This window comes from Methylobacterium sp. WL9, from assembly GCF_008040035.1.
GTDB lineage: Bacteria > Pseudomonadota > Alphaproteobacteria > Rhizobiales > Beijerinckiaceae > Methylobacterium > Methylobacterium thuringiense.
Window position 1 is genome coordinate 1 of the sequence record NZ_VRVE01000011.1, and the last position, 57,671, is coordinate 57,671.

40 protein-coding genes (1 of these 40 running past the window's edge) are annotated in these 57,671 nt (G+C 66.4%); 14 read left to right on the plus strand and 26 right to left on the minus strand.

Annotated features, from left to right (window positions below; translation table 11 throughout):
• A partial coding sequence (locus FV217_RS06470) for a DUF2339 domain-containing protein (RefSeq protein ID WP_147816173.1) occupies positions 1-2,421 on the plus strand: 2,421 nt, incomplete at its 5' end.
• A gap of 164 nt (positions 2,422-2,585) precedes the next feature.
• Here the strand turns inward: FV217_RS06470 and FV217_RS06475 are convergent.
• The 11 genes from FV217_RS06475 to FV217_RS06525 all read right to left on the minus strand — a co-directional run bounded on the left by FV217_RS06475 (position 2,586) and on the right by FV217_RS06525 (position 13,314).
• The gene (locus FV217_RS06475; RefSeq protein WP_147816175.1) at positions 2,586-4,145 is read right to left on the minus strand and encodes a SpoVR family protein; all 1,560 of its coding nucleotides are present in this window, start codon (positions 4,143-4,145) and stop codon (positions 2,586-2,588) included.
• Positions 4,146-4,347: 202 nt separating this feature from the next.
• Positions 4,348-5,649, minus strand: coding sequence for a YeaH/YhbH family protein (locus FV217_RS06480; RefSeq protein WP_147816177.1), 1,302 nt, complete (start codon positions 5,647-5,649; stop codon positions 4,348-4,350).
• Positions 5,650-5,750: 101 nt separating this feature from the next.
• On the minus strand, positions 5,751-7,703 hold the full coding sequence (locus tag FV217_RS06485) for a PrkA family serine protein kinase (RefSeq protein ID WP_147816178.1): 1,953 nt from the start codon (positions 7,701-7,703) through the stop codon (positions 5,751-5,753).
• A gap of 258 nt (positions 7,704-7,961) precedes the next feature.
• Positions 7,962-8,444 carry a 4-aminobutyrate aminotransferase gene (locus FV217_RS06490; RefSeq protein WP_238230339.1) on the minus strand — a complete coding sequence of 161 codons (483 nt, stop codon included), beginning with the start codon at positions 8,442-8,444 and terminating at the stop codon, positions 7,962-7,964.
• A 132-nt stretch (positions 8,445-8,576) separates the two neighbouring features.
• Entirely contained in the window at positions 8,577-8,996 is a 420-nt protein-coding gene (locus FV217_RS06495; protein WP_147816180.1) for a hypothetical protein, read from the minus strand.
• A 59-nt stretch (positions 8,997-9,055) separates the two neighbouring features.
• Entirely contained in the window at positions 9,056-9,547 is a 492-nt protein-coding gene (locus FV217_RS06500; protein WP_147816182.1) for a MerR family transcriptional regulator, read from the minus strand.
• 56 nt (positions 9,548-9,603) lie between these two features.
• Positions 9,604-9,924, minus strand: coding sequence for an integration host factor subunit alpha (locus FV217_RS06505; protein WP_147816184.1), 321 nt, complete (start codon positions 9,922-9,924; stop codon positions 9,604-9,606).
• A 130-nt stretch (positions 9,925-10,054) separates the two neighbouring features.
• A complete protein-coding gene (locus tag FV217_RS06510; protein WP_147816186.1) occupies positions 10,055-11,032 on the minus strand; it encodes a beta-ketoacyl-ACP synthase III in 978 nt (325 codons plus the stop codon).
• Positions 11,033-11,060: 28 nt separating this feature from the next.
• Complete coding sequence (plsX, locus tag FV217_RS06515) at positions 11,061-12,095, minus strand: phosphate acyltransferase PlsX (RefSeq protein WP_147816188.1); 1,035 nt, start codon at positions 12,093-12,095, stop codon at positions 11,061-11,063.
• Positions 12,096-12,250: 155 nt separating this feature from the next.
• Positions 12,251-12,757 (minus strand): DUF177 domain-containing protein, encoded by a 507-nt coding sequence (locus tag FV217_RS06520; RefSeq protein WP_147816190.1) that lies wholly within the window; start codon positions 12,755-12,757, stop codon positions 12,251-12,253.
• Positions 12,754-13,314: a ubiquinol-cytochrome C chaperone family protein gene (locus FV217_RS06525; RefSeq protein WP_147816261.1), complete on the minus strand. Its 561-nt coding sequence runs from the start codon at positions 13,312-13,314 to the stop codon at positions 12,754-12,756. Before FV217_RS06525 ends, FV217_RS06520 begins: the two co-directional genes overlap by 4 nt.
• A gap of 152 nt (positions 13,315-13,466) precedes the next feature.
• Here FV217_RS06525 and FV217_RS06530 point away from each other — a divergent pair, with 152 nt between their 5' ends.
• A complete protein-coding gene (locus FV217_RS06530; RefSeq protein ID WP_147816192.1) occupies positions 13,467-13,964 on the plus strand; it encodes an outer membrane protein assembly factor BamE in 498 nt (165 codons plus the stop codon).
• Between the two features lie 118 nt (positions 13,965-14,082).
• Here FV217_RS06530 and FV217_RS06535 read toward each other — a convergent pair whose 3' ends face one another.
• The 4 genes from FV217_RS06535 to FV217_RS06550 all read right to left on the minus strand — a co-directional run bounded on the left by FV217_RS06535 (position 14,083) and on the right by FV217_RS06550 (position 18,048).
• Positions 14,083-14,733, minus strand: a complete 651-nt coding sequence (locus FV217_RS06535; protein WP_147816195.1) for an HAD hydrolase-like protein — start codon at positions 14,731-14,733, stop codon at positions 14,083-14,085.
• Between the two features lie 11 nt (positions 14,734-14,744).
• Positions 14,745-15,836: an alkene reductase gene (locus tag FV217_RS06540; protein WP_147816197.1), complete on the minus strand. Its 1,092-nt coding sequence runs from the start codon at positions 15,834-15,836 to the stop codon at positions 14,745-14,747.
• A gap of 161 nt (positions 15,837-15,997) precedes the next feature.
• Positions 15,998-16,498 carry an N-acetyltransferase gene (locus FV217_RS06545; RefSeq protein WP_147816199.1) on the minus strand — a complete coding sequence of 167 codons (501 nt, stop codon included), beginning with the start codon at positions 16,496-16,498 and terminating at the stop codon, positions 15,998-16,000.
• Positions 16,495-18,048 (minus strand): glucan biosynthesis protein G, encoded by a 1,554-nt coding sequence (locus FV217_RS06550; RefSeq protein ID WP_147816200.1) that lies wholly within the window; start codon positions 18,046-18,048, stop codon positions 16,495-16,497. The genes FV217_RS06545 and FV217_RS06550 overlap by 4 nt, the downstream gene beginning before the upstream one ends.
• 698 nt (positions 18,049-18,746) lie before the next feature.
• On the opposite strand from FV217_RS06550, the gene FV217_RS06555 reads away from it, so the two are divergent.
• The gene (locus tag FV217_RS06555) at positions 18,747-19,913 is read left to right on the plus strand and encodes a type III PLP-dependent enzyme (RefSeq protein ID WP_147816202.1); all 1,167 of its coding nucleotides are present in this window, start codon (positions 18,747-18,749) and stop codon (positions 19,911-19,913) included.
• 152 nt (positions 19,914-20,065) lie between these two features.
• The gene (locus FV217_RS06560) at positions 20,066-20,623 is read left to right on the plus strand and encodes an N-acetyltransferase (RefSeq protein ID WP_147816204.1); all 558 of its coding nucleotides are present in this window, start codon (positions 20,066-20,068) and stop codon (positions 20,621-20,623) included.
• 28 nt (positions 20,624-20,651) lie between these two features.
• Here the strand turns inward: FV217_RS06560 and FV217_RS06565 are convergent, their stop codons facing one another.
• The gene (locus FV217_RS06565; RefSeq protein WP_238230336.1) at positions 20,652-21,929 is read right to left on the minus strand and encodes a glycosyltransferase; all 1,278 of its coding nucleotides are present in this window, start codon (positions 21,927-21,929) and stop codon (positions 20,652-20,654) included.
• A gap of 542 nt (positions 21,930-22,471) precedes the next feature.
• Positions 22,472-22,687: a hypothetical protein gene (locus FV217_RS06570; RefSeq protein WP_147816208.1), complete on the minus strand. Its 216-nt coding sequence runs from the start codon at positions 22,685-22,687 to the stop codon at positions 22,472-22,474.
• A gap of 275 nt (positions 22,688-22,962) precedes the next feature.
• On the opposite strand from FV217_RS06570, the gene FV217_RS06575 reads away from it, so the two are divergent.
• A complete protein-coding gene (locus tag FV217_RS06575) occupies positions 22,963-24,411 on the plus strand; it encodes a homospermidine synthase (RefSeq protein WP_147816210.1) in 1,449 nt (482 codons plus the stop codon).
• 477 nt (positions 24,412-24,888) lie between these two features.
• On the opposite strand, the gene FV217_RS22740 is transcribed toward FV217_RS06575, so the two are convergent.
• Entirely contained in the window at positions 24,889-25,056 is a 168-nt protein-coding gene (locus FV217_RS22740) for a hypothetical protein (protein ID WP_187272454.1), read from the minus strand.
• A gap of 16 nt (positions 25,057-25,072) precedes the next feature.
• Here FV217_RS22740 and FV217_RS06580 point away from each other — a divergent pair, with 16 nt between their 5' ends.
• The 3 genes from FV217_RS06580 (at position 25,073) to FV217_RS06590 (ending at position 28,333) form a co-directional block, all read left to right on the plus strand.
• Positions 25,073-25,411, plus strand: a complete 339-nt coding sequence (locus FV217_RS06580) for a hypothetical protein (protein ID WP_147816212.1) — start codon at positions 25,073-25,075, stop codon at positions 25,409-25,411.
• Between the two features lie 6 nt (positions 25,412-25,417).
• Positions 25,418-26,272: a DUF1206 domain-containing protein gene (locus FV217_RS06585; RefSeq protein ID WP_147816214.1), complete on the plus strand. Its 855-nt coding sequence runs from the start codon at positions 25,418-25,420 to the stop codon at positions 26,270-26,272.
• A 63-nt stretch (positions 26,273-26,335) separates the two neighbouring features.
• Positions 26,336-28,333, plus strand: a complete 1,998-nt coding sequence (locus FV217_RS06590) for a polysaccharide biosynthesis protein (protein WP_147816216.1) — start codon at positions 26,336-26,338, stop codon at positions 28,331-28,333.
• A 9-nt stretch (positions 28,334-28,342) separates the two neighbouring features.
• Here the strand turns inward: FV217_RS06590 and FV217_RS06595 are convergent, their stop codons facing one another.
• Together FV217_RS06595 and FV217_RS06600 are read right to left on the minus strand one after the other, a co-directional pair.
• Positions 28,343-29,269 (minus strand): NAD-dependent epimerase/dehydratase family protein, encoded by a 927-nt coding sequence (locus tag FV217_RS06595; protein WP_147816218.1) that lies wholly within the window; start codon positions 29,267-29,269, stop codon positions 28,343-28,345.
• Positions 29,266-30,321 carry a glycosyltransferase family 4 protein gene (locus tag FV217_RS06600; protein WP_147816220.1) on the minus strand — a complete coding sequence of 352 codons (1,056 nt, stop codon included), beginning with the start codon at positions 30,319-30,321 and terminating at the stop codon, positions 29,266-29,268. The genes FV217_RS06595 and FV217_RS06600 overlap by 4 nt, the downstream gene beginning before the upstream one ends.
• A 255-nt stretch (positions 30,322-30,576) precedes the next feature.
• Between FV217_RS06600 and FV217_RS06605 the strand changes: the two genes are divergently transcribed.
• The 3 genes from FV217_RS06605 (at position 30,577) to FV217_RS06615 (ending at position 34,993) form a co-directional block, all read left to right on the plus strand.
• Positions 30,577-33,468, plus strand: coding sequence for an EAL domain-containing protein (locus tag FV217_RS06605; protein ID WP_147816222.1), 2,892 nt, complete (start codon positions 30,577-30,579; stop codon positions 33,466-33,468).
• Positions 33,469-33,632: 164 nt separating this feature from the next.
• On the plus strand, positions 33,633-34,001 hold the full coding sequence (locus FV217_RS06610; RefSeq protein ID WP_147816224.1) for a hypothetical protein: 369 nt from the start codon (positions 33,633-33,635) through the stop codon (positions 33,999-34,001).
• A 47-nt stretch (positions 34,002-34,048) separates the two neighbouring features.
• The gene (locus tag FV217_RS06615; protein WP_147816226.1) at positions 34,049-34,993 is read left to right on the plus strand and encodes a ferredoxin--NAD(+) reductase; all 945 of its coding nucleotides are present in this window, start codon (positions 34,049-34,051) and stop codon (positions 34,991-34,993) included.
• A gap of 57 nt (positions 34,994-35,050) precedes the next feature.
• On the opposite strand, the gene FV217_RS06620 is transcribed toward FV217_RS06615, so the two are convergent.
• On the minus strand, positions 35,051-37,591 hold the full coding sequence (locus FV217_RS06620; RefSeq protein ID WP_147816228.1) for a glycogen/starch/alpha-glucan phosphorylase: 2,541 nt from the start codon (positions 37,589-37,591) through the stop codon (positions 35,051-35,053).
• A 390-nt stretch (positions 37,592-37,981) separates the two neighbouring features.
• On the opposite strand from FV217_RS06620, the gene FV217_RS06625 reads away from it, so the two are divergent.
• From FV217_RS06625 to FV217_RS06635, 3 genes are all read left to right on the plus strand, one after another.
• On the plus strand, positions 37,982-39,586 hold the full coding sequence (locus tag FV217_RS06625; protein ID WP_147816230.1) for an alpha-amylase family glycosyl hydrolase: 1,605 nt from the start codon (positions 37,982-37,984) through the stop codon (positions 39,584-39,586).
• Between the two features lie 104 nt (positions 39,587-39,690).
• The gene (gene glgA, locus FV217_RS06630; RefSeq protein ID WP_147816231.1) at positions 39,691-41,247 is read left to right on the plus strand and encodes a glycogen synthase GlgA; all 1,557 of its coding nucleotides are present in this window, start codon (positions 39,691-39,693) and stop codon (positions 41,245-41,247) included.
• 131 nt (positions 41,248-41,378) lie between these two features.
• Positions 41,379-42,338 carry a hypothetical protein gene (locus FV217_RS06635; RefSeq protein WP_246682729.1) on the plus strand — a complete coding sequence of 320 codons (960 nt, stop codon included), beginning with the start codon at positions 41,379-41,381 and terminating at the stop codon, positions 42,336-42,338.
• 78 nt (positions 42,339-42,416) lie between these two features.
• On the opposite strand, the gene glgB is transcribed toward FV217_RS06635, so the two are convergent.
• From glgB to treZ, 5 genes are all read right to left on the minus strand, one after another.
• Positions 42,417-44,756: a 1,4-alpha-glucan branching protein GlgB gene (glgB, locus tag FV217_RS06640; RefSeq protein WP_147816233.1), complete on the minus strand. Its 2,340-nt coding sequence runs from the start codon at positions 44,754-44,756 to the stop codon at positions 42,417-42,419.
• A 16-nt stretch (positions 44,757-44,772) separates the two neighbouring features.
• A complete protein-coding gene (treS, locus tag FV217_RS06645) occupies positions 44,773-48,024 on the minus strand; it encodes a maltose alpha-D-glucosyltransferase (RefSeq protein ID WP_147816235.1) in 3,252 nt (1,083 codons plus the stop codon).
• Positions 48,025-48,191: 167 nt separating this feature from the next.
• Entirely contained in the window at positions 48,192-51,575 is a 3,384-nt protein-coding gene (locus FV217_RS06650; RefSeq protein ID WP_147816237.1) for a maltotransferase domain-containing protein, read from the minus strand.
• 184 nt (positions 51,576-51,759) lie between these two features.
• Positions 51,760-56,673, minus strand: a complete 4,914-nt coding sequence (locus FV217_RS06655) for a malto-oligosyltrehalose synthase (protein WP_147816240.1) — start codon at positions 56,671-56,673, stop codon at positions 51,760-51,762.
• Positions 56,670-57,671, minus strand: the 3' portion of a protein-coding gene (gene treZ, locus FV217_RS06660; RefSeq protein ID WP_147816242.1) for a malto-oligosyltrehalose trehalohydrolase. The gene runs 807 nt beyond the window's last position; the window shows 1,002 of its 1,809 coding nt (coding positions 808-1,809); its start codon lies beyond the right edge, outside the window; the stop codon is at positions 56,670-56,672. The genes FV217_RS06655 and treZ overlap by 4 nt, the downstream gene beginning before the upstream one ends.

The following is a 57,671-nucleotide window of genomic DNA, read 5'->3' on the forward strand; positions in this document are numbered from 1 at the left end:
GCGCCCACAGTGCCGGCGGTCCCGGCGCCTCGTCCCGATCCCGCGCCGCCGCGGGCCTCCTTCGAAGAGCGTTTCGGCACCCGCTGGACGGTCTGGGTCGGCGGCGTCGCCCTCATCTTCGGTGCGGCCCTGCTGGTGCGCTACTCGGTGGAGGCCGGCTATTTCGGGCCGGGTCTGCGCATGGCCTCCGGCTTCGCCCTGGCTCTGGGACTGCTCGCTGCCGGCGAGGCCCTGCGGCGCCGGCTGCGGGGAAGCCTGCCCGTTCCGCCGGCTTGGCCGGACATCCCGGCGATGGTGACGGCTGCCGGCACCGTGGCGCTTTTCGGCGCGGTCTACGCGGCCTACGGGCTCTACGGCTTCATCGGCCCAGAGCTCGCCTTCGTCGCGCTTGGGGCGACGGGCCTTGCTGCCATGGTGCTTGCTCTGCTGCACGGCCCGTCACTCGCCGGGTTTGGTCTCGTCGGCGCGCTGGCCACACCGCTTCTCGTCGGCGAGGGCGGTGGCAGCACTTGGCCGCTGACCCTCTACCTGCCCGTGGTGGCGGCGAGCGCCTACGGCTTCGCATGGCTCAAGGGCTGGCGAGTGCTCGCCATCGCGGCCGGGATCGGTGCCGGCGCCTGGGCACTCCTGCTCGGCCTCTCCGCCATCGACGCCTCGGCCTCTGCGGCAGCGCTCGTGCACGGCGTTCTGCAGGCCGCGCTCGCGAGCCTCACCTTCGCCCTGCCCCATCGCCTTACGCCAGCCGAGAACGCGCGCCTCGACCGCGCGGCGACCGCCGTCCTGCTCACGGCCATGGTCTTGCTGGTCGCCGTGCTGGGGCTCACCGCTCAGGCCGGCTACGGGGCCGTCTGGATCCTAAGTGCGCTCGCAGCCATCATAATTCCGTCCGCTGCAGGGTTCCTCGCTATGCCCGTGGCGGCGGGATTGGTCGTCGCGGGATTGGCCTTGAGCGGCATCATCGTGCTGTGGCCGCCCGAACCGGGCCTGCATTGGGACAGCCTCCTGATCCGGCTCGATACGACCGAGCCGGGCATCCTGCTGGCGGTCGTCAGCGTCTCGGCAGCCGGCGTCACGGCGATGGGAGCCCTCAGGCTGATCGGCGGCGGCCGGCTGCCGTCCGCTACGGCGCTCGCCTACGCGGCCGGCGCCACCCTGACGCCGTTGGCCGCTTTGTCCTTCACCTATCTGCGTCTCGCGCAGGCCTCTGTCTCGCCGTCCTTCGCGGTGGCCGCAGGGGTGCTGGCCTTGGCGATGACCGGGCTCGCCGCCGTGCTCCGTGCGCAGGGCGATCGAACGCCGTCGGACGCGCTCACGATCGGTCTCGGCGCCTTCGCCTCGGCCGCTGTGGCGGCCCTGGCGCTCGGCCTCGTCTTCGCGGCCTCGGGCGGGTCGCTGACCGTGGCGATGGCGCTGGCTGCGCTCGGCAGCGGCGCGATCGCGCGCCGGCTCGATATCCCTGCGCTTCGCTGGTGCGTCGCAGGCCTCGGAATTGCCGTGGCGGGCCGCCTCGCCTGGGATCCGATGGTGGTCGGCGGCGAGCTCGGGCGCACGCCGATCCTGAACTGGCTGCTCGTTGGCTACGGCGTTCCGGCCCTCGCCTTCGGCCTCGCCTCGCGGCTGATCCGCCTGCCCGGCACCAAGCCGGATGCCCCTCCCCTGATCGCCGAGGCCCTGAGCCTGCTGCTTGCTGCCTTCCTGGTGTTCTTCGAGATCCGGCACGCGCTCCACGGCGGCGACATCTTCGCTGAGGATAGCGGCGTGCTGGAGCAAGGCCTGATGGCGCTCTCGGCGCTCGGCCTCGCAGCGGTGCTGGTGAGGCTCGATGGCGTCCACCGTTCGCCGGTGATCCGGATCGCCAGCCTAGGCTTTGGGGTGATCGCCTTCGCTCAAAGCCTACTCGGCCTCGGGTTCGCGGTGAACCCCTTGCTCACCGACGAGGCCGTCGGCGGCGGTGTACTCTTCAACGAGATCGTCATCGCCTACGGCCTTCCGGCACTCGTCGCCTTCGCGCTGGCCCGAACGGCGCAGGCGACGCGGCCGCGCTGGTACGTGCTGGCGGCCGGCGGCGTCGGGATGATCCTCGGCTTCCTGGCGCTCACGCTGACGATCCGCCACGGCTTCCAGGGCGCTCAGATGGGCCTCGATCGCGAGACGAGCCAAGCCGAGTGGTATGCCTACTCCGCCGGCTGGCTCGCCCTGGGACTCGCCCTGCTCGGTTACGGGCTGCTGCGACACTCCCTGACGGCACGTCTCGCCTCTGCGGCGCTGGTCGCGCTCGCAACGCTCAAGGTGTTCCTGTTCGATCTCGCCGGACTCGACGGGCCGCTGCGAGCGCTGTCGTTCCTCGGGCTCGGCGCGGTGCTGATCGGGATCGGGCTTGTGTACCAGCGCTTCGTGTTCGCGCCGACGCGAACGACGTGATGCTGCCGTCATTCCGGGGCCGCGAAGCAGCACCCGGAGTCCATTCGCGATGCGCGGCTTAAACAGGGCGTCGTGCCCCGTCATAGGTTCCAGGTTCTCACCTGCGGTGCGCCCCGGAACGACGGTGGAGATTCTCCCGCCGCCGGCAGCACGTACCGGGTAACTCAGAAAAAGATCGGCCGGGCGCTTGCGTTGTGCTCGACGAGCACCGTGCCGGTCGCCGGATCGACCTCCTTCAGCACGGCGTCGTAGCCCCACAGATCGGCGAGGTGCTGCAGCACGCGCTTGGCGTCTTCTTTCTGCAGGGTGATGCGGTTCAGCGCCTTGTGGTGGACGATGAGGCGGCGGTCGCCTTCGAGATCGACATCGACCACCTCGATGTCCGGATCGAGCCAGGCCACGTCGTATTGCCGGGCGAAGGAACGGCGCATCTTGCGGTAGCCGCGCTCGTCGTGGATCGCCTCGACGCGCAGCTCGGTCTCGTCGGGATCGTCGACGACGTGGAACAGGCGCATGTCCCGCATGAGTTTCGGGCTGAGAAACTGCGCGATGAAACTCTCGTCGCGATAGTTCTCCCAACAATCGCGTAGCACGGCCATCGGGTCGCCGATGCCGGCGATCTGGGGGAACCAGGCGCGGTCCTCCTCGGTGGGCTGCTCCACGATGCGGGCGATGTCCTGCATCATCGCGAAGCCCAGCGCATAGGGGTTGTGACCGCCGAAGCTGCGGTCGTCGAAGTTCGGCTGGCGGATTACGTTGGTGTGCGAGGTGAGGAATTCGAGATAGGCAGCCTCGTCGATCAGGCCCTTCTCGGAAAGCGCGTTCATGATGCGGTAGTGCACGTAGGTGGCGCAGCCCTCGTTCATCACCTTGGTCTGGCGTTGCGGGTAGAAATACTGTGCCACCAGCCGGACGATGCGCAGGAGTTCGCGCTGCCACGGGCGCAGGCGCGGCGCGACCTTCTCCAGGAAGTAGAGGATGTTCTCCTGGGGGAGCTCCAGCAGGGCGCGGCGGCGATCGAGGGCCGGGTCGCCCTTGGCGGCGCCGGTCTTGGCGGGAAGCGTCCGCCAGAGGTCGTTGAAGATCTGCTCGCCATGCTCTTGCCGTTCGCGCTCGCGGCGCTGCTCCGAGGCGAGATCCGGCCGCTTCTTACGAGGATAGCGATGAACCCCCTGGCTCATCAGGGCATGAGCCGCGTCGAGCACTTGCTCTACCGCTTGCTGGCCGTATCGCTCCTCGCAGCGGGAAATGTAGGCCTTGGCGAAGTCGAGATAATCGAGGATGCCTTCGGCATCGGTCCACTGCCGGAACAGATAGTTGTTCTTGAAGAAGTGGTTATGGCCGAAGGCGGCGTGCGCGATGACGAGCGTCTGCATCGTCGCCGAGTTCTCCTCCATCACGTAGGAGATGCACGGGTCGGAGTTGATGACGATCTCGTAGGCCAGCCCCATGTGGCCGCGCCGATAGCTCGCCTCCTGCTGGGCGAAATGCTTGCCGAACGACCAGTGCTTGTAGAACAGCGGCATGCCGATCGAGGAATACGCGTCGAGCATCTGCTCGGCCGTGATGATCTCGATCTGGTTCGGATACCAGGACAGTCCGAGAGCGCGCGCCTCGACTTCGCAAGCCTCGTGGATGCGGCGGATGGTGTCGAAGTCCCAGTCGTTGCCGGTGAACAGCGGCTCCTGGGTCTTCGCGGCCGGTGCGAGTGTCAGGCTTGCCATGCAGCCTCCCATTTAAGCGCGCGCCAACCCCTCTCCCCTTTGCGGGAGAGGGTGGCCCGCGAAGCGGGTCGGGAGAGGGGAGCGACGTTTCCGAAGAGGGCGCTCCCCTCTCCCGACCCTCGATGACGCGAAGGCCACCCGCCCCCGTATAGGCGGGAGGGTTTTTCGCACCAGCCGGTCGCTTGATTAGTGGGGCGCCCGCTCAAGCCTCCACCTCCGCCCGCGCATCCTTCGGCCCGAACAGCTCGCGAAACACCGGATAGATGTCGCGGCGGTGATTGACCTTTCGCATGGCCAGCGGCTCGCCGGCCTTGGCCAGCACCTCGTAGGTGCGCCAGAGCGTCGTTCGGTGCTCGACGAAGCCGGCGCGGGGTCCGTTCTCGTCTCCGACCTCGAGATAGGCGAAGTGCTGGCAGGCCGGCAGGATGTGCGCGCGCAGCAGTTCGGTCGAGGTCGGGCCGTCGCTCGACACATTGTCGCCATCGGAGGCCTGCGCGGCGTAGATGTTCCAATCGTTCGGATCGTAGCGCTCGGTGACGACGCGCTTCATCTCGACGAGCGCCGAGGAGACCAGCGTGCCGCCGGTCTCGCGGGAGCCGAAGAACGTTTCCTCGTCGACCTCCGTCGCCTTGTCGGTGTGGCGGATGAAGACGATCTCGACGTGTTTGTAGCGGCGCGTCAGAAAGATGTGCAGCAGGATGTAGAACCGCTTGGCAAGGTCCTTCATGTGCTCGGTCATCGAGCCGGACACGTCCATCAGGCAGAACATCACCGCCTGCGCGATCGGCCGCGGATAGGGCTCGAAGCGGCGGTAGCGCAGGTCGAGCGGGTCGACATACGGGATCCGCTTCGAGCGCTCGCGCAGGGCTTCCAGTTTAAGGTGAAGCTCCGGCAGAATCGGATCGAATTCGCTCACCTCCGCGATCTGCGCCTCCAGCAGCGCAAATTCTTCGAGCTTCGGGCGCTTGAGCGCGATGCGGCGGGACATCGAATTGCGCAAGGTCCGCGTCAGGGCGAGGTTGGCGGGCGAGCCGCTCACCGTGTAGCCGGCCCGGCGCAGGCCTTCCGTCTCGACAATGGAGAGACGGCGCTTGGCGAGATCCGGCAGCTCGAGGTCGTCGAGGAAGAGTTCGAGGAATTCGTCGCGGGTCAGCGCGAAATGGAAGGCGTCCTCGCTGTTCTCGCCGCCGTCGCCGCCCTCGCCCGAACCGCCGGCTCCGCCGCCGCCCGGCGGCCGCTCGATGCGGTCGCCTTCGACGTAGGTCTTGTTGCCGGGAATGATGTAGTCCTGAAGGCCGGTGCCGGACTGACGGCTGAAACGGGGCTCGCGCACCCCGTCCGCCGGGACCGAGATCCGGCCGTCCTTACCGAGATCCTTGATGTCCTTCTCACGCGCCGATTCCCGGACCGCGCGCTGTGCCATGTCCTTGACGCGTCGCAGGAAGCGCTGACGGTTCGGAAGGCTCTTGCCTCCGGGATTGAGCCGACGGTCGACGATATGCATCGTGTCTCGCTAAACGCCTCGTCCTCAAGCCGTTGCCGGGCAACATGCCCGGACAACGATACGGAAGTGCGGCCGACGGCGGCGAAAAATGCGTGGCCGCCTCAACCCGCCTGCTTCACCCGCATGTACCATTCCACAAGCCGCCGGACCTGACGCTCCGTGTAGCCGCGAGCCGTCATCCGCTCGACGAACTCGCCGTGCTTCTTCTCGGTCTCGCCGTCCTTCTTGGAGCCGAAGGAGATCACCGGCAGCAACTCCTCGACCTGGGAGAACATGCGCCGCTCGATCACCTCGCGCAGTTTTTCGTAACTCGTCCAAGACGGGTTGTGGCCGCCGTGCTGGGCGCGTGAGCGCAGGGCGAACTTCACGACCTCGTTGCGGAAGTCCTTCGGGTTCGCGATGCCGGCCGGCTTCTCGACCTTGGTGAGCTCCTGGTTCAGGAGTTCGCGGTTCAGGAGCTGGCCGGTCTCGGTATCCTTGAAATCCTGATCCTCGATCCAGGCATCGGCGTAGTCGATGTAGCGATCGAACAGGTTCTGGCCGTAATCGTGGTAGCTCTCGAGATAGGCCTTCTGGATCTCGTGACCGATGAATTCGGCGTAGCGCGGCGCGAGTTCGGTCTTGATGAACTCCATGTAGCGCTTCTCGGTCTCGGGCGGCATCTGCTCGCGCTTGATCGCCTGTTCGAGCACGTACATCAGGTGCACCGGATCGGCCGAGACCTCGGTGGTGTCGTGGTTGAAGGTCGCAGCCAGCACCTTGAAGGCGAAGCGGGTCGAGATCCCGTCCATGCCCTCGTCGACGCCGCCGGTATCCTTGTATTCCTGCATCGAGCGGGCACGAGGATCGACCTCGCGCAAGGACTCGCCGTCATAGACCCGCATCTTGGAGAATAGGTTCGAGTTGGCGTGCTCGCGTAGCCGAGACAGCACCGAGAACCGGGCCAGCATCTCGAATGTGCCGGGGGCGCAGGACGCCTCGGACAGTTCGGAGCGGGAGATCAGCTTCTCGTAGATGCGCTGCTCTTCCATAACACGCAGGCAATACGGGACCTTGATCACGTAGATGCGGTCGATGAAGGCTTCGTTGTTCTTGTTGGCCTTGAAGGACTGCCACTCGGATTCGTTCGAGTGAGCGAGGATGATGCCGGTGAAGGGGATCGCGCCGATATTCTCGGTGCCGACGTAGTTGCCCTCCTGTGTCGCGGTCAGCAGGGGGTGGAGCATCTTGATCGGCGCCTTGAACATCTCGACGAATTCGAGAACGCCCTGGTTCGCGCGGTTGAGGCCACCGGAATACGAGTAGGCATCCGGGTCGGCCTGGGAGAGTGTTTCCAACCGGCGGATGTCGACCTTGCCGACGAGGCTGGAGATGTCCTGGTTGTTCTCGTCGCCCGGCTCGGTCTTCGAGATCGCGATCTGGCGCAGCCGCGACGGGCGGACCTTGATGACCTTGAAGCGCGAGATGTCGCCGTCGAACTCGTCGAGGCGCTTGAGCGCCCAGGGACTCATCAGACCGGTGAGGCGGCGGCGAGGGATGCCGAAGCGCTCCTCGATTTCGGCGCCCATCACGTCCGGGTCGAAAAGGCCGAGCGGGCTCTCGAAGACCGGAGAGACCTCGTCGCCGGCCTTGAGCACGTAGACGGGGTGGACCTCCATCAGCGCCTTGAGGCGTTCGGCGAGCGAAGACTTGCCGCCGCCGACGGGGCCGAGCAGGTAGAGGATCTGCTTGCGCTCTTCGAGGCCTTGGGCCGCGTGGCGGAAGAACGAGACGATCCGCTCGATCGTCTCCTCCATACCGTAGAATTCGGAGAAGGCCGGGTAGACCCGGATGGTCCGGTTCATGAAGACCCGGCCGAGGCGCGCATCGCGCGCCGTGTCGACCATCTCCGGCTTGCCGATCGCGTCGAGAATTCGCTCGGCCGCGCTGGCATACATCAATGGTTCGTCGCGGCAGGCTTCGAGGAACTCGGAGAGAGACATCTCCGTGTCCCGTCGCGCCTCGTATCCACGGGCAAAGCTCTGGAACAGGTCGCTCGTCGAGTGCGTCGGCATTCGGACACCCCCATCAAACTCAGGACAGCTTCATCCTGTCCCGGCTTGGATGCAACGGACATTATCGGATTTGTCGCAGCGCCCAGATCTCGCAGTTGGAACGTGTGAAACGGGCCACACCATGGCAGGATTACAGCAGATCTCGGGGTCGGCCAAACCCTTCACGGGCTTGACCGACTTCGGCTCGCAACGACCGGCGCCAAGACTTATGCTGCGATGCAATAAGGGCGGCGTCAATGGATCGAACGCGGCTTTGTCTCAGAGGTCGGACAGATCCTTGTCGTCCTTCTTATCCTCCGTCTTTTTCTCATCGGGCTTCTTCGTGTCCGGCTTGGCGTCGGCCTTGGCGGCCTCGACCGTGATGCGGATATCCTGCTTCTCCACCGTGCCCTCGGCGGTCTTGACCTCGATCAGAACCCGGTCTGCCCCGGTGAAATCGGCCTTGCTCTTGTAGAAGACCGCAGCCACCTGGGCTTCCTTGTCCGGGCAGCGATAGCTCGCCGGCGTCTTGAGTTTCTTGGTCGTCGTCTTGAGCTGGCCGTTCTTCGGTGCGCCCGCGATCTTGATCTCCGGCATCGATCCGGCGGAGCAATCCTTCTTCAGGTTCGGCGCCACGAGGAGGCGCACGACCTTGCCGGACGCGACCGTCTCGCTGCGGGTCGTCACGGTCTGTGCATGGGCCGGCGCCGCACAGGTCAAGCTGGCGGCCAACAGTGCTGCAAAGGGACGGACGGCGGTCATGGGCGGTTCTCCGGACCCTGCCGTATCGCCGGGATTATCCGGGCTGAAGCGTGGGCCTATGGGGCTGATCGGATGTGGGGACGCCGGGTCGCGGCGTCGAGGCTTCGCCAGCGGGATCCCCCGATCTGAGCCTTAAAGCTGCAGTGCAGCGGCAACGGCTCCGGTCACGCGGGCGATCTGTACGGCATCGAGTTCTTTGCCGAGAACCGCGACGAGATGGCGTTCGATCCGCTCACGCTCGCCGAGGTCGGCAAGCGGCGTGACGGGAATGTCTTTCTCTTTGAGGTTGCAAACCTTCCGAATGGTCTCGGCGGCCTTGAGCAGGTTCTCGCGATCGGCCGGCCCCATGTCCCAGAGCGGGTTGCGTAGGCGGCTGATGACGCGGCGGGCGTCACGATACTCCCGGTCGACCGAGGTGAGCGCTTCGATCTGGCTGACGAGAAACATCAACTCCAGCATCTCGGAGGCGGCGTCCGGCGAGGCGCGCACGATTCTCAGGACGCGAGCGATCAGCTCCTGGGTCGGGGATCTCGGTCGATTGGGCTCGGCCATCGCGCCTCAACGCCGAGGAGGCTGCCAAAGTTCGCTCGGATCGATCGTAGTCCTGCGACTCAAGGATCTCCGATAATCCCAGGCCGAAGCCCGACAAGCGCTTGGCGGCAGGAACGCAGATCGCTCAGCACCTCCAAAAGACATGCGTCGGCGTCAGAGGTGACCTCGATCGGTGCGAGGTCGACCTCGGCTTCACGTTCCTGAAGCGGGGGAATCATTGCTTCGGCTTCGCCTCGGCCAATTGCCTGGACGAACCGAACGCCGTGTTCCTTCAGGACACGCTGTGCGCCCTTTATGGTGTAGCCCTGCCCGTGCAGCAGCTGCTGGATACCCTTGAGCAGGTCGACGTCGTCGGGACGGTAGTACCGCCGACCGCCAGCGCGCTTGAGTGGGCGGATCTGGGCGAAGCGGCTTTCCCAGAAGCGCAGGACATGCTGAGGGGTGCCGACATCATCGGCAACCTCGCTGATCGTGCGAAAGGCACCGGGCTGTTTCTCGGCCCTATCGGGCAGGTGATCGAGCTCAGACGCGACCAGTACCGCGAGCGCCATAGACTCCCCTCACTTCGACCCGTGTCCAAATCTCAAACGCCGCCGCCGGAAATGGATCAGTCGTCGTCCTCTTCGATGCCTCCGTTGAGGCCGTTGATGCGCGCCTTGAGCACGTTCGAAGGCTTGAACACCATGACCTGACGGGGCTCGATCTCAACCTCGACGCCCGTCTTTGGATTTCGGCCGACCCGCTTGCCCTTCGAGCGTACCAGGAACGACCCGAAAGAGGACAGCTTGACCGTCTCGCCTTCCGACAACGTGTTGCAGATCTCGGCGAGGACGGTCTCGACCAGAGCCGCGGATTCGGACCGAGAGAGACCGACCTGCTGGTAGACGGCCTCGCTCAAATCGGCGCGTGTGACCGTCTTTCCCGTCATGAATTCCCCCTCCGGACGATTCGTCGTTCGCGGCGTATGTTTATGATCGCGAACGCTAATCTGCCGGGGAAGCCGGGTCAACCAACCCTTTCGGATGGACTACGAATGGACTGCGACATCCGATCCGAGACTACCAGCGGATCACCGCGGCACCCCAAGTGAAGCCGCCGCCGATCGCCTCGATCATCACGAGATCCCCCTCGCGGATCCGACCGTCCTTGCAGGCGGCGTCGAGCGCCAGCGGAATCGAGGCGGCCGAGGTGTTGCCGTGCCGGTCGACCGTCAGCACCACCTTCTCGCGGGCGATCCCGAGCTTGTCGGCGGAAGCTTCGATGATGCGGCGGTTGGCCTGGTGCGGTACGAACCAGTCCAGCTCGTCCGCCGTCGTTCCCGACAATGTGAAGGCATCGGCGATCACGTCGGTGACGGAGCCGACCGCGAAGCGGAAGACCTCCTTGCCCTCCATGCGCAGTTTGCCGACGGTTCCGGTCGAGCCGGGGCCGCCGTCAACGTAGAGTTTCGCCCGGTGGCGACCGTCGGAGCGCAGGCGGCTGGCGAGCACGCCGCGATCAGCCTTGGTGCCTTCGCCCTCGCGGGCTTCCATCACGATCGCGCCGGCGCCGTCTCCGAACAGGACGCAGGTGGTGCGGTCCTCCCAGTCGACGATTCGCGAAAAGGTCTCGGCACCGATCACGAGCGCACGCTTGGCGGCACCGGTCCGGAGCAGGCTGTCGGCGGTGGCGACGGCATAGACGAAGCCGGCGCAAACCGCCTGCTGATCGAAGGCGAAGCCGGATTCGATGCCGAGTGCCGCCTGGATCTGCGTCGCGGTCGAGGGGAAGGTGTTGTCCGGTGTCGAGGTCGCACAGATCACGAGGTCAATATCGGCTCCGGAGAAGCCGGCGTCGTCGAGCGCCGCGCGCGCCGCACGGGCGCCAAGCACCGAGGTGGTCTCCTCCGGCGTCGCGATGTAGCGCTGACGGATCCCGGTGCGCTGGACGATCCACTCATCCGACGTCTCCATCCGCTCGGAGAGATCGGCATTGGTCACGACGGTTGCGGGCAGGTGGGAGCCGCAGCCGACCACCACGGAGCGTAGCGTCGTCATCGGGCTCGTCCTTCCTGCTCTGAGCCAATCATACCGGCGCCACCGCTGGCGTGTGCTCCAGCATCTCGCGGGTCGTGCGCATCAGGTCGTGGCGGGCCATGTCGTAGGCGAGATCGACAGCCGCAGCGAAGCCCTGCGCATTCTCGGAACCGTGGCTCTTGATGACGATGCCCTCCAGCCCGAGGAACACCCCGCCATTGGCCCGGCTCGGATTCATCTTCTCACGCAAGGCCCCGAAGGCGGCGCGGGCGAAGAAGTAACCGATCTTGGCCGACAGGGTCCGGCTCATCGCCGACTTCAGATACGTCCCGATCTGCTTGGCCGTTCCCTCGGCGGTCTTCAGGGCGATGTTCCCTGTGAAACCCTCGGTGACCACGACGTCGGTGGTGCCCTTGCCGAGATCCGTCCCCTCTACGAAGCCGAAATAGGAGAAGTTGGAGAGCTCGGTCTCGCGCAGAAGGCGCGCCGCCTCCTTTACCGCCTCGTTCCCTTTCATCTCCTCGGTGCCGACATTGAGAAGGCCGACCGTGGGCTTCTCGATGTCGAGCACGATGCGCGCCATGGCCGAGCCCATCACGGCCATCTCGACGAGATGCTCTGCGTCCGTGCCGATGGTGGCGCCGACGTCGAGCACGACGCTCTCGCCGCGCACGGTCGGCCACAGACAGGCGATGGCGGGACGCTCGATGCCGGCCATGGTCTTGAGGCAGATCTTCGACATCGCCATGAGGGCGCCGGTATTGCCGGCCGAGACAGCAGCCTGGGCCTCGCCGTCCTTCACCGCCTGGATCGCCTTCCACATGGACGACTTGCCGCGGCCGGTGCGCACTGCCTGGCTCGGCTTCTCGTCCATCGAAATGGACATCGTGGTGTGGCGGATTTCGACGGCGCCCTTGAGGCGCGGCTCCGCCTCGACGAGGGGGCGAACGATCGCCTCGTCGCCGAAGATCAGGAAGGTCATGCCGGGATGACGCTCGCGGGCGATGGCCGCACCGGGCACCACGGTCGAGGGTCCGTGATCGCCGCCCATGGCGTCGAGCGAGATGCAAACGCTGTTGGACATCGGTTCCGTGATCATCGCCTGTCGCGGAGGGGTCCCTCGCGAGAGGGCGATCGGGCAAAACTTTGGCGGCGGCGAGACGTCCGCCGGGCGCGGCGCAAAATAGCGATCGGAGCCCGAGGGGCAAACGAATTCTGGCGGTACGGCCCCGCAGGGCTTCAACCGTCGTTGGCTGGAGTCTTTCGCAACATGGCGAACGGCCCCTCGTCGTCGCCCACTGTGACGGGTTCGAACACGGTGCCGGGCTTGCGCGGAAACGCATCAAGGCCGAGCGCCAGGAATTCGGCGGTGAGCGCGCCGAAATCGACGCGGCCATTGACGATCAAGTCGGGCACATCGACGGCTTCGGGGTCCACTCCGAGCGATACTGCGCCGTCGGAGTACTCGACATCGACCTCTTCGCTCACCTGCGACTCGAAGGGCTCAAGGGTCACGGTGCAGACCTGTGTGACGACAGCCTCGACCGTCCCGGTGACCTGAAGGCGTGCCAGCGCGCCGGCGACGCGGAAGCGCCCGACGAGATCGCGGATCGCAGGGATCCGAAAATCCACCGCGAGCGCGGCGGATTCCTCCGGCGTCGCTTCGACCGTGACGCCGGCGCGGTCGCCGACGAGGCGGTCGACGCGGATCTGTCGGCTGAGCGGTCCGGGTGTCGTGCGCGTCATGCGCCTGCTCCACTTGGTGTCGTGATGCGGTCGGCCGGCGGAAACAGCGGGCCGACTGCGAGGATATCGTCGAGGCTTTGTTTCGACAGCGCAGAGTCCGCGGCGATCACGTATTCGGCCAGTGGGCCGGCCCTATGCCCGTCCGTATCGCCGAGCACGTTGCGGCCGAGTGCGAGAGCTAGGTCGGTCCGATTGCCGGCATCGAGGGCGGCGTCGTAGCCGTTGGCGCGGCCGTAGAACGCTGCACCGAGCTTTTTCATGCGTTTCGGCACGCCGACATCTCCGACGCCGAGCTCGCGCAAAGAGGCATCGAACTGCGCGAAGACGGCATTGACGAGATCTTGCGCAACGTCGGGCGCGGGCAGCGGCAACGACCGGAGGCAGCGCAACACCAGGTACACATGCAGGCATACGGCCTCGAACCGGCCCTCCACCGTGTCCGGAACGCTCAGGGCCCGGAACAAGCCGGGCTCCCGCGCAGCCCGATCGATGCGCATATGTAGCCCGGCGATGAGCCGCCGGCGCGACTCCGCGCGACGAAAGAAGCCGAAGATCATGAGATCCACCGCATTGGAATTGCCTGCGGCCAAGCTTGCCTTGTCAAAGCCATAACCCCGCGGTACGGCAACCGCCATTCCAGGTGCAAGCCCGAAGACGCATGAGAGAAATCGTGCCGCGGGCCCTCCGTTCAGGGGATAAAGGGGCTTCGATGTCGCGCCGTCTCGTCTCGTCGCTTGCGCGTGTCAGCGTGCTCGCTCTGCTCGGCGCCGGCTTGTCCGGATGCATCGGCGAGGAAATCCGCCACGGCTACGTCATCGACCAAGCCGCGCTCGCCACGGTGAAACCGGGTATGAGCGCCGAGCAGGTGCTCCAGATCCTGGGCTCGCCGTCCACCGTTTCTACGGTCGGAAACAAGAGCTGGTATTATATATCGCAAAATTCGAGCCGCACCGTTCTGTTCCTCGGCGAGTCGGTCGACGATCAGAAGGTCACGGCGATCTACTACAATCAGGCGTTCAAAGTGGAGCGCGTGGCGCTCTACGGCTTGCAGGACGGTCGCGTCTTCGACTTCATCGAGCGCAAGACTCCGTCCAGCGGTGCCGACCGCGCCTTCCTCGGGCAGCTCTTCCGCGGCCTGACCCGCTACGAGCCGTTCGGTTCGGGTGCTGGCTCATCGGTCGTTCCCGGCGCGAACCGCGGTCAGTAGTTTCGCGGGTCGCGCCAGCGGAACCCGAAACTTGTGATGACCGGCTACGGCCGGCGTTTCGGGTAATTTCGGATCTTGCCTTCGCAAGCCTGGACCGAAGGCTGCGGTTTTCGAATCGTCAGCGCATCCGAAGATACGCGACGATCTCGCTGGGCGACCCGAACACCGCGACGGGTCGGCGGGCGGCAAGAGCATCCGGCTTGGTGTATCCCCAGGCAACAGATGCGTAAGCGCATCCCGCCTGCGTGCCGGCATCTCCGTCGCGGATCTCGTCGCCGATAGCGAGGGTGTGCGACGGCCTGACGCCAGCCTGCTTCATCACCGCACGCAATCGCTTGGCCTTGCCGAAAACCGATGCGCCGCAGGCGTAGTGATGGAAGCGACCCGCGAAGGTCGGCCCGAGCACGGTGCGGATGTTCGCCTCGGTGTTGGAACTGACGACAGCGAGCTTGAACCCGTCAGCGTCGAGATCGGCGAGCATCGCCTCGATCCCGGGGAAAAGCCGGATCGCCGCCGCATCGCGCGCGGCGAGTTTGTGCATATGGCGGGAGATCAGCGGCAACTTCCAAGCCGGAATGCCGAGATGGCGGATGACGCCACGTGCATCCATGCCTCGCAGGGCGTCCGCCTCGTATTCCTCGACGCGGCGGAAGCGATAGCGGTCTGCAACGTCGTTTATGATTCCAGCGAACCAGTCGAAGCTGTCCGCAAGCGTTCCGTCGAAGTCGAAGACGACGAGCCGGTAGTGGCATAAAGGCTCGTCGTCCATGGTTCGAGCGATCAGGCTGCCTTGGCTTGCGTCAGTGTAGGGTAGTCGATGTAGCCCTCGGGGCCTTGGCTGTACCAGGTCTTCATGTCGTCCTTGTTCAAGGCTGCGCCCTCGGCGATGCGCTCCGGCAGGTCCGGGTTGGCGAGATAGGGCCGGCCGAAGGCGATGGCGTCGGCCTCACCCGACTCCACGGCGGCCTGAGCCTTCGGGCCATCGTAGTCGCAGTTGAGGATAACCGGGCCGCCGAAGGCTTTCTTGATCACCGGCGCGACCGGGGCGACCGTCGCCTTGCCGAAGGTGCCGTCCGGGCCGGGCTCGCGTAGCTCGATATAGGCAAGGCCGACCCGGGCCATCATCTCGGCGGCGAGTGCGAACAGCGCGTGCGGGTCGGAATCGTCGACGCCCTGGATCGGGCCGTTCGGCGAAAAGCGGATGCCGGTTCGCTCGGGGCCGACTACGCCGGCCACTGTCTGGGCGATCTTGGTGAGAAGCCGCACCCGATTCTCGATGGAGCCGCCGTAGCGATCCGTCCGCTTGTTCGCGCCATCGCGCAGAAATTCGTCGATGAGGTAGCCGTTCGCGGCGTGGATCTGCACGCCGTCGAAGCCGGCGGCGACCGCGTTCTTGGCGGCATTCTCGTAATCTGCGAGCAGGCGCGGGATTTCGTCCTCACGCAATGCGCGCGCTTCGCCATAGGGCTTTTTACCCTCGTAGGTGTGGGCCTCGTCGGGCGCCGTGCCGACGGAGGACGACACTGGCTTCTCGCCGCCGAGGAAGTCGGGGTGGACGAGGTAGCCCATGTGCCAGAGCTGAAGCGCGATGCGGCCGCCCTTGTCGTGGACCGCCTTCACGATCGGCTTCCAAGCCTCGACCTGTTCGTCGTTCCAGATACCCGGCGCGTAGGGCCAGCCGAGGCCCTCCTGGCTGATCCCGGTTGCCTCGGTGATGATGAGGCCGGCACCGGCGCGCTGGGCGTAGTACTCCGCCATGATCGGCGTCGGCACATGCTCGCGGGTGGAGCGGCCGCGGGTCAACGGCGCCATCAGAATACGGTTCGGCAGATCGAGATTGCCGAGACGGATCGGGTCGAACAGGGATGGCATGGAAATCCTCATGCGATGGCAGGCCGCGAGGCTCGTCGCGCCGGGCAGCCGGATAGGGTGGGCTTGAAATGGTTGGGCGTCGGGTCGCTGCCAGTGCGCTGCAACAATCGTGATGGTGCACTCGTGCGGCAGCGCACGTCGGCCAGCAGCGACGGCAAATGCTACGGAACGATCAGAATCTTCTCGAAGCAGAGGGCCGCCGTACCGTCCTGGTAATAGTCGGGCTTGGTCCCGTAATGCTTGTAGCCCCGTCGCTCGTAGAGGCGGATCGCGCCGAGATTGTCGGTGCGGGCCTCGAGCCGTAGCAGAGAGCAATCCTGCGCCAGCGCCTCGGCCTCGACCGCATCGAGCAGCAGACTGCCAAGCCCCTGCCCCGAGCGCGACGACGACACCGCGATCGAAGCGAGGCGCGCGATCCGGCTCTTGCGCCGTCGCTCGATGGTGGCGGCGCCGACCAGAACCTCGCCCTCGGAATCGTCAAGCACCGCGGCGAGCACGCTCATGGTCGGTGAGCGCAGCGAATAGCGGATCGAACGGCGGCTCGCCCGCTCGTCGACGAAGGAGGCGTTCTCCAGGGCAACCAGGGCGTCGAGATCGTCGGGGCCGGCTAGCCGCACCGAAGCCGCGAAGGCGGTCTCCGGCTTGTGACACGGCGCGCTCATGCGGCCGTCCAGGGATAGGACCAGGTCTCGGACAGGGCCCGCCCGCCGGCGCGAAGATAGACGCGCAACTCCGTCGAGCCCGGTCCGTCGAGCGCGATGTCGAGGGCCGCGCGGAAGCCGCCGATATGTGAGTTCGCCGTGATCGAGGTAGCCTGAACGGTGCCGACCGTTGCGCTCGCCACCACCTCGACCTTGGCCGGATCGGGCAGGAAATAGGCCAGATCGCCGCCGGTGAAATCGATGAGGAAGCGGCGCTTCAGGCGGGAGGCGAGATTTGTCTCCGACTGCCGAGCAGCGCCGCTCGCCGTGGCCCCGGCGATGAAGGTGGCGAGCACGCGGGCGTTCGGATGCAGCGCACCGCCGAGGGTGGCTCGCACGCGATAGGCGAGACGCACCGGCTCCCCCGCAGAATAGGGCGTGGCCGGACGCCAGAACGCGACGACGTTGTCTGCGGTCTCGTTGTCCGTCGGCAGTTCTACGAGCACCACCCTGCCCTCTCCCCAGGCGCCTTGCGTCTCGACGAAGTAGCTTGGGCGACGTTCGTAGGAGGCTTCGAGATCCTGATAGTCCTCGAAGGCCCGGTCCCGCTGCATCAGCCCGAAGCCCCTCGGGTTGGTGTCGCTGAACGACGAGATCCGCCGTGCCTTCGGGTTGTCGAGGGGGCGCCAGAGCCATTCGCCGGAGCCGGCCGCGATCTGCAGTCCGTCGGAATCGTGTAGCTCCGGGCGATAGTCGTCCGCATGACCGCGATCGGCCTCGCCGATGAAGAACATCGAGGTCAGCGGCGCGAGGCCGACCTGATCGAGATCCTTCCGCGGGTAGAGCGTCGCGGTCACCGACACCACTGTGGTCTCGCCGGGATCGACGACGAAGCGGAAGGCACCGGTGAGCGACGGCCCGTCGACCAGCGCGTGGATGGTGAGCGCATCGGCATCTTTGGCCGGTACCTCGATCCAGAATGCCCGAAACGCCGGAAACTCCTCACCCTCGCCGCCGCTACCCATTGCGATGCCGCGCGCCGAAAGGCCGTAGAGCTGGTCACGTCCGAGAAACCGGAAATAGCTTGCGCCGACGAAGACCATCAGTTCGTCGAGCAGGTTCGGTTTGTTCAACGGCGCGTGGATGCGGATGCCGGCGAAGCCGAGATCGGCCGGCAGCGGCTCCGATAGCTTTGTGCGGCCGAAATCGAACAGGTCGGAGCTATAGGCGATCGGCGACGCAACCCCGTCGCGCACGAGATTCACTGCGACGGGACGCGGATACAGGAAACCCCGGTGGAACAGCTGCAGGCGGAACGGGCCGCCTTCCTCGCCAAGGAACGCGCGGTCCGGCTTGAAGCGGATGTCGCGCCAGGAGTCGTAATCGAGGGCGGCAAGCGGCGCCGGCAGCGGCGGCACGATCGTGTCGAAGGAGACCCGCGCCAGGGCTTCGGCCTGCCGCTCGACTGTCTCGAAGCCGAAGCGCGACGTGCCCTCCCCGGCCAGCGCCGACAAAGCGATCCCGGAGGCGGCGAGCCCGGAAACGACGGCGCGGCGAGAAAACCCGGTCATCGAAGCTGCGCCAAGGTGTGTCGAACTCCCAAAAGGGCCCTGTACCGCTGCGGCAACGATAGGGTGCCGGTTCCATGGCCTGCGGCGTCGGGCTTGAAAAGGGGGTGCGCGTCGCCGGTGCGGCCTTTTCGCAACGAGCCGGGTTTTGCGCGCCAATACTCGGAGTTGCCGGCTATCTTTGCTTGTGGCCCCCGGGCCGGGACCGTATACGCGCCTTGCCCAATTTCGCACGTGCCTGTGGCCGCGTGTCGGTTGGTGGGCATCCGGTCAACTGCCGGACAGCCGCCAGGGGTCTTAGGATCGATGGTCGCAAGGGTGGATCCCTACGGCCGGCAATCCAGGTGGCAACACCGGACCTCGACAACAACCGGCAGCCGGAGGCGAAACCGGCGAACCCCGCTCTCCACGGGGGACGCAGCTTAAAGCAACGACGAACGGGCTTTTTTGGTCTCGTCGGCCCTCCACAGGCCGGCACCGAAGAGGCTTGTTTCTCCTTGCCCGGCGTGCGGTTGGGGTTCCCCCATCCAATCCACGGCAGCTTCCGGGTGCTCTGCGCCCGCACGCAGCATCGTGTCTCCACAGCACGCGGCTGCTTGCGACGCATCGCCCCCTGACGCCGACGGTCTCTCGCGGACCGTCATGTTTCGACAGCGCGCCCCGCGAAGGGCGCTCGCGAACCTGTGTGGTGGGGACGACCAATGACCGATCGCATCCGCGACTACCTGCGCGCACGCCGCGACCTCGGACTCGACGAGGGCCCGGTGATGGTGCTCGACCTCGACGTCGTGCGCGACAATTTCTCGAAGTTCGCCCGCGCCCTGCCGGACACCCGCGTGTTCTACGCGGTGAAGGCAAACCCGGCCGCCGAGGTGCTGCGCCTGCTCGCCGAACTCGGCTCCTGCTTCGACACCGCGTCGGTGGCCGAGATGGAGATGGCGCTCGCCGCCGGGGCGACCGCCGACCGGATCTCCTACGGCAACACCATCAAGAAGGAGCGCGACATCGTCCGCGCGCTCAAGCTCGGCGTGCGCCTGTTCGCGGTCGACTGCGAGGCCGAGGCCGACAAGATTCTTTCCGCGACGACGCAGGCCGATGTGGAGCCCGCCGACGTCCAGGTCTTCTGCCGCATCCTCTGCGATGGGGCAGGAGCGGACTGGCCCTTGTCGCGAAAATTCGGATGCGAGCCGGAGATGGCGGTGGACGTGCTGGAGCACGCGCACCGTCATGGCCTGCAAGCCTACGGCGTGTCGTTCCATGTCGGCTCGCAGCAGGCGAACACCGAAGCCTGGGACGGGGCGCTCGCCTCCGCCTCCACGATTTTTCGCGAGTGCGCGCTGCGTGGCATCGGCCTCTCGATGGTCAATCTCGGCGGCGGGTTCCCGACGAAGTACCTCAAGCAGGTGCCGGGCGTGGAGACCTACGGCGATTCGATCTTCCGGGCGCTCACAAAGCATTTCGGCAACCGCATCCCGGAGACGATCATCGAGCCGGGCCGCGGCATGGTCGGCAATGCCGGCATGATCGAAGCGGAAGTCGTCCTGGTGTCGCGCAAGTCCGCGGATCCTGACGAGGTGCGCTGGGTCTATCTCGACATCGGCAAGTTCGGCGGCCTTGCCGAGACCATGGACGAGTCGATCCGCTACGCGATCCGTACCGACCACGACGAGGACCGCATGGCGCCCTGCGTCGTCGCCGGCCCGACCTGCGATTCGGTGGACGTGCTCTACGAGAAGAACCACTACCCGCTGCCGGTTTCGCTCTCGATCGGTGACAAGGTTTGGATCGATGGTGCCGGCGCCTACACGACGACCTACGCGGCGGTGGCCTTCAACGGCTTCCCGCCCCTCAAGCAGATCGTGATCTGATTTTCTGGGTGAGACCGGTGCGGAACGGGCTCCGCTTCACCCAACCTTCATCCGCATTCGCGCAAACCACAGCAGTTCCCGGACGCCTGCCGCACGCGGCAGGTCGCGAGGGCTGATCTTCCCGATTGCCAGGACCTTGGGAGGGTACGGCCATGATCCAGATCCGTGACGAGATCGCCTCCGACATCGGCGCCCGCGAGTGCCTGCTCGATGCCTGCTTTGGCCAGAACCGTTGGGCCAAGACCTCCGTGCGTTTGCGCGAAGGCCGTCGTCCGGCCGACGACCTCAGCTTCTCGGCCGAGGGTGCGGATAGCCGCCTCGTCGGCACCGTACGGCTCTGGCATGTCGGCGCGGGCGACCGTCCGGCCCTGCTGCTCGGCCCGCTCGCCGTCGATCCGACGATGCAGGGCTGCGGTCTGGGCACGCGCCTGATGCGCGTCGCGCTCGGACAAGCACGGGTACTCGGACATGCCGCCGTGCTGCTCGTCGGCGACGCGCCCTACTACGCCCGTTTCGGGTTCTCGCCGGCTCGGGCCGCCGGGCTGTTCATGCCCGGCCCGTTCGAGCGCGCCCGCCTCCTCGGCCTCGAGCTCGTGGCCGGCGCACTCGACGGGGCAGGCGGCATCCTGCATCCGACCGGTGCTCTCGCGCCGATCCCGTCGCTTGGCGCCGACACCGTGGCCGCAGAGGCGCGACGACAGGCCGCCTGAAATCGACGCCGGATGAGGACTGTGCGGTTCATGCCGCGAGAACAGCCTCGACGTAGTCCAAAGCCGCCGTCACACCGGGCTCCCGTGCCAGGATAGCGGAGAGCCGTGCGGCTGCGGCTGCCATGTCCGCATTTGAGCAGGCCCGTGCGATGCGGCCTGCGAGATCCTCGGCCGTGATCTGATTCAGTTGAATCGGCGCTTCGGCAGCTCCGAGAGCGGCGACACGCCTGCCCCAGTAGAGCTGGTCGCCGAGAAGGGGCAGGATCACGCTCGGCCGGCCCGCGCGCAAGACAGCTGCAGTGGTTCCGGCGCCGCCATGATGCACCACGGCCCTGACCCGTGGAAACAGCAGCGCATGATCGGCCTGGGTCGTCGCTTGCAGGTTCGGTGGCAAAGCGCTCCAATCCGGCAGGCGGAGACCGCCGGCGCCGACGTTGACGATGGCGCGGCCGCCCCAGATCTTCAACGCCTCGAGGACGATATCCGTGTTGCGCCTGCCTCCCCACAGCATGGAGCCGAAGCCGACATAGACCGGCGCCGGGCCGCGCGCGAGGAAGGCTTCCAGATAGTCCTGCAGGCCGCCGACGGCCCTGGGCGCTGCCGTCCAGGGTCCCGTCGCTGTGACAGGAACGGGCCAGTCCCCGGGATCGGGGCTGAGGGTGGGACTGAAGGCGGCGAGATGGTGGATGCGGCGCAAATTCGCCGTCAAGGGATTGGCGAAGACGCGCCAGCGCCGGCCGCCGGCCATACGAAGCCTTCGCTCGGCAAAAGCCCTGGCCAGCAAAGGAGATAGGAGACGGGGCGCCTCGTAGCTCAAGCGGTTGCCGGTTTTTCCGAGGGGGCGCCCGCCGAACACCGAGAGCGGTTCCTTCTTGCTCGGAAGGAGGGGCTGGCACATCACCCGGATCGCCGGTCTGCCTGTCTCGAGGGCAACCTCCCCGGCGAAATACGCAAACGCGTTGAAGACGACGAGATCACATCGGCTGACTTCGTCGCGTGTCAGCAGAAGAAGGTCGGTGAGCTGACCCAGAAGCGTCCTGCGTAATGCCAGGATACGTGGAATCGCAGAGAGACCGACCGAGAAGTAGTTCTGAAAAAGCGCCTCGTAGCGCGGGTCGCTGAGCGTCTCCTCGAAGCCGGCCCCCGTATCGACAGGATCGAGGCCGAACCGCCGTACGGTACCGTGATAATCGCTGATCGTTACGAAGCGCACGCTGTGGCCGCGCTGCTGCAGGGCGGCCCCGAGTACGCAGAACGGCAGTATGTCGCCGCGCGTGCCGAAGGTGACGAGAAGAATACGGCTCACGGAACTCTGCAAGCAAACGCCGGCTCGCCCTCGTCTCAAGCTGTGCGCGCGGCGCCTATCATAAATATGAATCGACACTCAGGTGCAGCAAGCTCAAGCAAGCGCCGGTTTCCAGTATGGCAACCCGTCTCACGAGGTCACGTTGCATATTGAATTCGCTTGTCGCGAAACTGTGCGGTACGATCGCCAGGGATAACGGTCCGCTCAACGCTCTGGCCGAGGCGGATGGTGAAAATAAAGCATGTTTTGGAGAAATGTCTCGCAGTTTCCTGCAGACGATCTGCGACAAAACAGTACGCCACGCCGAAGAAACGTCGGTTTGTCGACGCGGAGCTTCTCAAAAAGCCGGTGGGCGATAGGCTTCGAGGCCGTCGTGTTTGCGTTGCACGGCGCTATCGATCGCGCGGAGCAATGCGCAGATGCGTCCGAACGGTATGAGCGTTGTTTTGAGTTGAAATGAACGACTTCCCGTGAACGGGAGCGCCCGGGCGTTTCCTGGTGCGGCCGGACCTAAGAGGCCGGTTCGCGCTGTTGGCGTCGGATCACTTCGAGCGGTGGCTGTAGGGCCAAGCGGTGGAGGAGCTGAAGACCTCGGCTTCGTTGGCCCGCTGATTGAAGGTACGAACCGAGCGGACGGTCGCAGCCGTGTGACGGGCCGTGAAGCGGGCGAAGGCGGCGATCAGGCTGATGATGCCAGGGTCGCGGTCGAGGCTGTCGGACTCCGGCCGGATTTCCTTGGCGGTCATGAGACTTAACATGGTGGTGGTCCCCTTCGAGCAGCTATGCGGGGACATCCCGCTTCGCTCTGATGTTGCACCGCAATATATGCGCCCCGTTGAGGACCGGCACTACGACGCGGTCACGTCCGCATTGCAGTGGGATCATGTCGATGCGGTTTCGATTTCATACTTCTGCAAGAATGACATGGCTCACGCGGTTGACCGGAGGGGAATGAGGCGTCATCCGCTCGTCATTTCCCGTAAGCAAGGACATCGCTCCCCTACTGAGCGATCCATCGAGGAGTGACCGCGCCGTGACAAGTGGCACGCAGACCGACTGGCCGATCCACGGCCGCATCACCGGGCCGATCGTGATGATCGGCTTCGGCTCCATCGGCCGCGGCACTCTGCCGCTGATCGAGCGGCACTTCGAATACGACAAGGCCCGCTTCACCGTCATCGACCCGTCGGACGCCCACAAGAGCTTGGCCGATCAGCACGATCTGCGCTTCGAGCAGGTCGCGCTCACCGCCGACAATTACCGGGACGTGCTGACGCCGCTCCTCACCGAGGGTGGCGGCCAGGGCTTCTGCGTGAACCTCTCGGTAGACACCTCGTCGCGCGCGATTTTGGAGCTCTGCCGCGAACTGGGCGCGCTTTACATCGATACCGTCGCCGAGCCCTGGACCGGCTTCTACTTCGACAAGTCGCTGAGCCAGGGTGACCGCACCAACTACGCGCTGCGCGAAAACATCCTCGCCGCTCGCCGCGCCGCGCCCGGCGGCACCACTGCCGTCTCGTGCTGCGGCGCAAATCCCGGCATGGTCTCGTGGTTCGTGAAGCAGGCCCTGCTGAACGTCGCCAAGGATGTCGGATCCGACACGCCCGAGCCTACGAACCGCGAGGGCTGGGCCGCCCTCATGCAGGAGCTCGGCGTCAAGGGCGTCCATATTGCCGAACGCGATACGCAACGCGCCAAGCATCCGAAACCCCAGGGCGTTTTCGTCAACACCTGGTCGGTCGAGGGCTTCGTCTCCGAGGGCAACCAGCCGGCCGAGCTCGGCTGGGGCACGCACGAGACCTGGAAGCCCGAGAACGCCCGCGAGCAGGAGAAGGGCTCGCGCTGCGCGATCTACCTGCTGCAGCCTGGCGCCGACACCCGCGTCCGCTCCTGGACCCCGACCGCGCAATCGCAGTTCGGCTTCCTCGTGACCCACAACGAGGCGATTTCGATCTCGGATTACTACACCGTCCACCAGGGCGATCAGGCCGTCTACCGCCCGACCTGCCACTACGCCTACCACCCGGCCAACGACGCCGTGCTCTCACTTCACGAGATGTTCGGCAACGCCGGTAAGGTGCAGGAGAAACAGCACATCCTGGACGAGAACGAGATCGAGGACGGCATCGACGAACTCGGTGTGCTTCTCTACGGTCACGCCAAGAACGCCTACTGGTACGGCTCGCAGCTCTCCATCGAGGAGACCCGCCGCATCGCCCCCTACCAGAACGCCACCGGTCTGCAGGTGACGTCCGCCGTCCTCGCTGGCATGGTCTGGGCTATTGAAAACCCGGAAGCCGGCATCGTCGAAGCCGACGAAATCGACTTCCGCCGCTGCCTCGAAGTCCAGACCCCGTATCTCGGTCCCGTCGTCGGCGTCTATACCGATTGGACTCCGCTTTCCGGGCGTCCCGGGTTGTTCCCGGAGGACATCGACGAGAGTGATCCCTGGCAGTTCCGCAACGTGCTCGTGCACGGCTGAAGCCTTATCGTCCGCGACATTGCGGACGTTTCTTGGGATGCGACCGTCGCGGCCTTCATGGAAGAGGCCGCGACGGTCGTTGTCGCCAGACGCGACGACCGCATGACCGTCGCCGAAGGTCGGGCCTGAGCCCGGTCCAAATCGGACAGCGAGGGCTGGAAGCTTTTCGGCAGTGTAGCGATGCCGATGTCGCCGACCGGCGGAAGGCTCAGCGCATCGCTCGGAACCTCACGCCCACGCGGCCCGACGATCTCGCCGAACGCAGAGGCTGTAGCATTCGCCCCGGGCTGGCCATGCTCAGCAGGGCTCTCGACGACGCTTCGTCGATCACCGAGGTCGTCGTGCGATCCGATGCGATCGGCTATGCCTCCGATCCGGCTCTCGTAGCCGATGCGTCGTCGCCATCGACCCTGAACATCGATCGCGGGCCAAAGGCCGATTCCGACAAGACAGTGCCGCCGCTTCGGCCATCATATATCAGGGCGCGCCCGGATCGAGGCCGAGAGCCGGAACGGCGAGCCGGATTTGATCGCCGCCGCGGTCGGTCACGGTATTGGGCTTCCCGATTTCGGCGGCATTGTCCATGTTACGGATGTCTATGCCCGCGTGACGTTCTGAATCATTCTCTGCCCAGATCCGCGTCAAGTTCAGGTCGCCGCCCTTGCCCCATCTCGAAGACTTCTATGCCAACAAGCTGCGCGGCGGCCTCGGGGTGACCGATGCGGAGTCCGTGCTCGACCTGCGCGGCGCACCCAGGGTGCAGGCCGAGGCCTCGCTGAACGATATGCTGCAGCGCAGCCGCTTCGCTAAGAATAAGACGGTCGCGATCCGGCTTGATGCGCCGCCCGAGGGAGGCGGCGAGACGCTGTTCCAGCCGGTCGGGCGCCTGCTGCTCGACGCCAAGCGCCGCGGCTGGATCGAGCGTCTCCAGACCCTTCCGGCCGAAGACGGCCTCGGTTTCTACGTCGCGCTCGCCGGCAAACCGCAACGGGAGGCCTGAGCCGGCGTGTCGTGGAGCCGAGACGACAACACCCTGGAATACTTGGCGCGTTTCGGTTTCGGCGCTCGCGGCACCGTCTACTGCGTCGTCGGAGCCCTGGCGGTCCTCGCGGCTTTCGGCCATGGCGGATCGGCAGGAGACAGCAAAGACGCATTGCGTTTCGTACTGGGCGGTCCGTTCGGTGCCGTACTCGTCGGCCTCATCGCGCTGGGGCTATTCGGGTTTGCATCTTGGCGGCTCGTCGAAGCGGTGACCGATGCCGACCGGCGCGGGTCGTCACCCAAAGCCCTTCTGGTGCGCGGTGGTCACCTGATCAGCGCCGTCGCCTATTTGGCTTTGGCCGTGACTGCCGGCAGCCTCGCCTTCGGCATCGGACGGGCCTCGGCCGGTGGCGACGGCGTGCGAGACTGGACCCGTTGGCTTCTCGACCAGCCCTTCGGCCCATGGCTCGTCGGCCTGGTTGGATTGGGGGTCGCCGGTACCGGCATCGGCTATGCGGTCAAGGCCTGGAAGGGTGACGTCGCGGACCGGCTCTCGCTGCCGATAGGGGCGGTGGGACGCTGGGCTTGCACACTGGGCCGCTTTGGCTACGCCGCCCGTGGCGTCGCCTTCCTGATCATCGGTGGCTTCGTCCTCACCGCGGCTTGGACCCAGGCCTCGTCGGACGCCAAAGGACTTTCCGGCGCCTTCCAAGCCTTGCGTGCACAGCCCTATGGATGGATTCTGCTCGGGATCGTCGCAGCGGGCCACTTCGCCTTTGGGGCCTTCGGTCTGATCCAGGCCCGCTACCGCCGGATCGAGGCGCCGGATCTCGACGAAACCGATGCGGCCGTCGCGAAGGCCGTGCGCGCCCTGACCTGATCCGTCTCGCGCGTTGACTTCGGGGAAGGCCGCGCCGATACCGCCAGCGGCCTCGAAAGCACGATGCAGCAGCGTATTCTCAAGACGGCGGTGATGGTCGTCCACGACCTCGTGGCGACCGCCGCTGCCGTGATCCTCACATTCGTGTTCCGCTTCCAAGGCGACCAGCTCGCCGAGCGGATGCATGCGCTCCCCTGGCTGCTGCCGCCGCTGCTGGCCTTCGCCGGCATCGTCTACGGCTGGTTCAAGCTCTATCGGACGAAGTGGCGTTTCGCTTCGCTGCCCGACCTCGCCGGGATCGTACGCGCCGCCAGCGTTCTGGCGCTGACGCTGCTGGTTCTCGACTATGTGCTCGTCTCCGAGAATCTCTACGGTTTCTATTTCTTCGGCAAGATCGCCATCATCCTCTATTGGATGCTGCAAGTATTTCTGCTCGGAGGGCCGCGGCTCGCCTTCCGCTACCTGAAATACGCACGTTCCCGGCAGACACAGGCGCGGGGCGCCACGACTCCGACACTGCTGCTTGGGCGCGGCGCAGACATCGAGACCGTGCTGCGCGCGATCGAGTCGGGCTCGGTGCGCCGGCTCTCGCCGAAGGGTATCCTGTCGCCGCGCGCCGACGAAGCCGGACAGATGATGCGCGGCGTGCCCGTACTCGGCGGTTTCAAGGATCTTGAGCGCGTCATCGCCGATCTCGCCAACCGCGGCATGCCGGTGCGCCGGCTGGTCGCGACGCCGAGCGCCCTGGCGCCGGAGGCCGAGCCGGACGACCTCATCGCCCGCGCCCGCCGCCTCGGGCTGCCGCTCGCCCGTGTCACCAGCCTTGGTGAGGGCATGCGCGACGCCGAACTCGCCCCCCTGGAGATCGAGGACCTGCTGCTGCGCCCCACCGTGGCGATCGACCGGCCGCGGCTGGAAAAATTCCTGTCCGGCGCCCGCGTCGTCGTGACCGGCGGCGGTGGCTCGATCGGCTCCGAGATCTGCGCCCGCGCCGTCGCCTTCGGGGCCAGCGCCGTGCTGGTCATCGAGAATTCGGAACCGGCGCTGCACGGCATCCTCAACCACCCGCCGATCCTGAACGCCGACGCCGTCGTGACCGGTGCGCTCGCCGATATCCGCGACCGCGAGCGGATGCATGCGCTGTTGGCCGAGTTCAAGCCGACCTACGTCTTCCACGCGGCTGCGCTGAAGCAGGTGCCGTATCTCGAGCGCGACTGGGTCGAGGGCATCAAGACCAACGTGTTCGGTTCGATCAACGTCGCCGACGCGACGGTGGCGGCTGGCGCCCGGGCATTGGTGATGATCTCCACCGACAAGGCGATCGAGCCGGTCTCGCAGCTCGGCGTGACCAAACGCTTCGCCGAGATGGTGGCCCAGGCGCTGGACGCCGAGCAGGCGGGACCGGAGCCGACCCGCCTCATCGCGGTTCGCTTCGGCAACGTGCTCGGTTCGGCCGGCTCGGTGGTGCCGGTGTTCAAGGCGCAGATCGCCCGCGGCGGCCCCGTCACCGTGACGCATGCCGAGATGGTCCGCTACTTCATGACCGTGCGCGAGGCGTGCGATCTCGTCCTGACGGCCGCTTCACACGCCGACGGCGAGGCGCGCACCATCCGGGACGCGGCGTCGGACCAGCGTGCCGCCGTCTACGTGCTCAAGATGGGCCAGCCGGTGAAAATCCGGGAACTGGCCGAGCGCATGATCCGTCTCGCCGGCTTCGAGCCGGGCGAAGACATCGAAATCGCAGTCACGGGCGCACGGCCCGGCGAACGTCTGGGCGAGATCCTGTTTGCCAAGGAAGAGCCGCGCGTGAGCCTCGCCGGCATCGACGGGGTGATGGCGGCGAAGCCCGTCTTCGCAGACCGGCCGGTGCTCGAAGGCTGGATCTTGCGACTGCGCGCGGCTGTAGCGAGCGGCGACCGAAAGGCCGCCGAGACCGTCTTCGAGGAAGCGATCCCGGATTTTCGCCTTCGCGACCGCAAGATACCGAATGCCGATCCGGAACCGATCGGGCCGCCTGCGATGGAGGCGTCAGCGTTGGAGCCTCAACCCTCGACGGCCTGAGGCCGAAGCTCAGGCAGTTTTGCCGCGTGAAAGCGCCGCCAAACCATCTCGCGACGTCTGGGACGGCCGCCAACCGAGCGCAGCCAACCCATCCGAGCTTGCGACCAGCGACCCCGACAGCCGATCGAAGATCTCCTCTCGCCCGGTGAGACGACAGGCGAGACCAATCAGCGGCACAGGTACCGGCAGCAGTCCTGCGCCGCGGCCGAGCCCGCTGCGAAGGGCCGCGAGCATTTCGGGCAGGCTCAATGGGTCTGGGTCGGCGACGATGAGCGGGCGTGAAAGAGGCCCCGGCACATGAAGCACGGTGGCGACCGCGGCCGACAGGCTCTCGACCGAAACGAGCGAGCGCTTGCCCGCGAGGCTCGCCAGCGGAAGCGGATAAGGCGAGCGCGCAAGCCGCATCAGCGCTGCCATGTTGCCTTTCACGCCGGCGCCGTAGACCAAGACAGGCCGCAGGGCGGCCCAGTCGAGGCCCGTTTCGGCGAGCGCCTGTTCGGCCGCGAGCTTGGAGCGGCCATACGCGTCGGTCGGTGCGGGAGTATCGCTCTCCAGAACGGGGACCGGCGCGCTCGGGCCGGTCTGCGCCCGTATCGAGGAGAGGAAAACGAACCGGCGGACCTTTGCGCGTTCTGCCGCGTCGGCGAGGCGCTTCGTCGCCTCGGTGTTGGAACTGCGGAAGTCGTCTTCGGGCGCGCCCGACATGGCGTGGGCGAGCCCGGCGGAATGGACGACCGCATCGACGCCCGAGAGGGCGGCAGCCATGTTGATCGGCCGCGCGAGGTCGCCAACGACGGCGCTGCTCGCCCCCTCAGGCACCTCGACGGGCCGCCGGAGCAGCACGCGCACGCGAAATCCGCGCGCGGAGAGCGCGGTGAGCAGATGCCGCCCGATGAAGCCCGTCGCGCCTGTGAGAGCAATCAGAGGTCCGCTCACGATGCCGAAGCCCTCCTCTGATTCCGATCCGCTTCGGATCCCGCGACCGGCGTGTTGAACCGGCGCAGAAGCGTGACGACGAGGCCTCCGCCCGCAGCGAGCGCCGCGACGGTGATGCCCCAGGAAGGCCAAAGCAAGCTCGCGGCTGCGAACATTGAGAGAAGCACGCTCACGGCGAAGACCGATCCAACCACTTCCGGCACCGAGAAGCCGTTTACCGTGGCGACCTGATAGAAGTGCTTGCGATGGGCCTGCCAGACCTTCTCGCCCCGTTTGAGTCGCCACAGCAGGGTGAGCGTAGCGTCGGAGACCGGATAGAGCGGCAGCAGGATCGCGGCAGCGAAACCGCCATCGAGCGCGAGACGATAGAGCAGCCAGGCGATCAACAGCCCGACGGGCAGCGAGCCGACATCTCCCATGAACAGCCGCGCCACCGGTCGGTTGAAGGGCGCAAACCCTAGAAATCCGCCGAGCAAAGCGGCCGCGACGAGCGTCGGCAGGACCGGCAGCACACCGGCATAGCCCAGCAGCACGAGCACGGCGGTCACCGGCACCATGCCGGCCAGCGTCATCCAGTCGAGCCCGTCGGTGAAATTGACGAGGTTCACGAACCAGAGGCCGGCAAGCACCTCGATCCCGCGCTCGAGGACGATCGGCATGGCCGGAAACAGCCGGCCGCCGGTTGCGATGATGACCGCCGCCACGGCCGCCACCTGCAGTCCGAGCCGGATCGAAACCCGCAGAGGCCGGACGTCGTCGCGACCGCCGACGATGGCCAGGGCGGTGACCGACAGCATCAGCACGACAGCCTCCGTAGAAGGCAGCGCCTTCGTTTCGGCGATCAGGAGGGCCGTGCCGACCACGACCGTCGCCGCGATGATCGCGACGCCTCCGCCCTGGGGCGTCGGGACGGCGTGGCTCGACCGCGCATTCGGGCGGGCGAGCGCGTAGCGCCGCAAAAGCGGCATGAGCAATACGATCAGCACGGCGCTCGTCACGGCCGCGAGCGGCACGGCGAGCAGGGGCAGCAGGCTGACGGAGGACGGGCTCATGCCTCCGGCTTTAACCGCTTGGCGGTCGTTGCGGGAAGGGAGGCAAGGCCCATCCCTAGGAGAGAAGGCTGGTCGCGGCTTGTTTTGGCCGCAAATCCGCGCGACCCGTCTCCGGGTGTCGCGGCATTTGAGCGGTGGGCACTCCCGCGCCGTGGGGCTCGCCGCCTTGCTCGGGGAATGCCGCACCGATACCACTTGTCCGGCTCGCTCGATCCCGTGCCACGGTCGCAAAACGGCCCCCAAGAAAACGTCCCGTTGCGCCAGATCCCCCTCGTTCTCGCATTGCTGACGGCGCTCCTGGGCGCCCTCGGCTTCACTCTGCCCGCGCAGGCGGTCGAAGCCGTACGCGTGAAACTCGATGCGCCGGCCATCGACCTGACGCCGACGATCGAGCGCTACCGCTCGGACGGCGACCTCATCCAGATCTCGACGGCGCCGGGCAAGGACGGGATCGTGCGCCGCATCGTCGTCAAGGCGCGCGAGACGGGGGCGCGGCCGGACTGGATGGTGTTCGCGCTCACCAACGACACCGACGAGCAGATCGACCGGCTGCTGGTCGCCCCGCATTTCCGTCTCGTCGGTTCGGGGGTCGTCTGGCCGGATCTCGGCGGATCGCGCATCGCCGCGATCACGGCGAGCGAGGGCATCCGCCCCGACCGCGACGAGAGCACCGACGCCGACCAGTTCCTGATCACCCTCGATCCCGGCACCACCATCACCTACGTCGCGGAGCTGAAGGGACCGAACATCCCCCAGGTCTACCTCTGGGACCAGGATGCCTATCGCAAAAAAACCAGCGGCCTGACTCTCTACGAGGGCATCATCATCGGCATCGCCGGCCTGCTGGCGCTGTTCCTGACGATCATCTTCGTGGTGAAGGGCGCGATCATCTTTCCAGCTGCCGCGGCGTTGGCTTGGGCGGTGCTGGCCTATGCCTGCATCGATTTCGGGTTCTTTCAGCGCGTCTTTCCGACGACCGAGGTGGTCGAGCGGGTCTACCGGGCCTCCGCCGAGGCGGTACTGGGGGCGACGCTGCTCGTCTTCCTGTTCGCCTATCTCAACCTGTCGCGCTGGCACGTGCGCTACAGCCACGTCGCCTTCTTCTGGCTGGCCTTTCTGGCCGGGCTCGTCGGGCTCGCCGCCTTCGACCCGCCGGTGGCGGCCGGCGTAGCGCGGATCTCGATTGCTGCGGTGGCCGGCGTCGGCCTGCTGCTGATCCTCTACCTCGCCGTCCACAACGGTTACGACCGGGCCATCCTGCTGATTCCGACATGGCTGCTGCTGCTGTTCTGGGTGGTGGCCGCGGCCTTCACCGTCACCGGACAGATCGGCTCCGATATCGTGCAGCCGGCGCTGATCGGCGGCCTCGTGCTGATCGTGATGCTGATCGGCTTCACGGTGATGCAGCACGCCTTCGCCGGCAGCGGCATGAGCCACGCCCTCGTCTCCGACACGGAGCGCCGGGCCCTGGCGCTGACGGGCGCCGGCGACATCGTGTTCGATTGGGACGTACCGGGCGACCGCGTCTTCGCGGGGCAGGAGATCGAGAGCCAGCTCGGCCTCAAGCGCGGGGCGCTCGAAGGTCCTGCCGCAAATTGGCTGGGGCTACTGCATCCGTTCGATGTCGAGCGCTACTCGGCGGCACTCGATACGGTGATCGAGGAGCGGCGCGGACGCATCCTGCACGATTTCCGGCTGCGCTCCGCCTCGGGCCCCTACTACTGGTACCGCCTCAAGGCACGACCGGTGATCGGGACCGATGGAGAAGTGGTGCGCATCGTCGGCACCATCGCCGACGTCACCGAGACCAAGACCGCGGAGGAGCGGCTGCTGCACGACGCGGTGCACGACAGCCTCACCGGCCTGCCGAACCGCGAGCTGTTCTACGACCGGCTCGATGCCGCCCTGGCCCTCGCGGGACAGGACCAGCGCCTTAAACCGGCGGTGATCGTGCTCGACATCGATCGCTTCAAAGCGATCAACGATGCCATCGGCCTATCGGCCGGCGACTCGATCCTGCTGACGCTCTCGCGCCGGCTCGGCCGACTCCTGCGGCCGCAGGACACGCTCTCTCGGGTAGCCGGCGACGAGTTCGCCGTGATCCTGCAATCCGAGCGCGACCCCGACCGCATCCTCTCCTTCGCCGAGATGATCCGCCGTGCGATCGCCACCCCCGTGACCTATGCCGACCGCGAGGTGTTCCTGACCGTCTCCGTCGGCATCGCGCTCTACGAAGGCGGCCAGGGGAATGCGGCACCGAAGCGCGAGGACGTGTTCAAGAACGCCGAGATGGCCATGATCCAGGCCAAGCGCGGCGGTGGTGACCGCACGGATGTCTTCCGGGCGACCATGCGCAACGAGCGCTCGGACCGGCTCATGCTGGAGAGCGACCTGCGCAAGTCGCTGGAGCGCGGCGAGATCAAGGTGCTGTTTCAGCCGATCGTGCGGCTCGAGGATCGCACCGTCGCCGGCTTCGAGACGCTTCTGCGCTGGGATCACCCGAAACTCGGACGCATCCCGCCCTCGACCTTCCTGCCGGTGGCGGAGGAGACGGGTTTTATCGTCAACCTTGGCAACTTCGCCATTGAGCGGACGGCCCTCGAACTCGCGGCGTGGCAGCGTTCGCTCGAAGTCGAGCCTCCGATCTTCGCGACCGTCAACATCTCGTCCCGTCAACTTCTGCGGCACGACCTCCTGCACGACGTGAAGACGGTTCTGGCACGCTCGGGTGTGCTGCCGGGCTCGCTTAAGCTGGAGCTCAGCGAAAGCCTCGTGATGGAGAATCCGGAATACGCGGCTCAGATGCTGGCGCGTATCCATGATCTCGGCGCCGGTCTGTCGCTTGACGATTTTGGCACGGGTTATTCCGCCCTGTCGTACCTGCAGCGCTTCCCCTTCGACACGATCAAGATCGACCATACCTTCGTTCGGCAAATGGGCTCCGGCCGTACCGCGATCCTGCGGTCGATCGTCAGGATGGCGCAGGAACTCGGTCTGGCCATCGTTGCCGAGGGTGCGGAATCCGAGGCCGATGCGCAGGGCCTGCAGGATGTCGGGTGCGATTATGCGCAGGGTGCCGCCTTCGGCGAGCCGATGACGGTGCTCCAGGCTCGCCAGCTCGTCGGAGCCGCCCCGGAGGCGGCCTGATCGGGCTCGGCGACAGAGATCGCACAGCACATCGCCGGATGATCGGGGGCCGCCGGCTCGCGGCGGGCGGCTTAAAGCTCCCTTAACCATGTCACCCCAAAGTCCTGTGGAGACACGAGGATCGCGCTCGACGCGGTCGGCGGATGGTTTGCGGAGACGGTGCAATGGCCGAGGCGGCGCGGCGGACGGGATACGGTCACGGCTCTGACGTCGTGCGGCGTCTGATCGCGCGGCCGATCCGCATGCGGGCAACGCCGGCCGTCAGGACGGTCATGCCCGATCTCGAACCGGCACAACCTGCCGCGATCACCCCGGGCATCGACGAGACCGATGCTCCTCCCTCGGACATCGCGCGGCTGCGCACCGAGATGATGCTTCTGAAGGCCGTGCTCATGGCCGAGCGCCGCGAGAATGCCAGCCTGCGAGCCTGCGTCGGCTTCGACGATGCCGATCAGACGCTTGGAGACGAAGCGCGTGCCGTTCGCGATCGCTGGGCGACCCTGGTCGACAGGCTGCTGCATCCCTCCGCCTGACCCGATCGACACGCGTCCAACGTCATTCATCGAAGCGGGAGACGGCCATGAGCGCCCGTTGCTCACTCGTCGTCAACGGCAAGTCGGTGCGTGTCTCCACGGGAGACACTCCGGTCGACGCTGCCGTGACAGACGGCATGATCACACCGATGCAAGGGCTTCACGGAACGGCGATGTCCGGCCAGGGCGCCGCGCCATCCGGGCGCCGGGCAGAGCCGCGCGGCTTCCGGCCCGAGCCGATGCGGCTTACCCTGCCGGCCGCAAACCCGATGCACGCCCCCGGCGAGCCGGAGCCGGCCGCGGACTCCGTCAAGCGCAGCGGCAGCATCACCGAGATCAGCAGGCTTTGCCCGGGCGTGGTCGAGGCGATCGTGACGCTTGCCAACCCCCTCCCCTTCCAGCCGGGACATCAGGTCGTGCTGACCATGGCCGGATGGCATCCCGTCACGCTGACGCCGTCGTTGCGCGTGGACGGCGCCGCGGAACTCAACGAACTGGTCTTCCATATCGGCTGTGAAGCCGGCGTGGTCGGAGGCTCGTTTGCCGGTGAGCTCGAACTCGGCAAGCCGGTCAGCGTGAAGGGGCCGGTAGGTCGCGGGCAATACCGGCCCGGCGGCGGCCGTTTGGTGCTGGTCGCCGACGAGGCGGGTTTCGCAGGTATCTGGGCCATCGCCCGGGCGGCCCGCTACATCGAGCCGGCCCGCGAGCAGACCCTCGTCGTCGGCGCACGCGATCCGCTCGACCTCTACATGCAGCCGGCACTCGACTGGCTGAGGGCCACCGGCGTGGCGCGCATCGTCACGGTCGCCGACCGAAACCGGCAGCGCCCGCCGGACGTGAAGCCCGGCCCGCTCACCGCCCATATCCCGATGCTGCGTGCCAACGACGCGGTCCATGTCTCGGGCCGCGCCGCGACTGTCGGCGCCGTCGAAGTACTCGCCGCGAGCGTCGGCGCGCGCTGCTACACCATCCCGCTCGACCCGACGCTCTGACAAGAAAGGCCCGCGGCGACGGATCGCGGCGGGCCCTTTGGTCGGACAGCGTTGTGGTCAGGCGACCTTCACCCGCCAGATCTCCGCCGCATATTCGCGCATCGAGCGGTCCGATGAGAACCACGCCATACGCGCGGTGTTCAAGATCGCCGCACGCCACCAGGTTGCCGGACGCTTCCAGGCGGCGTCGATCTCCCGCTGAACCCGCCAATAGTCATCGAAGTCGACGGTGATCAGGTAGGGATCGTGATAGCGCACGCCGTCGACCAGCGAGCCGAAGCGGCCCCGCTCGTCCGGTGAGAACATCCCCGATCCGATGGCATCGAGCGCCTTGGCGAGCCGCGGCGATGCTGCGATCGCCCGCTGTGCATAGGCATGCTCGGTGACGCGTGCCTGCACGCCAGCGGCGTCGAGGCCGAAGATGAAGATGTTGTCCGCGCCGACATGGTCCCGGATCTCGATGTTGGCCCCGTCGAGCGTGCCGACGGTCAGTGCGCCGTTTAGCGCCAGCTTCATGTTGCCGGTGCCCGAGGCCTCCATGCCGGCGGTCGAAATCTGCTCGGAAAGGTCGGCCGCGGGAATGATCGCTTCGGCTAGGCTCACCGAGTAGTTCGGCAGGAAGACCAACTTGAGCCGGCCGGCGACGTCGGGATCGTCGTTGATCGTGCGGGCGATGTCGTTCGCCAGCTTGATGATGAGCTTGGCCTGGACGTAGCTCGGCGCCGCCTTGCCGCCGAAAATTTTGACCCGCGGGGTCCAGTCCTTGTGCGGAGCCTCCTTGATCGCCTGATAGAGCGCGACCGTCTCGATCAGGTTCAGGAGCTGGCGCTTGTATTCGTGGATGCGCTTGATCTGGACATCGAACAGGGCCGACGGATCGACCGAGATGCCGGTACGCTCGACGATGACCTGCGCGAGTTTACGCTTCTTGGCACGCCGAACGGCCGCATAGCGTTTGCGGAAATCCGGATCATCGGCGTAGTCGGTGAGGCCGATGAGCAACTCGGGATCGTCGAGGACGCCCTCGCCGACCGTCTCCACGGCCAGGGCCGTCAACTCGGGATTGGCGTTGTGCAGCCAGCGGCGGAAGGTGATGCCGTTGGTCTTGTTGACGATTTTTTCCGGTTCCAGATCGTGGAGCGGCTTGAACAGCGTTGATTTCAGCAACTCGCTATGCAGGGCCGAGACGCCGTTGACGCGACGGGAGCCGTGAAAGGCGAGATGGCCCATCCGCACGCGCTTGCCGTGCGATTCGTCGATGAGCGAGACGGCGGCGACGTGGGCGGAGTCGCTCTTGCCCTGCTTCGCCTGCTCTTCGAGATGGGTCCAGTTGATCAGGTAGATGATCTGCATGTGGCGCGGCAGCAGTCGCTCCATCAGCTCGACCGGCCAAGTTTCCAGCGCCTCGGGCAGCAGCGTGTGGTTGGTGTAGCCGAGGGTGTTCGTGGTGACGTGCCAAGCGTCCTCGTAGGAGAAGTCGTGCTCCTCCATGAGGATGCGCATCAGCTCCGGCACGGCGATGGCGGGGTGGGTGTCGTTGAGCTGGATCGCGGCGTGGTCCGGCAGCGAACGCAGGTCGCCGCGCTCGTTCAGGTGCCGGCGCACGAGATCCTGCAGCGAAGCCGAGGTGAAGAAGTATTCCTGGCGCAGGCGCAATTCCTGGCCTTCGGCCGAGGAATCGCTGGGGTAAAGCACGCGCGAGATCGACTCCGCCCGGGCGCGCCCGGCCACCGCGCCGACATGGTCGCCGTGGTTGAAGCGGGCAAGCTCCACCGGAGCGTCGGCCTCGGCCTTCCAGAGACGCAGCTGGTTCACGTGCTTGCCCCGCCAGCCGACGACCGGGATGTCGTAGGCCACTGCGTTGACGGTCTCGGCAGGGTGCCAGTGGCGGCGGATTAGGTCGCCGTTCGCTGACATCGTGACATGGCCGCCGAAGCCGATCCGGTAGGTGGATTCCGGCCGCGGAAACTCCCAGGGGTTGCCCTCCTCGAGCCAGGTCTCCGGCGCCTCGCGCTGCCAGCCGTCTTCCATCGATTGGCGGAAGATGCCGTGGTCGTAGCGGATGCCGTATCCGATCGCCGGGATCGACAGGCTCGCCATGCTCTCCATGAAGCAGGCGGCGAGGCGGCCGAGGCCGCCATTGCCGAGCGCGGCGTCGGGTTCGGCCTCCTCGACCTCGGTCAACTCGACGCCGAGATCCTTCAGGGCCGCCTTGGTGGTCTCGACGAGGCGCAGATTGTTCATCGCGTCCGACAGCAGCCGGCCGATCAGGAATTCGAGAGAGAGGTAATAGACCCGCTTCTCCGGGACCTTGCCGCCGGTTCCCTCGTGGCAGGCGTCGATGACGCGGTCGCGAAGCGCCAAGGCGGTTGCCGCGAACCAGTCGCGATCGCGGGCACTCTCGGGTGTCTTGCCGAGCGCGTAGACGAGCTTTGCCCGGATCGCCTCGCGCAGCTCGACGACGGAATCGCCGTTGAAGAGCTTTTCCTTGGCGAGTGCCCGCGTCGCCGCGGAATCCTTCGCAAACTTGGCGGAGGACGACGCGGACGCGTCCGCACCGCCCGTCGGCTCATGGCCGGCCTGAGCTTCGTTCAGCATCGTCAAGTCCCCCTTCGTCGCCGCCGGAGCGCGATCGGATTCCGGATGCCTCACGCGCTTCTGTCGACGGTGGTCGGCTCCAGAGTTCTGGTCCGGCATGGTGTGTCCAGCTTCGTGGTTCTGTCGAGACGTCGTCATAGTACAACCCTGCACTACAGGCGCTGTGCCCGCCCATCTGTGTCTCAGTCGACACAGACCGCAACCCGCCACCGACGAATTGACCTTGCCGGCGCACGTTTGAACGCTTTCTGCACGGACGGGCCAGCGGCATCGCTCCGATCGTACGTGGTGAAAGCTCGGCGCAAGCCTTTTGATTCGGCGGCTCGCCTCGGCCGCCTACACCGGCTAAGCCTGAGCCGTGCAGTCTCAGGATTCGGCAGGGAGTCTCGCATGTCCGGCACGGTCTGGTGGAAGAGCGGGACCGTTTATCAGATCTATCCGCGCTCGTTCCAAGATAGCGACGGAAACGGTGTCGGTGATCTGCGCGGGATTACGCAACGGCTCGACTATCTCGCCTGGCTCGGCGTCGACGCGATCTGGATCTCGCCGTTCTACACTTCGCCGATGGCGGATTTCGGCTACGACGTCTCGGATTATTGCGGCGTCGATCCGTTGTTCGGCACGCTCCACGATTTCGACGAGCTCATCGCGGAGGCCCATCGGCGCAAGCTGAGGGTCATCCTCGACTTTGTGCCGAACCACTCGTCGATCGCCCACCCGTGGTTCGCCGAGAGCCGCGCATCGCGAAACAGCCCGAGGCGGGACTGGTACATCTGGCGCGATCCGGCACCGGACGGCGGCCCACCCAACAACTGGCTCTCGAATTTCGGCGGCCCGGCTTGGACCTGCGATGCGGCGACCGGGCAGTACTACTACCATGCCTTCCTGCCCGAGCAGCCCGACCTGAACTGGCGCAACCCGGACGTCAGGGCGGCGATGCACGACGTGCTGCGTTTCTGGCTGAAGCGCGGCGTCGACGGTTTCCGAGTCGACGTGATCTGGCACCTGATCAAGGACGAGGGGTTTCGCGACAATCCGCTTAATCCGGCCTTCGTGCCGGACCTGCCCGAGATCAACCGCTTCGAGCAGATCTATTCCTGCGACCGGCCGGAGGTGTTCGACATCATCGCCGGGATGCGGGCGGTGCTGCGCGAGCACGGCGAGCGCGTGCTGATCGGCGAGATCTACCTGCCGATCGAGCGGCTCGTCGCCTATTACGGCGACGACCTCACCGGCGCCGACCTGCCCTTCAACTTCCAGCTTCTCAGCACGGCATGGGAAGCGGAGTCGGTGGCGGCCCTCGTGGAGGAGTACGAGGCGGCCTTGCCCGTGGGCGGCTGGCCGAACTGGGTGCTCGGCAACCACGACCGGCCCCGCATCACCGACCGCGTCGGCGAGGCGCAGGCCCGGATCGCCGCAATGCTGCTGCTGACGCTGCGCGGCACGCCGACGCTCTATTACGGCGATGAGATCGGCCTCGCGAATGTGGTGATTCCGCCCGACCGGGTGCAGGACCCCTGGGAGTTGAACGAGCCAGGCCACGGTCGCGACCCGGAGCGCACCCCGATGCAATGGGACGATACGCTCCATGCCGGCTTCTCGACAGTCGAGCCCTGGCTGCCGCTCAGCACGGATGCCGCCCGGCGCAACATCGACGAGATGCGCGACGATTCCGGCTCGATCCTGACGTTGCACCGCCGCCTGCTCCACCTGCGGCGCGACCACGCCGCGCTCTCGGTCGGCGGCTATCGCACCGTCTCATCGGCTGCAGAATTGCGTGAAGGTCTGTTCGTCTACGAGCGTTTCGAGGGCGATGTGACGGTGCGGATCGTGCTCAACTTCGGCGACTGCGAGCGGCGGCTGATGCTGCCGGCCGGCACGACCTGGGCCGTGCTGCTATCGAGCCGATCGGGACGCTCGGGCGCAAGCGAAGCCGGCGAACTAAACATCGCTCCCAACGAAGGCGTGATCCTGATGCCGCACATAGAGATCTGATCGCAAAAAATGCTGCGGTGCGAGAGACGTGGCAGATTCGTTAACCTAGAAGATGGCCTGGATTGTGCAACGCAACGAGTCCGTTGCAACACGGGACCGTTCGCATGCCGACGCCTGGGCTCGACCACGAGACAGTCAGCCAGACCCCCATCGAGATCGGCCGGCCGCCGGTCTCGGGTGGCAACTCGCCCGTTGCCGTTCCCACCTACCGCACATCGCTCGCGCCCCGGGTTCTGTTCGCGACGCCGGAGATGGCGGATTTCGTGAAGACGGGTGGGCTCGGCGAAGTCGCCGGCGCCCTGCCCCGTGCCCTGCGCAAGCACCACGACGTCCGGGTGCTGATTCCCGGCTACCGGCAGGTGGTGGAGAGCTGCGGCGACATCGCGGTGGTCGCGCATCTGCCGGGCTTCGCCGACGTGCCGCCGTGCAATCTCGGCTTCGTCGAGACCGCGGACGGCCTCGGCATCTATATCCTGCTGTCGGCCGACCTGTACGACCGCGACGGTTCACCTTACGGCAACGCCGCAGGCGATTTCCACGACAACGATCTGCGCTTCGCCCGCCTAAGTCTCGCTGCCGCGGAGTTGGCGCGTGGAGCCGATCCGGCCTGGTCCGCCGATCTCCTGCACCTCAACGACTGGCAGACGGCGCTGGCGCCGGCCTATCTCGCATGGCGTGGAGCGCGTACGCCGAGCGTGCTCACCATCCACAATCTCGCCTATCAGGGCCTGTTTCCCCGCGAGACCGTGCATCGGCTCGGGCTGCCGGAGGACGCCTTCCGCGTGGACGGGGTCGAGTTCTACGGACAGCTCTCGTTCCTGAAGGCCGGGCTCTACTACGCTTCACAGGTCACCACGGTCAGCGAGACCTACGCCCGCGAGATCACCACTCCGGAATCGGGTTGCGGCATGGACGGACTGCTGCGCACCCGCGCCGCGCAAGGCCAGCTTGCCGGCATCCTCAACGGCATCGACGAGAGCTGGGACCCGCGTGTCGACCCACATCTCGCCGCCCGCTTCGAGGCCGGCGACTGGAAGGGCAAGTCGGCGAATGCCGAGGCCGTGCGGCAGGGCTTCGGCCTCGCCGTCTCGCGCGGCCCGCTCTTCGCCATCGTCTCGCGGCTCGTGCACCAGAAGGGCATCGACCTCAGCCTCGACGCTGCCCGCACGATCCTATCCGAGGGCGGACAGTTGGTGGTGATGGGCCAGGGCGAGGGTCATTTCGAGGAGGCACTCCGCGGCCTCGCCGAGCGCAATCCGGGCCAAGTCGGGGTCCATATTGGTTTCAGCGAAGAAAACGCCCGGCGCGTCTTCGCAGGAAGCGATTTCCTGCTGATGCCATCCCGCTTCGAGCCCTGCGGGCTGGCGCAGCTCTATGCCCAGCGCTTCGGCTCGCTGCCGATCGTCCACCGCACCGGCGGGCTCGCCGATACCGTCGAGGATGAGGTGACCGGTTTCAGCTTCGGCGAAGCGTCCGTGGGCGGCCTCACCCAGGCCGTGCGGCGGGCGATCGACGCCTTCGGCCGCAAGAAGCGACTGAATGCCATGCGGCATACGGCGATGTCGCGCGATCGTGGGTGGAACGGCGCGGCGCTCGATTACAGTGCACTGTATGCGCGAGCCTTCGGCAACAATGCACCGCGGCGTTGGCAGGCTGCTTAAGTCATTCTGAGCAGTATGACCGTTTGGTGACTTGAACGCTCTTTGACGACTCATTGCCGCATGTGGTCTCTTGAAAGGGTCGCGACGTCCGAGGAGGCGTCGATCCTGCCGACATCACATGCGAGACCGACATGCGCTTTTCCAAGTACGGCTGGGCGCTGTGCGTGATGATCGCGACCTGTGTTGCCGTGTCGGCAGAAACTGCGCCGCCGATCGCCGATGCGCTGGCGAATATCACCGTGCTCGTGCGGCCCGGACGGGTCGGCTACGTCACCGTCTGGGACGGCAACAAGTACGTCCAATGCCGTCGCGTGCCTGATGATTCTCTGCACTGCGAAGCGGGCGGTGTGACCATGCAGCCATCCCTTGCGGCGGTTCTCGATCCCAACCGCCTCCAAATGCTTGGTAATCTTGGCTGGTCTCTCGATCGCAGCTTCGGGAACTACATCCGAACATTTCCGGCGCCGATGTCGTACGCGGTGGTCGCCGAACAGATCCTCGAAGTGCTGACTCGAGCTTACGAGGCCAATCCCACCGACCTGGAAATCAATACGGATTGGATTGCAGACATACCTTGCCCTCCACGAAACGGGCCTTCACAGAATCTTGCCGGTTCCGTCAACGACGCCCCGGCCATGCGAGCATTCTCCATTCGGACCTGTGAGTTCAAAGCCGAGCCACCTCCTCTCAAGGCGGAGACGCGCGAAGATGTGCTGGCGCAGTATGGAGGGATCGTCGCGGCCGAACTTCAGCGCCTCCGCATCAATGCAAAGCGCCGGGTCTATACCGTCTTTGATGTTGGGATCGGATACATACAGTGCGCGCCGAAATCTCCGATGCGCATTCTGTTTTGCGAGGCGCAATCGGCTGAAAGCTGGCCGGCGCTTGCCGTCGTGCTGACACCGCAGCGCGTCGCGAGGCTTCAGGCCGCGGGGTTTGCCGCACCGGGCCGATCCCCCAACTATTGGAGAGATTATCACCTCGATGAGATGTCAGACGCCGATCTCGCGAAGGAACTGCTGTCGCTTCTTGGTGATGTTTATGGATATTCCGGCTCGACCCGATTGATGATCAAGACCGAGCAGTTTTGAAACTTGGAATTGGGGTCGCGCTCGCGGACCTGCGAAAGCGACCCCCCGTAGTCGAAATTTCTTTCTCTACTGTAGTGCTCAACTCTCTCTGACCAAGATCAGAGTCCCGAGCGGCGGCAGCTTCAGGCTCAGCGAGTGCGCTTGGCCGTGGCTCGGAACGGCCTCGGCGTGGAGGCCGCCCATGTTGCCGACGTTCGAGCCGCCGTAGCGCTCGGAATCGGAGTTTATCGCCTCACGATAGAAGCCGCCGGCCGGCACGCCGACGCGGTAGCCGTCGCGCGGGACGGGCGTGAAGTTCGACACGACGATCGCGATCTCGCCTTCGTTCTGGCCTTTCCGAGCCCAGGCGATGACGCTGTTGTCCTGATCGTCCGCAACCAGCCACTGGAAGCCCTCCGGCTCGAAGTCGCGCGAATACAGCGCGGGCGTCGCCCGGTAGACGTGGTTGAGATCGTGGATCAGATCCTTCACGCCATTGTGGAGGCCGTCTTCGAGCAGATGCCAGTCGAGGGACTGGTTGTGGTTCCACTCCTTCTCCTGAGCGAATTCGCCGCCCATGAAGAGCAGCTTCTTGCCGGGATGCCCCCACATGAAGCCGAAATAGGCGCGCAGGTTCGCGAACTTCTGCCAGCGGTCGCCGGGCATCTTGCCGAGCAGCGAACCCTTCCCGTGCACGACCTCGTCGTGTGACAGCGGCAGCACGAAGTTTTCGCTGAAGGCGTAGAGCAGCCCGAAGGTCAGGTTGTGATGGTGGTAGCGGCGGTGGATCGGATCCTCGCTGATGAACTTCAGCGTGTCGTGCATCCACCCCATGTTCCACTTGAAGCCGAAGCCGAGGCCGCCGGTGTAGGTCGGGTGCGAGACGCCCGGCCAGGACGTCGACTCCTCGGCGACCGTGATCGTGCCGGGCGCGTGGCTGTAGGTCGCCTCGTTGGTCTTGCGCAGGAAGTTGATGGCGTCGAGATTCTCATTGCCGCCGTACTGGTTCGGCACCCATTCGCCGGCGCGGCGCGAGTAGTCGAGGTAGAGCATCGATGCGACGGCATCCACGCGCAGGCCGTCGAGGTGGTAGTGCTCCAGCCAGAACCGGCCGTTGGCGGCGAGGAAGGACGAGACCTCCGAGCGGCCGAAATTGTAGATGTAGGTTCCCCAGTCCTGGTGGAAGCCCTGGCGCGGGTCGGCATGCTCATAGAGATGCGTTCCGTCGAACATCCCGTGCGCGTGGGCATCGAGCGGGAAGTGGCCGGGCACCCAATCGAGCAGGACGCCGATACCGGCTTCGTGCGCGGTGTTCACGAACGCGACGAATTCGTCCGGCGTGCCGAAGCGGCTCGACGGCGCGAACAGCGAGACCGCCTGATAGCCCCATGAGCCGTCGAACGGGAATTCCGTGATCGGCAGCATCTCGATATGCGTGAAGCCAAGTTCCTTTACGTAGGGGATCAGCCGCTCGCCGAGTTCCTTGTAGGTCAGGTAACGGTTGCCCTCCTCGGGCACCCGCATCCATGAGCCGAGATGGACCTCGTAGATCGAGATCGCGACATGGCGCGGATCGCGTTCGCCACGCGAAGCCATCCAGGCCTTGTCATGCCAGACCGGCTCGTGTCCGCCCTGCAGGACGGACGCTGTCTCCGGCGGATGCTGGGCGCGGAAGGCGACCGGGTCGGCCTTGAGCGGCAGCAGCGCACCGTCGGGGCCGCGGATCTCGTACTTGTAGGTCTGGCCGGATTTCAGCCCAGGAACAAACAGCTCCCAGACCCCGCCGCTCTGCCAGAGCCGCATCGGGTGGCGGCGGCCGTCCCACTCGTTGAAGTCGCCGACCACGCTGACCTTGCGCGCATTCGGCGCCCAGACGGCGAAACGATAGCCGTCGATGCCGTCCTGCTTGCGCTCGTGCGCGCCGAGCACCTTGTAGGTGACGTTCGAGCCGATCTCGCGCAGCGCCTCGATGTCGTGCGCCTCCAGCGTCGTGCCGAAGCCGTAGGGATCGAAACGACGGCGCTCGCTGCCATCCCACTGCTCGACCGCGATCTCGTAGAGCGGCCGGCCCTGGCTCTCGACGGTGGCGACGAAAAAGCCCTCGGGATGCGCCTTCTCGAACGGCACGCGCTGCCCGCCGACGAGCAGCGTCGCACCCTTGGCCTCCGGCAGGATCGCTCGGACCTCCCAACGGCCCTCGCTCACCTGATGAGGGCCGAGCACCGCGAAGGGATCGCCATGATCGGCCCCCATCATGGCGGCGATCGCATCGTGATGCAGCGTCGTCGCGCGCGAGGGCGACGACGCCTTCGGCGTCACCGAACCCGACTGTGCCGCGCCGGTCCGCGAGCCGAGGTCACGGGACGCTCCATCCGCAACCGGGGTGCTGGTCACCGGGGTGGCAGCCTTCGTTGCGAGCTTCTCGTCCGCATCCGTCATTCAGTGGGGTCTTCCCTTAGCTTCGCTTGGCTTCGTCTAGAATGTTGAGAACCCCGCGTGCCGGGATTTCGATCCAGTCCGGACGGTTGTTGATCTCGTAGTCGACTTCGTAGAGCGCCTTGGCGATGAGGCTCAGACGCAGCAGTTGTTCGAAGGTCGAACCGTCCGCGACCGCGGCGCGGCTGCCGGCGACGGCACTTGCGTAGCCTTCGAGGAAGGCCGCATCGATCATGCCACGCCAGGCGATGGCTGCGTTCCGGGCCCGCTCCTCGCTGTCGCCGAAGCGAGCCGCGATCTCGCGCACCACAGTCTCGGCGCCGTAGGCGAACGACCGCAGCATGCCGGCGACGTCCCGCAACGGCGTCGACTTCGCCCGCCGCACGTCCACCGGACGCGACGGCTCGCCCTCGAAGTCGATGAAGATGAGGTCGCCCTCGGAGGCCAGTACCTGCCCGAGATGGAAGTCGCCGTGAATGCGGGTCTTGTAGGCCCCGATCGGTGGGCGCTCGGATAGCTGTTCGATGAGCGCTTCGACCTCGGCGCGACGTCCCGCCAGCGCCTGGCTCGCGGAGCCGGGCGCCCAGGCCGCGACGGCGGCCAAGCCGGTGAAGGCGCGCTTCGCCTGCGCATGCGCATCCGCGACGAGCGTCGCCAGATCGTCCTCGCCGAACGGCTCGGCCGCGAAGGCCGGGTCGTCGGTTTCGATGGCAAAAGCCTTGTGCAGCTCGGCCGTGCGGCGCCCCAGCAGCTCCGCCCAGCGGCGATGATCCTTGAACGCCTCTTCGGGGCTCGGTGCCTCGCTCTCCGGAACGAGAACCAGGATGTCGAAGTCCCGGCGCAGGCCTTCCAGCATCAGAGTCCAGGCATCACCCTGGTTGCGCACGAAGCCCTGCAGCACGGCGAGCGCCGTGCGCGTTCCGTCGGCCTCGACGTGTTCGAGGGTGCCGAGCAGCTGCGGCGTGTTCGGGAAATGCGCCTGCTCGGTGAGGAAGCGGCCGACCTCGACTTCCGGGTGCGTGCCGGTCTGCAGACGGCGCAGGATCTTCAGCATAGCCTTCGAGCCGAGGGCGATTGAGGTGTTGCTCTGCTCTGCCGAGAGGCGGCGGACGTCACCGGGCTCGAACGTGACCTCATGGTCGTAGGCCTCGGTCGTCGCGAAGACGAGCTTGCCGCGCTCGGTCGGGATCTCGCGACCCTCGCGCATGCCATCCACGATGCAAATCGGGAAATCCGAGGATGCGACCGCGCCATAGAGCAGGCCGGTGCGCGGACCGCGCCGGACGCGTGCCACGGCGTGTTCGAGAAGCGTCTCGTCCTCGCGGCCCTCGTCGACGCCGACCGGCACGAAATAATCGTGCGTGTCGCCGTTCGAGAGCTGGATCTTCAGACGCGGCAACAGGAAGCGCGGCTCGCCGCCGACTTCGAGGGTCGCGCAGTCGGTGACCTGCACGCTCTTGATCCGCGAACCCTTGGCACCGAACCAGCGGCGGGTGGCCAGGAACGGCGGGATCACGGTGCGCTCGAAGGCCGTGCGCTCGCGGCCCGCCATCAGGCTCTCGACGCCGCCGGTGAGGACGAGCGTGAACAGCTCGGGCGTCAGCGGCTGCGGGCCGATCTGGCCGGTGTCGGAATAGCTGAGCGAGAACCAGTAGAAGCCATAGGCCGGCAGCGTCAGCAGGTAGGGCAGATCGCCGATCGCCGGGAACTCGGAGCCGCCGGTCAACTCGACGGGGATCGCGCCGCGCAGGTCCGACAGGTCGAGCTGCACAGCCTGGGGTGCGCGCGACAGGTTCGCGACGCAGAGGATGCGCTCGTCCTCGAACTCACGGAGCCACGCCAGAACCTTGCGGTTCGACGGGTAGAGAAACTGGATCGTGCCGCGACCGAGCGCGGTCGAGTTGTTGCGGATCGCGATCATGCGCCGCGTCCAGTTCAGCAGGCTGGTCTGGGCCTGCGTCTGGGCTTCCACGTTGATCGCGTCGAAACCGTAGATCGGGTCTTGGATCGACGGCAGAAACAGCTTCTGCGGATTGGCGCGGGAGAAGCCGCCGTTGCGGTCCGGAGACCACTGCATCGGCGTACGCACGCCGTCGCGGTCGCCGAGATAGATGTTGTCGCCCATGCCGATCTCGTCGCCATAGTAGAGCACCGGCGTGCCGGGCATCGACAGGACGAGGGACTTCATCAGCTCGATCTTGCGCCGGTCGTTCTCCAAGAGCGGCGCGAGGCGGCGGCGGATGCCGAGATTGATGCGGGCACGGCGCTCGGCCGCGTAGAATGACCAGAGGTAATCACGCTCCTCGGCCGTCACCATTTCGAGCGTCAGCTCGTCGTGGTTGCGCAAGAAGATGGCCCATTGGCAGCCGTCCGGGATCTCCGGCGTCTGACGCATGATGTCGGTGATCGGGTGCCGGTCCTCGCGGGCGATCGCCATGTACATCCGCGGCATCAGCGGGAAGTGGAACGCCATGTGGCATTCGTCGCCGTCGCCGAAATACTGCGCGGTCTCCTCCGGCCACTGATTGGCCTCGGCCAGCAGCATGCGGTCCGGGTAGCTCTCGTCCAGTGCCGCGCGGATCGCCTTGATGACCGAGTGGGTCTCCGGCAGGTTCTCGCAATTCGTGCCGTCGCGCTCGATCAGGTAGGGGATCGCGTCGAGGCGCAGCCCGTCGACGCCCATGTCGAGCCAGTAGCGCATCGTCTCGATGACGGCTTCCAGCACCTTCGGGTTGTCGAAGTTCAGGTCCGGCTGGTGGCTGTAGAAGCGGTGCCAGAAATATTGCTTGGCGACCGGATCCCAGGTCCAGTTAGACGTCTCGGTGTCGAGGAAGATGATGCGCGTGTCGGAATACGGCGTGTCGGTGTCCGACCAGACATAGAAGTCGCGCTCGGGGCTGCCGGGAGGCGCCTCGCGGGCGGCCTGGAACCAGGGATGCTGGTCCGAGGTGTGGTTGATGACGAGCTCGGTGATGACCCGCAAACCGCGCTCGTGCGCCGCCGCGACGAACCGCTGGAAGTCCTCCATCGTCCCGTAGGACGGGTTGACCTCGCGATAGTCGGCGATGTCGTAGCCGTCGTCGCGGAGCGGCGAGGGATAAAACGGCATCACCCAGATCGCGGTGACGCCGAGGTCACGCACGTAATCGAGCTTCTGCGTCAGGCCCTCGAAATCACCGATACCGTCATTCGTCGAGTCGAAGAACGACTTGACGTGAATCTGGTAGATAATGGCATCGCGGTACCATTGGGGATCGCTGCGATCGATCATCGCGTCGCTGCCTCAGTCTCGGTTCGGGAGCATTTCTGACGACCTTGGGGCCCGGATCGAGATCCGGGCACGAAGGCGGCGAGCGCGGTTCTGACCGCTGATCTTGGCGTTAGCGCGACCTGAAAAGGCCGTGCTGTGTCGCGCCGCACCGGGTTACACGCCCGCACCTATTGCGCAACCCGCCGTGGCACTCTGAGGCGCCAGATCACGCAAGAACGCTCGGCCGGATCGAGGGCGATGCGATGGCCGCGGCCACGCAGTTCGAACGTGTAACCCTCGAGCAGATCCTCGACCTCGAGCGCACCGTCATCTGGCTGGCCGAACAGCCAGAGCGGGATCTCGTAGGAGCATTCCTGCCGGCTCTTCGGGTCGAGGTTCACCATCGTGAAGACGCAGTTGTCGCCATCCGGCGTCATCTTGGCGTAAGCGATGATGTTGGCGTTGTCGGCGCCGGTGAAGACGACGTTGCGGAAGTCCTGCAGCGCCGGATTGTCGCGACGGATCTGGTTGAGCTTGACGATATGCTCGCGGATGTTGCCGGGCCGATCCTCGTCCCAGGCCTTCAACTCATACTTTTCCGAGTGAAGGTACTCTTCCTTGCCGGGATAGGGCGCGGCCTCGCACAGCTCGAAGCCGCTATAGATGCCGTAGACCGAGGAGAGCGTCGCCGCGAGGGTCGCCCGCACCACGAATCCCGGCCGGCCGCTGGTCTGCAGATAGTACGGATTGATGTCCGGCGTGTTGGCGAAGAAGTTCGGGCGGTAGTACTCGCCCATCTCGCCGGCGAGCTCGACCGAGTAGTCGATGAGTTCCTGCTTCGTGTTGCGCCAAGTGAAGTAGGTGTAGCTCTGCTGATAGCCGGCCTTGGCGAGCTTCTTCATCATCTTAGGCCGGGTGAAGGCCTCGGCCAAAAAGATCGCGTCGGGATAGCGGCCGTTCACCTCGCGCAACATCCACTCCCAGAACGGGATCGGCTTGGTGTGAGGGTTGTCGACGCGGAAGATCCGGACGCCGAGCGCGCACCAGCCCATCACGATGTCGCGAAGCTCGGTCCAGAGCCCTGGCAGCGCACCGCCGTAGAAGCTGACGTTCGAGATGTCCTCGTACTTCTTCGGAGGGTTCTCGGCGAATTTCAACGTGCCGTCGGGCCGCCACTCGAACCATTCCGGATGCTGCTTGATCCAGGGGTGATCGGGCGAGCACTGGATCGCGAAATCGAGGGCGATCTCCATGCCGTGAGCATGGGAGGCGGCGACGAGCTGGCGGAAATCGTCGAGCGTGCCGAGTTCGGGATGCACCGCCTCGTGGCCGCCCTCGGCCGCGCCGACGGCGTAGACCGAACCGACATCGCCGGGCTCGGCCTTCAGCGTGTTGTTCTTGCCTTTGCGGTTGGTGCGGCCAATCGGATGGATCGGCGTGAAGTAAAGCACGTCGAACCCGAGCTGGCGGATCTCAGGCAGGCGCCGGACCACGTCCTGAAAAGTACCGTGCCGGCTCGGATCACCCGATTGCGAGCGCGGAAAGATCTCGTACCAGGCCGAGAAGCGGGCCGCGAGTCGATCGGCGATGACAGGTATGTCGACCGGATAACGCGAGAGGTTCACGCGCTCGGCGTTGCGCCGGATCAGGGCAGCCGAATCCGGCGCCAGGATTTTGCCGAGGACAGCGGGCGAGGCTTCCTGCTCGGCGGCGAGAGCGGAAACGAGGGCGGCGAGCCGTTCCTTGTCACGCCCCGTCGCAAAGTCGGCGGCGATTTGGACGAGTTCGACACCCTCGACCGTCTCCAGCTTCACATCCACGCCGGCGTCGCGCTTCTTCAGCGTGTCGCGCGCCCAGGACGAAAAGCCGTCGCGCCAAGCCTCGACGGTGAACTCGTAGCGGGCGTTGCGCTCCAGCGGGAATTGGCCCGCCCAACGGTCGTTGTCGACGAAGACCATCGGGTCGCGCCGCCATTCGCTCTCGCCGACGATACGCGAGAGGACCGCGGCGTCGATGATCTCATGGCCGTCCGAGAAGATGTCGGCCTCGACGCTCACGGACTCGCCGACGACCCGCTTCACCGCCGATCGGCCGCCATCGATTTCCGGCGTCACCGCCTCGATGACGACGCGGCCCTCGCCGTCAGGCGATGTCGGCTTTGGCGCGGATTTTTCGCTGGGGGCGTCGGCCGCGAGGATACGCAGTTCGCCCGGCAGCAGGTCGATGCCGGCGCCGGGGTGGAAGGCGATCGGATCGGCGTCGGGCGTGCGATCGACGAAGGCGCCGAGCCGGCCGCCCGTCCGCGCGATCAGCCGGCCGGCATCGACCGGCACCGGAGCATTCGTTGGGTTGTAGAGCACTAGGGTGCCATGGGTGGCCGAGGCCGCGTGGCCGGTATCGGTGCGGAACAGCGCAACGTAGGCCGCGTCGGGCGACGAGAGGCGCGCCTGCGCACCCTCGACGTTGGCCGAGGGCAGCTCGGCCTTCAGGGCGTTGATCGCGGTGACGTAGGCCGAAATATCGATGCCGGTATCGTGCTCGCGCGAGCCCGGCGTCGTGTCGACGACGTGCAGCGCGCGGCGATAGCCCCACTCGTAGCCGATCGGCATCAGCACGCCGGCCGAGAAGAAGGCCGAGAGCGCGTAGCGAGTCTTGAGATGCGCGGCGATCGCCTCAGGCCCACCGCCCGTGCCGGCCGCGAGGCGCGGCATGTCGTGGTTCTCGGGGAAGGCGATCGACGGCGCGATGACGCGCAGGCGGTCGTATTGCTCCAGCGCCCAGGGCGCCTTGAGATCCCACCAGGCGAAGGAGTTGAACAGGTAGTCGAAGCCGGCGCCGGCCGTCGCCTGCGCCTCCTCGAAGGTGCAGCCGAGCGTCTCGGCGGCGAACAAGGTCGCCGGCTCACGCGTCTTGGTGGCTTCGATCAGCGCCCGCCAAACCTCGGCCGGCACCTTGTAGGCGGCATCGCAGCGGAAGCCACGCACGCCGAGGCCCTGGAGCTTGGCGATGTAGGCATCGAAGATGCGCGTCAGTTCGTGGCGCGCGTGCTCGGAATGGTAGTCGAGCTCGATCAGGTCGCCCCAGACGGTCTTCTTCGAAGGATCGTCCGGATCGACGGCACCGGGGCTGACCGGCTTTCCCTCGCCGTCGCGCATGAACAACTCGGGCCGCTCCTGCAGCAGGCGGGCGTTGTCGGCGGTGTGGTTCACCACGAGATCGGTCATCACGGCGACGCCCTGCGCCTCGGCCGCGCGGCAGAAGCGGACGATCTGCTCGTCGTCCGAGGTTCCGTCGATGTCGCGAAAACGCTCGTCGAGACGGTCGGGGTCCTGCACGGCGTAGAGGCTGCGCGAGCCGCCGGTCTGGTGGAACGGATTGAGGTAGATCCAGTCGAAGCCGAGGCCGGCGATGCGCGGGAGTTCCGCCGTCCAGGCCGAGACCGTGCCGACGAGGAGCGGAAACAGGTTGTAGATCCGCGGACCTTCGGCGCGCGGCGCCAGCGCGGCCGGCAATCCCACCGTTCCGGCGTCGGTGCGCGTTGCGGCGCTCTTAGGCGTGGTCGGTGCGTTCATGGTCGGCCTCCCTCGGCACGCGTCTTTGGCGTGTCGTCGTGACATGGTGGTGATACCGGCGGCCGTAGAGAGATCGGCTCATCGAGCGATCGGCCGTTGGCAAGCGCAACTGCGCATCGCCGCTCGCGCGGCGGATGGCTTCCGGGGCAAAGCCTCGAAAGCCACTGGTATAAGTCGGTCAGGCTCAGGCGGTTCGCTTCAACACGGCGTAGGGCAGCGCATCGAACAGCGTGCCGAGATCGAGACGCCCGTTCTCCGATGCGTGGCTGGCGCCGCCGACGATGTCGGTCCAGCGGCTACCCTCCGCCACCGGCAGATGCGTTCCCCCGAACGCTTCAGCCGACCACACAGTGTCGCCGACGAGACGGGCAACGAGGCGCGGAACGGCCACCAGCAGATCGCCCTCTCCGCCGCCGTTCTCCGATCGGAGGAACGCGACGACGTGGTCTGCATGCTCCCCGGAAGCTGCGACGGCCTGATAGCCGGCATCGGCGTAGAAGGCCGGCCTGTCGGCCCGGTCTGCGAGCAGCTTCGTCAGCGTCGCCTGTTTCACACGGCCGTCCGTCCAGTGCGCCAGAAGTTCGGCGGGCGCACCCTGTTCGGATAGCGCACCGGCACGCGCGCCGTAATCGACCGGCCGCCGGTTGTCGGGATCGACGAACGAAAAGTCCCAGAATTCGGTGCCCTGATAGATGTCTGGGATGCCCGGTAGCGTCGCCTTCAGCACCGTGCGGCCGAGCCCGGCGATCATGCCGAGATGGGCAAGGCGCTTGGCGAAGGGCCGCGTACGAGCCAGGAAATCCGAGCCCGGCGCGATCAGCTTGGCGAAGAGCGCATGCACCGCGCCCTCGTAGGCCTCGTCGACGTTGACCCAGCTCGAGAACCGCTTGGCCTCGCGTAAGGCCTTCTCGGCGTAGGCGTCGAGGCGCTTGCGGAAGTCTTCGATCGCGCCCGCGTCGTCGCCGTCCAGCAGTTCGAGCGGCCACGCCCCGAGGATCGCCTGAAGGAACATCCACTGGTCGTTGCGGTCGGGCGCCGGTTCATCCTCGATGGTGGCGAGATGCGGCGTCGCGGCGCGGCGCCAGGCATCCCAGGCGCGGGCCCACTCTTCGGGCAGCTCCGACAGCGCGAGCTGGCGCGAGCGGGCATCCTCGCCGCGCTTGGTGTCGTGCGTCGCCGTCGTGATCATCGCGTTCGGCCAGTCGCGGGCGCGGGCGGCCTGGAGCGCATGGAAGTGGGGTACGTCGATGCCGTACTCGCCCGGATCTCCGCCGACCTCGTTCAGCGCCAAAAGCTCGCTGAAGCGGTAGAACAGCGTATCCTCCAGGCTCTTGGCCATGACCGGGCCGGTGAGCTGCTGGAAGCGGCGGCGGAAGCGCAGGATCACCCGCGGATCGGGACGGGCGGTGCCCGTCGTATCGATCCGCCCGATCAGCGCATCGGCAGCGAAGTTGTGCACAGAGCGGTCCGGCAACGCACTCCAGCGCTTAGCCTTGCGCACCGTGGTCTCGATCAGCGTCACGTCCTCGACTTCGACGTCGCTCTCGTCGAGATCGCCGGCCAAGTAGCTGCGATAGGTCGGGAAGCGGGCGATGATCTCGATCAGCGCGCGCCGGATCGCGTTCATCGAGAAGTCGCGGGTGCGCCGGTCGGCGTCCGCGATCTCCTTCAGGTCGGCGGCGAGCACTTCGAGCTCGCTGGCGAAACTGATCTCGAGGATCTCGGCCTTCGCCGCGCGAAGCTGGAACTTGTAGGGCTCGTCGACGCCGGTGGCCCATTCGTAGAAGCGCTTGATCCGCGGCTTCAGCGCCTGATCGACGTGGAGACCGTCGAGCTGGTTCAGCACGTCGTAGCCGGTGGTGCCGGCGACCGGCCAAGGGCGCAGCTTTTCCCCCGGCTCGAGAATCTTTTCGACCACCACGTAGAATCCGGGGCCGACGGCGGCCTGCAATGCGCGGGCATAGCCGAGCGGGTCGGCGAGACCGTCGATGTGGTCGATGCGCAGACCGTCGATCCGACCCTCGGCGACGAGGCGGAACAGCAGGGCGTGCGACTTCTGGAAGATGTCCGACTTCTCGACACGCAGGCCAGCAAGCGAGTTCACGTCGAAGAAGCGGCGATAGTTGATGTCGCTCGACGCGATCCGCCAATGGGCGAGCCGGTAGGATTGGCTCTCCAGCAATCGGTGCAGCGGCCCGAACGTGTCGGGATAGTCTTTGTTACCGTTGAGAAGTTGCAGCGCCCGGTAGATCGCTGCTGCGATCTGCGGCGAGGCGCGCACGGCGTCGGCGAGATCCTGCTTCAGGCCCTCGGCCTCGGCCGGCAGCGCGCGGCGGCGGTCGAGACTGGTCTCCGCGTTCATGCCGCGTAGGCGCTCGGAGATGGCGAGCACGTCGGCCGACGGGTCGTCGCCGATCTCGCCGAGCGCGGCCAGCGCGCGGTTCAGGATCGTCGGATATTGCAGCGGGCAGATCGGGAACTGGTGCTCGTAGTGCCAGACGCTGAAAGCGCCGGCCGCCTCGTCGAACTTCAGTTCGAGATGGCCCTGCTCCAGGGCATCGCCGTAGCGCTCGCCGAGGAACGGGATCACGAGCTTGCGGTTCGCGCCGAGGCGCTCCCAGTCGATGTCGAAGGCATGCGCGAAGGGCGACAGGCCGCCCCATTCGAGCACCGAGAGCCACCACGGATTGTCGGCGCCGCCGACGCCCATGTGGTTGGGTACGATGTCGACGAGGAGCTTCAGCCCCTCTGCCTGCAGCGCGTCGGAGAAGGCGATGAAGCCGGCCTCGCCGCCGATCTCCGGGTTGATCTGCGAGTGATCGACGATGTCGTAGCCATGGGTCGAGCCGGGTCGCGCCATCTGCAGTGGCGAGGCATAGACGTGGCTGATCCCGAGTTTCGCCAGATACGGCACGATCTCTTGCGCATCCGCGAAGGTGAAGCCCTCGTGGAACTGCAACCGGTAGGTCGCGCGCGGCGGGGCCGAACTGAGACGCGCGGCGCCCGAGCGCGGGCCGCGATCCTCGTCGGCGAGCGAGGCCGCGAGCTTGGCGAGCGGACCGCCGGGGGCGGCGATGGCCTCCAGCGTCCGGTCGAGCTTGCGCCGCCAGTTGGGGTGGCCTTCGGTCGAGCCCGGCACGTTGGCCTGAGCGAGCTCGGAGACGACGTCCTCGTACTGGACGGCCGTCAGGATCGAGGGCGCGCGGGCGAGGTATCGGGCGGCGGCCTCGAAGGGAGCGGCATCGGGTGGTTCGGCGCCGGTGAGCAGCTGCTCGGAATGCAGCGCTTCGGCCAGACGGCGGCGCTCGGTGACCCGTTCGGCCCGTTCGGCGTCGGCTCGCTCGGAATCGTAGAGACCGAGCGACTGGCGCGTGTCAGTGTCGACGCCGCGCCACCAGCCCAGGAACGTCGGCAGGTCGTGCGTGGTGATCGCGGTCAACGCATCGTGCGGATAGGCGGCCGGCGGCTTGAAGGCACCGCCGTCCTGCCGCTCGAAGGCGAGGATGCGGTAACTCAGGATGCCCGCCACCATCAGCGCATCGGAAAAGCCCTCCGGGGCCGTGCCGAGGTCTTCGGCGATGACGAGGCATTTCGAGCGGTGGCTCTCCAGGCGCAGCACCGCGAGCATCGGTTCGAACGGCATCGCCACATAGGCACCAGCCCGCGCCGACTGGCCGAGCGGAATCAGAAACAGCCGCGCCAGCTGGAAGGCGTGGTCGATCCGGATTGCGCCAGCATGGCGCATGTTGGCCTGGACCAGATCGCGGAACGCCCTGAGGCCGTCGCGCTCGAGTTCGAGCGGATGGAAGGCCGGAAGGCCCCAATCCTGGCCCTTCGGAGCGAGCAGATCCGGCGGCGCGCCGATCGAGACGCCGTTGGCGAAGCGCTCGGGATGCGACCAGATCTCGGAGCCGCCGCGATCGGCGCCGACGGCGAGATCGCGATAGAGGCCGATACGCATGCCGGCATCGCGTGCGGCCTGCGACGCATGCTTGAGCTGCAGGTCGGCAAGGTATTGCAGCCAGATGTGGAAGCTGACGCGCTCGGCGTTCTTCTCCGCGAAGGCACGGACTTCCGGCGTACCGGCACGCCGGAACGCCTCCGGCCACTCGCCAAGCCAATGCGCACCCTCTGCCGTGAAACGCTCGGACAGCGTCTCGAAAGTCGCGTGGGATTCGAGGTTTTCACCGCCCTCGCTGCGAAAGGCGGCAAAGCCGGCATCCGTGCCGGCGCGCGCGGCCGATTCCGGCCAGAGCGCCTCGAGCACCGGTGAGAGCACCTCCCAGATGCCGGCGTGATCGACGAGCGTGGCGTCGCGGAGGGCGTCGAGGCGCGGACGCATCGCGTCGAGGATCGTTTCGGCGCGGCTGCCGACGAAGCCCGGCAGCGCGCCCGGCTCGATGTAGAGCGTCTCGAGGAAGAGCCGCGACGAGGGCGAGTAGGGCGAAATCTTTTCGCGATCAGTCGGGAAGAGCGCGTGGACCGGGCTTAACCCCAGGAACGACGCACCGCGCAGGCCCGCATCGGCAGCGGCGCGGCCGGCATCGGCGAAGGTGCCGATGCCGAGATTGTGCGGCGAGCGCAGGCCATAGAGCTGGGCGGCAAGGCCCCAATCGCGGGCACCCTCCTCGGCATAGGCCCGCGGCCGCCAGCAGCGCTGCGGCGCGGCGATGATCCAGGCCTGTGCCTTTCGGTCGCCCAAAGTCACCGTGAGGTGGTGATAGCCGGGCGTCTGGGGCGGCAAGTCGAAACCCGGACCGGCGTCAGATGCCGAGAGAGCGGCACGACCTTCGACGGCGTGACCGCGCTCGTCGAGCAGACGCCAGATGATCGAGCCGGCCGTGCTGTCGGCCAGGACCGGCACGCGCAACGCGCGGCGCGCTTCCGCCGGCAGAAGCGGCGGAATCAGCCCGTTGCGGAGTGCCTCGACGCTTGCGAGGCTTTTCGCAATCTCATCGTCGGTGGCCATGGCGAAGCCGAGGGCCGCGAGCATGCCGCAGCGGGTCTCGTTCGAGGTCTCGACGGCGTTGCCGAAGGCGTCGGTATAGCCGCTGGCGATGCCGACGAGGTCGGCGAGCCGGGTCAGGTGCTCGCTCATGCCGGTGCTCCAACCAGGAACACACCGGTCCAGGGCGGCAATTGCAGCGCCTCCCGCGACAGGGCGCTCGACCAGATCACCTGACCGCCCTCGCTCGACGCCGAATACTCGTCGGTGCCGACATTGGCGACGAAGCGCAGCGTCCCGGCCTCGAAGCGCCACGTGCAGTCGATCACGCCGGGCGCCGGCAGCTTGGCTTCGGCTCCGCGAAACGCCGTCTTGGTCAACGGCACCACGGTCTGGTGGCGGATCTGCAAGAGATTGCGGGTGTCAGCCCAGACGCCGCGATGCGGACCTTTTTCGGATTCCTCCCAGTCGATCTTCGAGTCGTCGAACGTCTTGGCCTCGGTCGGGTCGGGGATCACCGACGTGTCGTCGGCAAACGCGGCAAAACTCTTGAACTCGCGGCGGCGGCCCTCGCGGACGGCCTTGTTCAGCTCCTCATCCGGCGCGAAATCGACGAAGAACAGGAACGGCGCTGTGGCCGACCATTCCTCGCCCATCCAGAGCATCGGAATCTGCGGCGCCAGCAGCAGGCCAGCGCGGGCAAGCGCCAGCTTCTCGGGGTCGGACAGTTGGCTCAGGCGCTCGCCGAGCGCCCGGTTGCCGACCTGATCGTGATTCTGGAGGAAGGTGACGAAAGCGGAGGGCGGCAGGTGGCCCGAGGGCTCTCCGCGCGGATGGTTGTCCAGCGTTTTGAACGGCTCGCCCTGATACGCAAATCCCTCGGCGAGGCAGCGCGCGAGGTGCTGCACCGGCTTGTCCGCGAAGCTTTCGTAGTAGCCCGCGTCCTCGCCCGTCAGCAGCACGTGCCAGCAATGGTGCAGGTCGTCCGCCCATTGCGCGCTGTGCTGGATCGGCTTGGCGTCGGCGTCGCGTTCCAGCCACCGGGCCTGGTTCGCTTCGTTTTCGAGGACGAGGTGGATGTGGCGACCCGGCAGCTTTTCGCGAATCGTCTCGGCGAGTTCGCCGATGAAGTGTTTGTCGGAGTCGTCGAG

Bases quoted from the DNA above. Each gene is read 5' to 3' on its own strand.
- FV217_RS06560 (WP_147816204.1), top strand. From the start codon at position 20,066: ATGATCCAGATCCGTGACGAGATCGCCTCCGACATCGGCGCCCGCGAG.
- FV217_RS06650 (WP_147816237.1), bottom strand. From the start codon at position 51,575: ATGAACGCACCGACCACGCCTAAGAGCGCCGCAACGCGCACCGACGCC.
- FV217_RS06495 (WP_147816180.1), bottom strand. From the start codon at position 8,996: ATGGCCGAGCCCAATCGACCGAGATCCCCGACCCAGGAGCTGATCGCT.
- FV217_RS06525 (WP_147816261.1), bottom strand. From the start codon at position 13,314: ATGATCTTCGGCTTCTTTCGTCGCGCGGAGTCGCGCCGGCGGCTCATC.
- FV217_RS06510 (WP_147816186.1), bottom strand. From the start codon at position 11,032: ATGACGACGCTACGCTCCGTGGTGGTCGGCTGCGGCTCCCACCTGCCC.
- FV217_RS06570 (WP_147816208.1), bottom strand. From the start codon at position 22,687: ATGTTAAGTCTCATGACCGCCAAGGAAATCCGGCCGGAGTCCGACAGC.
- FV217_RS06505 (WP_147816184.1), bottom strand. From the start codon at position 9,924: ATGACGGGAAAGACGGTCACACGCGCCGATTTGAGCGAGGCCGTCTAC.
- FV217_RS06475 (WP_147816175.1), bottom strand. From the start codon at position 4,145: ATGGCAAGCCTGACACTCGCACCGGCCGCGAAGACCCAGGAGCCGCTG.
- FV217_RS06625 (WP_147816230.1), top strand. From the start codon at position 37,982: ATGTCCGGCACGGTCTGGTGGAAGAGCGGGACCGTTTATCAGATCTAT.
- treS (WP_147816235.1), bottom strand. From the start codon at position 48,024: ATGATCGATCGCAGCGATCCCCAATGGTACCGCGATGCCATTATCTAC.
- FV217_RS06535 (WP_147816195.1), bottom strand. From the start codon at position 14,733: ATGGACGACGAGCCTTTATGCCACTACCGGCTCGTCGTCTTCGACTTC.
- glgB (WP_147816233.1), bottom strand. From the start codon at position 44,756: ATGACGGATGCGGACGAGAAGCTCGCAACGAAGGCTGCCACCCCGGTG.
- FV217_RS06530 (WP_147816192.1), top strand. From the start codon at position 13,467: ATGTCGCGCCGTCTCGTCTCGTCGCTTGCGCGTGTCAGCGTGCTCGCT.
- FV217_RS06600 (WP_147816220.1), bottom strand. From the start codon at position 30,321: ATGAGCCCGTCCTCCGTCAGCCTGCTGCCCCTGCTCGCCGTGCCGCTC.
- FV217_RS06550 (WP_147816200.1), bottom strand. From the start codon at position 18,048: ATGACCGGGTTTTCTCGCCGCGCCGTCGTTTCCGGGCTCGCCGCCTCC.
- glgA (WP_147816231.1), top strand. From the start codon at position 39,691: ATGCCGACGCCTGGGCTCGACCACGAGACAGTCAGCCAGACCCCCATC.
- FV217_RS06520 (WP_147816190.1), bottom strand. From the start codon at position 12,757: ATGACGCGCACGACACCCGGACCGCTCAGCCGACAGATCCGCGTCGAC.
- plsX (WP_147816188.1), bottom strand. From the start codon at position 12,095: ATGTCCAACAGCGTTTGCATCTCGCTCGACGCCATGGGCGGCGATCAC.
- FV217_RS06620 (WP_147816228.1), bottom strand. From the start codon at position 37,591: ATGCTGAACGAAGCTCAGGCCGGCCATGAGCCGACGGGCGGTGCGGAC.
- FV217_RS06655 (WP_147816240.1), bottom strand. From the start codon at position 56,673: ATGAGCGAGCACCTGACCCGGCTCGCCGACCTCGTCGGCATCGCCAGC.
- FV217_RS06490 (WP_238230339.1), bottom strand. From the start codon at position 8,444: ATGACCGCCGTCCGTCCCTTTGCAGCACTGTTGGCCGCCAGCTTGACC.
- FV217_RS06485 (WP_147816178.1), bottom strand. From the start codon at position 7,703: ATGCCGACGCACTCGACGAGCGACCTGTTCCAGAGCTTTGCCCGTGGA.
- FV217_RS06480 (WP_147816177.1), bottom strand. From the start codon at position 5,649: ATGCATATCGTCGACCGTCGGCTCAATCCCGGAGGCAAGAGCCTTCCG.
- FV217_RS06635 (WP_246682729.1), top strand. From the start codon at position 41,379: ATGCGCTTTTCCAAGTACGGCTGGGCGCTGTGCGTGATGATCGCGACC.
- FV217_RS06610 (WP_147816224.1), top strand. From the start codon at position 33,633: ATGGCCGAGGCGGCGCGGCGGACGGGATACGGTCACGGCTCTGACGTC.
- FV217_RS06500 (WP_147816182.1), bottom strand. From the start codon at position 9,547: ATGGCGCTCGCGGTACTGGTCGCGTCTGAGCTCGATCACCTGCCCGAT.
- FV217_RS06545 (WP_147816199.1), bottom strand. From the start codon at position 16,498: ATGAGCGCGCCGTGTCACAAGCCGGAGACCGCCTTCGCGGCTTCGGTG.
- FV217_RS06540 (WP_147816197.1), bottom strand. From the start codon at position 15,836: ATGCCATCCCTGTTCGACCCGATCCGTCTCGGCAATCTCGATCTGCCG.
- FV217_RS06590 (WP_147816216.1), top strand. From the start codon at position 26,336: ATGCAGCAGCGTATTCTCAAGACGGCGGTGATGGTCGTCCACGACCTC.
- FV217_RS06615 (WP_147816226.1), top strand. From the start codon at position 34,049: ATGAGCGCCCGTTGCTCACTCGTCGTCAACGGCAAGTCGGTGCGTGTC.
- FV217_RS06555 (WP_147816202.1), top strand. From the start codon at position 18,747: ATGACCGATCGCATCCGCGACTACCTGCGCGCACGCCGCGACCTCGGA.